Annotated in this window: 55 protein-coding genes and 1 pseudogene (1 of these 56 cut by a window edge); 16 read left to right on the forward strand and 40 right to left on the reverse strand. The window is 57.1% G+C overall.

What is annotated here, in order from left to right; genetic code table 11:
- A partial coding sequence (gene repC / locus MUU53_RS11800; RefSeq protein ID WP_247261083.1) for a plasmid replication protein RepC occupies positions 1-524 on the forward strand: 524 nt, incomplete at its 5' end.
- A gap of 93 nt (positions 525-617) precedes the next feature.
- Here the strand turns inward: repC and MUU53_RS11805 are convergent.
- From MUU53_RS11805 to MUU53_RS11820, 4 genes are all read right to left on the reverse strand, one after another.
- A complete protein-coding gene (locus MUU53_RS11805) occupies positions 618-1232 on the reverse strand; it encodes a helix-turn-helix domain-containing protein (protein WP_227705943.1) in 615 nt (204 codons plus the stop codon).
- Between the two features lie 181 nt (positions 1233-1413).
- The gene (locus tag MUU53_RS11810; RefSeq protein WP_052114301.1) at positions 1414-1836 is read right to left on the reverse strand and encodes a hypothetical protein; all 423 of its coding nucleotides are present in this window, start codon (positions 1834-1836) and stop codon (positions 1414-1416) included.
- Positions 1833-2204 carry a hypothetical protein gene (locus MUU53_RS11815; RefSeq protein ID WP_052642551.1) on the reverse strand — a complete coding sequence of 124 codons (372 nt, stop codon included), beginning with the start codon at positions 2202-2204 and terminating at the stop codon, positions 1833-1835. Before MUU53_RS11815 ends, MUU53_RS11810 begins: the two co-directional genes overlap by 4 nt.
- A gap of 76 nt (positions 2205-2280) precedes the next feature.
- Entirely contained in the window at positions 2281-2973 is a 693-nt protein-coding gene (locus MUU53_RS11820) for a ParA family protein (RefSeq protein WP_376909612.1), read from the reverse strand.
- Positions 2974-3534: 561 nt separating this feature from the next.
- On the opposite strand from MUU53_RS11820, the gene MUU53_RS11825 reads away from it, so the two are divergent.
- From MUU53_RS11825 to MUU53_RS11835, 3 genes are read left to right on the forward strand one after another with little or no spacing between them, the layout of a single operon-like run.
- On the forward strand, positions 3535-3936 hold the full coding sequence (locus MUU53_RS11825) for a DUF6290 family protein (protein ID WP_052114300.1): 402 nt from the start codon (positions 3535-3537) through the stop codon (positions 3934-3936).
- 3 nt (positions 3937-3939) lie between these two features.
- Positions 3940-6417 carry a relaxase/mobilization nuclease domain-containing protein gene (locus MUU53_RS11830; RefSeq protein WP_247261084.1) on the forward strand — a complete coding sequence of 826 codons (2478 nt, stop codon included), beginning with the start codon at positions 3940-3942 and terminating at the stop codon, positions 6415-6417.
- Between the two features lie 6 nt (positions 6418-6423).
- Positions 6424-6636 carry a hypothetical protein gene (locus MUU53_RS11835; RefSeq protein WP_052642558.1) on the forward strand — a complete coding sequence of 71 codons (213 nt, stop codon included), beginning with the start codon at positions 6424-6426 and terminating at the stop codon, positions 6634-6636.
- A 7-nt stretch (positions 6637-6643) separates the two neighbouring features.
- Here the strand turns inward: MUU53_RS11835 and MUU53_RS11840 are convergent, their stop codons facing one another.
- The 13 genes from MUU53_RS11840 to MUU53_RS11900 are packed head-to-tail and all read right to left on the reverse strand — an operon-like array spanning position 6644 to position 19568.
- Positions 6644-8731, reverse strand: a complete 2088-nt coding sequence (locus MUU53_RS11840) for a type IV secretory system conjugative DNA transfer family protein (RefSeq protein WP_247261085.1) — start codon at positions 8729-8731, stop codon at positions 6644-6646.
- Entirely contained in the window at positions 8728-9750 is a 1023-nt protein-coding gene (gene virB11 / locus MUU53_RS11845) for a P-type DNA transfer ATPase VirB11 (RefSeq protein ID WP_247261086.1), read from the reverse strand. The genes MUU53_RS11840 and virB11 overlap by 4 nt, the downstream gene beginning before the upstream one ends.
- Positions 9731-10942, reverse strand: coding sequence for a type IV secretion system protein VirB10 (gene virB10 / locus MUU53_RS11850; protein ID WP_247261087.1), 1212 nt, complete (start codon positions 10940-10942; stop codon positions 9731-9733). The genes virB11 and virB10 overlap by 20 nt, the downstream gene beginning before the upstream one ends.
- Positions 10942-11754, reverse strand: coding sequence for a P-type conjugative transfer protein VirB9 (gene virB9 / locus MUU53_RS11855; protein ID WP_037093757.1), 813 nt, complete (start codon positions 11752-11754; stop codon positions 10942-10944). Before virB9 ends, virB10 begins: the two co-directional genes overlap by 1 nt.
- Positions 11751-12443, reverse strand: coding sequence for a VirB8 family type IV secretion system protein (locus MUU53_RS11860; protein ID WP_037093755.1), 693 nt, complete (start codon positions 12441-12443; stop codon positions 11751-11753). The genes virB9 and MUU53_RS11860 overlap by 4 nt, the downstream gene beginning before the upstream one ends.
- Positions 12444-12476: 33 nt before the next feature.
- Positions 12477-13505, reverse strand: coding sequence for a TrbL/VirB6 family protein (locus tag MUU53_RS11865; protein WP_037093751.1), 1029 nt, complete (start codon positions 13503-13505; stop codon positions 12477-12479).
- A gap of 4 nt (positions 13506-13509) precedes the next feature.
- On the reverse strand, positions 13510-13728 hold the full coding sequence (locus tag MUU53_RS11870) for a hypothetical protein (protein WP_246251533.1): 219 nt from the start codon (positions 13726-13728) through the stop codon (positions 13510-13512).
- Between the two features lie 10 nt (positions 13729-13738).
- Positions 13739-14437: a type IV secretion system protein gene (locus tag MUU53_RS11875; protein ID WP_037093749.1), complete on the reverse strand. Its 699-nt coding sequence runs from the start codon at positions 14435-14437 to the stop codon at positions 13739-13741.
- A gap of 14 nt (positions 14438-14451) precedes the next feature.
- Positions 14452-15543, reverse strand: a complete 1092-nt coding sequence (locus tag MUU53_RS11880; protein ID WP_037093748.1) for a lytic transglycosylase domain-containing protein — start codon at positions 15541-15543, stop codon at positions 14452-14454.
- On the reverse strand, positions 15540-17999 hold the full coding sequence (locus MUU53_RS11885; protein WP_227705950.1) for a VirB4 family type IV secretion/conjugal transfer ATPase: 2460 nt from the start codon (positions 17997-17999) through the stop codon (positions 15540-15542). The genes MUU53_RS11880 and MUU53_RS11885 overlap by 4 nt, the downstream gene beginning before the upstream one ends.
- Positions 18000-18002: 3 nt before the next feature.
- On the reverse strand, positions 18003-18302 hold the full coding sequence (locus MUU53_RS11890; RefSeq protein ID WP_081950740.1) for a VirB3 family type IV secretion system protein: 300 nt from the start codon (positions 18300-18302) through the stop codon (positions 18003-18005).
- On the reverse strand, positions 18302-18649 hold the full coding sequence (locus MUU53_RS11895) for a TrbC/VirB2 family type IV secretion system protein (RefSeq protein ID WP_037093745.1): 348 nt from the start codon (positions 18647-18649) through the stop codon (positions 18302-18304). Before MUU53_RS11895 ends, MUU53_RS11890 begins: the two co-directional genes overlap by 1 nt.
- Positions 18650-18659: 10 nt before the next feature.
- Positions 18660-19568 (reverse strand): lytic transglycosylase domain-containing protein, encoded by a 909-nt coding sequence (locus MUU53_RS11900; RefSeq protein ID WP_247261088.1) that lies wholly within the window; start codon positions 19566-19568, stop codon positions 18660-18662.
- Between the two features lie 225 nt (positions 19569-19793).
- On the opposite strand from MUU53_RS11900, the gene MUU53_RS11905 reads away from it, so the two are divergent.
- From MUU53_RS11905 to MUU53_RS11930, 6 genes are read left to right on the forward strand one after another with little or no spacing between them, the layout of a single operon-like run.
- A complete protein-coding gene (locus MUU53_RS11905; protein WP_247261089.1) occupies positions 19794-20402 on the forward strand; it encodes a hypothetical protein in 609 nt (202 codons plus the stop codon).
- Positions 20399-20935, forward strand: a complete 537-nt coding sequence (locus tag MUU53_RS11910) for a thermonuclease family protein (protein WP_037093741.1) — start codon at positions 20399-20401, stop codon at positions 20933-20935. The genes MUU53_RS11905 and MUU53_RS11910 overlap by 4 nt, the downstream gene beginning before the upstream one ends.
- Positions 20932-21636: a thermonuclease family protein gene (locus tag MUU53_RS11915; protein WP_037093740.1), complete on the forward strand. Its 705-nt coding sequence runs from the start codon at positions 20932-20934 to the stop codon at positions 21634-21636. The genes MUU53_RS11910 and MUU53_RS11915 overlap by 4 nt, the downstream gene beginning before the upstream one ends.
- A 45-nt stretch (positions 21637-21681) precedes the next feature.
- Positions 21682-22041, forward strand: coding sequence for a hypothetical protein (locus MUU53_RS11920; protein ID WP_235775167.1), 360 nt, complete (start codon positions 21682-21684; stop codon positions 22039-22041).
- 1 nt (position 22042) lies between these two features.
- The gene (locus MUU53_RS11925; RefSeq protein ID WP_037093737.1) at positions 22043-22630 is read left to right on the forward strand and encodes a hypothetical protein; all 588 of its coding nucleotides are present in this window, start codon (positions 22043-22045) and stop codon (positions 22628-22630) included.
- 9 nt (positions 22631-22639) lie between these two features.
- Positions 22640-23062 carry a hypothetical protein gene (locus MUU53_RS11930; protein ID WP_037093783.1) on the forward strand — a complete coding sequence of 141 codons (423 nt, stop codon included), beginning with the start codon at positions 22640-22642 and terminating at the stop codon, positions 23060-23062.
- 26 nt (positions 23063-23088) lie between these two features.
- Here MUU53_RS11930 and MUU53_RS11935 read toward each other — a convergent pair whose 3' ends face one another.
- From MUU53_RS11935 to MUU53_RS11965, 7 genes are all read right to left on the reverse strand, one after another.
- Entirely contained in the window at positions 23089-23370 is a 282-nt protein-coding gene (locus MUU53_RS11935; protein WP_065653669.1) for a hypothetical protein, read from the reverse strand.
- 429 nt (positions 23371-23799) lie between these two features.
- Positions 23800-24486, reverse strand: coding sequence for an HAD-IIA family hydrolase (locus tag MUU53_RS11940; RefSeq protein ID WP_037093935.1), 687 nt, complete (start codon positions 24484-24486; stop codon positions 23800-23802).
- Positions 24487-24569: 83 nt separating this feature from the next.
- Complete coding sequence (locus MUU53_RS11945; RefSeq protein WP_037093910.1) at positions 24570-25406, reverse strand: phosphodiesterase; 837 nt, start codon at positions 25404-25406, stop codon at positions 24570-24572.
- 61 nt (positions 25407-25467) lie between these two features.
- The gene (locus tag MUU53_RS11950) at positions 25468-26721 is read right to left on the reverse strand and encodes an ABC transporter substrate-binding protein (protein ID WP_037093913.1); all 1254 of its coding nucleotides are present in this window, start codon (positions 26719-26721) and stop codon (positions 25468-25470) included.
- Positions 26722-26758: 37 nt separating this feature from the next.
- On the reverse strand, positions 26759-27589 hold the full coding sequence (locus MUU53_RS11955; RefSeq protein ID WP_037093916.1) for a carbohydrate ABC transporter permease: 831 nt from the start codon (positions 27587-27589) through the stop codon (positions 26759-26761).
- Positions 27586-28467: a carbohydrate ABC transporter permease gene (locus MUU53_RS11960; RefSeq protein ID WP_037093917.1), complete on the reverse strand. Its 882-nt coding sequence runs from the start codon at positions 28465-28467 to the stop codon at positions 27586-27588. The genes MUU53_RS11955 and MUU53_RS11960 overlap by 4 nt, the downstream gene beginning before the upstream one ends.
- Positions 28464-29528, reverse strand: a complete 1065-nt coding sequence (locus tag MUU53_RS11965) for an ABC transporter ATP-binding protein (RefSeq protein ID WP_333630014.1) — start codon at positions 29526-29528, stop codon at positions 28464-28466. The genes MUU53_RS11960 and MUU53_RS11965 overlap by 4 nt, the downstream gene beginning before the upstream one ends.
- A gap of 184 nt (positions 29529-29712) precedes the next feature.
- Here MUU53_RS11965 and MUU53_RS11970 point away from each other — a divergent pair, with 184 nt between their 5' ends.
- Positions 29713-30585 carry a LysR substrate-binding domain-containing protein gene (locus MUU53_RS11970; RefSeq protein ID WP_052114314.1) on the forward strand — a complete coding sequence of 291 codons (873 nt, stop codon included), beginning with the start codon at positions 29713-29715 and terminating at the stop codon, positions 30583-30585.
- An 83-nt stretch (positions 30586-30668) separates the two neighbouring features.
- Positions 30669-31726: pseudogene (locus MUU53_RS11975) on the forward strand (IS630 family transposase).
- Positions 31727-32345: 619 nt separating this feature from the next.
- Here MUU53_RS11975 and MUU53_RS11980 read toward each other — a convergent pair.
- Positions 32346-33254 (reverse strand): LysR family transcriptional regulator, encoded by a 909-nt coding sequence (locus tag MUU53_RS11980; RefSeq protein WP_037093923.1) that lies wholly within the window; start codon positions 33252-33254, stop codon positions 32346-32348.
- A 108-nt stretch (positions 33255-33362) separates the two neighbouring features.
- Between MUU53_RS11980 and MUU53_RS11985 the strand changes: the two genes are divergently transcribed.
- Positions 33363-34424, forward strand: coding sequence for an alkene reductase (locus MUU53_RS11985; protein ID WP_037093924.1), 1062 nt, complete (start codon positions 33363-33365; stop codon positions 34422-34424).
- Between the two features lie 134 nt (positions 34425-34558).
- Here the strand turns inward: MUU53_RS11985 and MUU53_RS11990 are convergent, their stop codons facing one another.
- The 4 genes from MUU53_RS11990 to MUU53_RS12005 form a co-directional block, all read right to left on the reverse strand.
- Entirely contained in the window at positions 34559-35371 is an 813-nt protein-coding gene (locus tag MUU53_RS11990; RefSeq protein WP_247261132.1) for an aminoglycoside phosphotransferase family protein, read from the reverse strand.
- A gap of 104 nt (positions 35372-35475) precedes the next feature.
- Positions 35476-36030 (reverse strand): recombinase family protein, encoded by a 555-nt coding sequence (locus MUU53_RS11995; protein WP_037093559.1) that lies wholly within the window; start codon positions 36028-36030, stop codon positions 35476-35478.
- A 503-nt stretch (positions 36031-36533) separates the two neighbouring features.
- On the reverse strand, positions 36534-37142 hold the full coding sequence (locus tag MUU53_RS12000; protein ID WP_247261090.1) for an RES family NAD+ phosphorylase: 609 nt from the start codon (positions 37140-37142) through the stop codon (positions 36534-36536).
- Entirely contained in the window at positions 37139-38251 is a 1113-nt protein-coding gene (locus MUU53_RS12005; RefSeq protein WP_247261091.1) for a hypothetical protein, read from the reverse strand. The genes MUU53_RS12000 and MUU53_RS12005 overlap by 4 nt, the downstream gene beginning before the upstream one ends.
- A gap of 253 nt (positions 38252-38504) precedes the next feature.
- Between MUU53_RS12005 and MUU53_RS12010 the strand changes: the two genes are divergently transcribed.
- A complete protein-coding gene (locus MUU53_RS12010) occupies positions 38505-39509 on the forward strand; it encodes a hypothetical protein (protein WP_247261092.1) in 1005 nt (334 codons plus the stop codon).
- Between the two features lie 116 nt (positions 39510-39625).
- Here MUU53_RS12010 and MUU53_RS12015 read toward each other — a convergent pair whose 3' ends face one another.
- Positions 39626-40783 (reverse strand): tyrosine-type recombinase/integrase, encoded by a 1158-nt coding sequence (locus tag MUU53_RS12015; protein WP_247261093.1) that lies wholly within the window; start codon positions 40781-40783, stop codon positions 39626-39628.
- A gap of 176 nt (positions 40784-40959) precedes the next feature.
- Here MUU53_RS12015 and MUU53_RS12020 point away from each other — a divergent pair, with 176 nt between their 5' ends.
- Positions 40960-42102 (forward strand): RHE_PE00001 family protein, encoded by a 1143-nt coding sequence (locus tag MUU53_RS12020; protein ID WP_247261094.1) that lies wholly within the window; start codon positions 40960-40962, stop codon positions 42100-42102.
- A gap of 18 nt (positions 42103-42120) precedes the next feature.
- Here MUU53_RS12020 and MUU53_RS12025 read toward each other — a convergent pair whose 3' ends face one another.
- From MUU53_RS12025 to MUU53_RS12065, 9 genes are all read right to left on the reverse strand, one after another.
- Entirely contained in the window at positions 42121-44025 is a 1905-nt protein-coding gene (locus MUU53_RS12025; RefSeq protein ID WP_247261095.1) for a DNA phosphorothioation-associated putative methyltransferase, read from the reverse strand.
- Positions 44026-44134: 109 nt separating this feature from the next.
- Positions 44135-45019, reverse strand: a complete 885-nt coding sequence (locus MUU53_RS12030; protein WP_247261096.1) for a hypothetical protein — start codon at positions 45017-45019, stop codon at positions 44135-44137.
- Positions 45019-46185: an AAA family ATPase gene (locus tag MUU53_RS12035; RefSeq protein WP_247261097.1), complete on the reverse strand. Its 1167-nt coding sequence runs from the start codon at positions 46183-46185 to the stop codon at positions 45019-45021. The genes MUU53_RS12030 and MUU53_RS12035 overlap by 1 nt, the downstream gene beginning before the upstream one ends.
- A 2-nt stretch (positions 46186-46187) precedes the next feature.
- Entirely contained in the window at positions 46188-47675 is a 1488-nt protein-coding gene (locus MUU53_RS12040) for an FtsK/SpoIIIE domain-containing protein (protein ID WP_247261098.1), read from the reverse strand.
- The gene (locus tag MUU53_RS12045) at positions 47675-49711 is read right to left on the reverse strand and encodes an AAA family ATPase (RefSeq protein WP_247261099.1); all 2037 of its coding nucleotides are present in this window, start codon (positions 49709-49711) and stop codon (positions 47675-47677) included. The genes MUU53_RS12040 and MUU53_RS12045 overlap by 1 nt, the downstream gene beginning before the upstream one ends.
- A 259-nt stretch (positions 49712-49970) precedes the next feature.
- Complete coding sequence (locus MUU53_RS12050) at positions 49971-50396, reverse strand: DndE family protein (protein ID WP_247261100.1); 426 nt, start codon at positions 50394-50396, stop codon at positions 49971-49973.
- Positions 50393-52405, reverse strand: a complete 2013-nt coding sequence (locus tag MUU53_RS12055; protein ID WP_247261101.1) for an AAA family ATPase — start codon at positions 52403-52405, stop codon at positions 50393-50395. Before MUU53_RS12055 ends, MUU53_RS12050 begins: the two co-directional genes overlap by 4 nt.
- Positions 52406-52623: 218 nt before the next feature.
- On the reverse strand, positions 52624-53754 hold the full coding sequence (gene dndC, locus MUU53_RS12060; protein WP_247261102.1) for a DNA phosphorothioation system sulfurtransferase DndC: 1131 nt from the start codon (positions 53752-53754) through the stop codon (positions 52624-52626).
- Positions 53751-54899 carry a cysteine desulfurase family protein gene (locus MUU53_RS12065; protein ID WP_247261103.1) on the reverse strand — a complete coding sequence of 383 codons (1149 nt, stop codon included), beginning with the start codon at positions 54897-54899 and terminating at the stop codon, positions 53751-53753. The genes dndC and MUU53_RS12065 overlap by 4 nt, the downstream gene beginning before the upstream one ends.
- 732 nt (positions 54900-55631) lie before the next feature.
- On the opposite strand from MUU53_RS12065, the gene MUU53_RS12070 reads away from it, so the two are divergent.
- The gene (locus MUU53_RS12070; protein WP_188134468.1) at positions 55632-55796 is read left to right on the forward strand and encodes a hypothetical protein; all 165 of its coding nucleotides are present in this window, start codon (positions 55632-55634) and stop codon (positions 55794-55796) included.
- A gap of 27 nt (positions 55797-55823) precedes the next feature.
- Here MUU53_RS12070 and MUU53_RS12075 read toward each other — a convergent pair whose 3' ends face one another.
- A protein-coding gene (locus tag MUU53_RS12075; RefSeq protein WP_247261104.1) for a Y-family DNA polymerase crosses the window boundary here: on the reverse strand, positions 55824-56722 show its 3' portion. It continues 373 nt past the right edge of the window; only the last 899 of its 1272 coding nucleotides appear in the window; the start codon falls outside the window, past its right edge; the stop codon is at positions 55824-55826.

Raw genomic sequence — 56722 nt, forward strand, 5'->3', positions numbered from 1 at the left:
AGTTAGATTCTCAAAATATGGACGGCAATGCTGTTCAAAATGGCTGTCACATACAGAATTCAAAACCCGAATCCATCTATGAACTTGAACCTAGCTCTGGAAAAGAGCAGGGCGGAGCCGTCGAGCTGGAAGTAGCACCCAAAGCGGTTGCTCAGCCGTTGGCAAAGCCGGAACAGATGAAGGCGTTCCCGCTGTCGATGGTCCTGAAAGCCTGCCCGCAGATTTTGGATTACGGGCCCGGGGGGGTGATCTCCCATTGGCGCGAGCTGATGGGGGCCGCGGTGGTGGTTCGATCAATGCTTGGTGTTAGCCCGTCGGCTTATGAGGAAGCGTGTGAGGTGATGGGGCCGGAGAACGCGGCGGTTGCTATGGCTGCAATCCTGGAGAGGGCAGGGCATATCAATTCGGCAGGTGGATATCTCCGCGATCTCACGCGTCGAGCGAGGGCAGGGGAGTTCGGGCTCGGACCAATGCTGATGTCGTTGATGCGCGCCAATACGAACGGAGGCCGGAAAGCAGGGTGAGGGGCTGTGCTGACGCACTAGGGTGAGGTCTCGATGGAAAAGGCCTGAAGTCACCCTTCCTACATTGACAGCACGTACGACCGGTTTCAGCTCTCATTCGTCTGTAGGTGTTTCGGTTGTAGATGACTTGCGACCTGGTGGGCGACCAGGCGGACGGCCTCTCCTGCTGGCTCTCGCAGCTTTTCGGTTCAAGCGTTGGCGTTCAGCCTCAGCTTGCGCTTCAGCCTCCGCTTCCGCTTTCTGTCGAGCCTCAAGAACATCGCTTGGCGTCAATTGGCCAACTATGCCAATCAAACTGCGTATGGTGTCGTGGGGGAGGTCATGAATAAGTCTGAACAATTCAACCCGATCATCGGCCTCTTGAGGATCTTTGCCGTAAAGATGAGGTGCCGCAGCATGAATCATCTGCATTGGCAGGAAACCAAGGAGCTCGGAAAGGTGGATCATTCGTGATACGGTGAGGCGCGAAATGTTCAGTTCATAGCGGCTATAAACCACTCGTGCGAGACCAGCCAAGGTCGCGAAATCACTCTGGGTCAAACCAGTTTTCGCACGTTCGTCTAAGAGGAATGCGGAAAGCTTTGCGTCGATCTCCCCGAAGCTGACAATACCGTCGAAGCCCTCCTGGCGGTACAAGGGTCTCTGGAAATCTGGATCTGTGGTCTCAACCAGTTCCCTTGAATTGATATAGTCGGATAGATTCCGCACCGTCGGTATTCCCTCAGTCCCCAAATCCGCCAGTGGCAGATATCACGCACCATAACGTGCCATTAAGGCACTGTCATCCTGCGCGCCAGTCACACAAACCTAACAATATTGGGGGGAATGATCTGTAACATTGCTCTCCTAGGATCGAAATGCGCAACTCAGAGGCGCGTTGTGCCTCGAGTCAAGTTTGACTGCGAGCATTCCTGTTCACCGCCTTCGCAGCAATCAGATTCCAGCTTCGGGCATTGGGTTGAAAAATGCCTTCGAGGATCCTCTCCTCGCTGACCCAACTCAACTTCACGCGCATTTCGCAAGCTAGGGAGAACTGGTCGATGCTGATGCATCTTGTGATCCGGATCTCAGACTTCGGTCCGTGTTCCTCGAAGTCCCACATTGCAAACCGGAACAGCTCGCGTTTGGCGCGATCGTCCGTTGGCCAGTCGGTTTGCTTGAAAGGCTCCGGTGGAGCGGCGCCGACACTGAGTAAAGTTCTCTTTATGGCGGGAATATCGATCCCGACCTTCTCCGTCGCTTCAGGGTTGATCACAAATCCAAGGGTTGCGCCTAGCGCCACCCCGCCCAGGAAACGAAGGTCGAGGATCAATAACCATTATCCTTCAGAAACTGGTCGATCGCGGCCTTGACGATCACCGTCATTTTCAAGTCGTTTTCAGAGGCTGCTCGCTCCAGACGTTTCTTAGTATCGTAATCAAGGGGGCAGTTGACGAAGTGTTTGCTCTCCCGCGCTTTATTCTGCTTCAGCTCCTGCAGTCGTATTCTGGATGCCTCACGCTCTAACGATCTGCTCGTCGCTCTCTCCCGGCGAGCTTCCGGTGATGGCAGAATCAAGCTCGACCGTTGTGGCACTTGAACGTCAGGGACCTTCGCGGGAGCTTCTTCGATAGCAACCTGGTCTGGATGATCGCTGGCCACCAAGTTTTCTGCTTCGTTGTCTATAGCCGGCTGAGACATTGAATTGGGCACATTCCCCCGTGACCGTCGCGGTGCAACGGGAAAATCAGATATACTGGAAGTCCCTTTAGCCATCTTACGCCCTCTTTTCCTCGTTTGTCAGGAAACGTTCAATTTCTTGCATCATGCCCATAACCTCACTCCGGGCCTTTCTGACCGAGTCGCTGAGCTCAAGCATTTGCAGTGTCCCATATCCCAGTCTGATGTCCCGATAGGGGTTTCGCTCATACAGCTCGGTATCAAGGAGGTGTGAATCATATCCCTGCTCTTGCAGGTTTGCGATGAAGGGGCGGATCAGGCGGTAAGCTTCCAGTGAGCGGCCGGGGAGAGTGATCCGGGTTCTGAAGTTGAGATGTGGAATGTTTCGCCCGGTACGATCGCAGGTGTCAGCCACGTCCATTGCTGCCTGGCCGGCAGCAAGGATCTCGTCTTGGTTTGGCTGGATCGGGGTCATAACGATGTCCGAGCCGGCGATGATCGTGTCCCGTAGCACGGTGTCTTGCCCAGGGGAGTCTATCAACACGACGTCAAACCCGGCGGTTTCGTTCTCCAGAATATGCTGAAGTGATGCGTTAGTTACCGCCGTTCGAAGCTCAATGCCGTCTGGCCTGTTGTCCTTCGCCTCTGAACGGGACCACCACTCATTCAGGTTTTGTCGTCCGTCTGCATCAACCAAAAGCACTTGCTTACCTTGAAGCGCATATTCCCCGGCGATCAGGATTACGGCGGTCGTCTTCCCCGCGCCACCCTTGCCGCTTACCAGCGACATGCAAATTGCCATTTCACGATCCACTTCCTGTCTAAGACTTCAACCCGTCCCCTAGCGGTCCGACGTGTGTTCGATCGGAACATCAGTATCGTCGTTAAGATCTTCACATCGAAGAGAACCTACCATGTGAAAACACGCGGGTTAAGATCAAAACGCGCGTGTGATCACACGCTGTTAGACATCAATAAAGCCACACGAGTTGGTCGTGTGGCTTTTACAACTGTCTGGGTCGAGTGGTGAACCCCGGAGCCGCGTGAGGCCGTCTTTGGCGCTCGCACGGAGGGCGCAAGGGCGAAGAGCGAAGCGTCCCTTTCGCCTGAGTACGAGGGACAGACGAAGGCCTTCAGAAGCGGTTTTGGCGGTGAACCCTGGTGAGCGTTCCAACGGAAAGAGTGCGAAGCGAAGCGGAGCCAGTCGAGAGGTGAAATTTGATTGAAATTATGGAGTAGTGCTTTTGGTTATGGGTGGCAGGATACGCAAAAATGTTTTACATTTTGCATTACGATCGTGGGACAAGCCCACGATGAGGGTCGCAAAGCTCCAGGAAGGCCGAGTTGATTGATGAGTGAGGACACAATCGAAGTGCCGACAGCCAAGCAACGCAAGGGGCGTCTAATCAACGTCCGCGTCAGCGATGCAGAGCATTCGGCAATCGAAGAAGCGGCAAAGTCGGCCGGTATGAGTGTGTCTGCTTTTTTCCGTTCGCTGCTCCTCGAGGGGGCTGGCGTTCGACCCCTTCTGACTGCGGAAGACAGGTTGATCATGGCCGCGTTGCTCGAAGACATGCGGATGATCGGCATCAATTTGAATCAGGTAGCCCGCTCCCTGAATGCAGGAAAGGGTGTCCATCCCTCAGAGCTGGACATCAACCTTGGCAACGTCCAGCGGATTCAGGCGGCTGTAATGAGTGAGCTGCGGACACTTTCGCGCCGTGCCGGGCATGAGCGCCGAGGCGAGGTGTAGGCCGTGGAGTTCTTTTTCGGCACTTTCACAAGCGAATGGGAGCAAAGGCGCGCGGCGCTATTGCACGAAATGACGCTCGGCGGCCGTGGGAGGGCTGTCGAGGAAGAGCTTGAGAAGAGACTGAAGAATCTGCAGCATCAGGTTGGGATGTCTAAAGGCGGGTCGGGATCTAGGGGAGGGGTGAGAACTTCGGCATTCAATGTGTCATCGCCTTCGAGGACGATGGCTGCCGGTTCGGGTGCTATGCGATCAATGGACGTTCGTCTTGCGAGCGTTGCCAAAGGGAGCCAGCCAGCAGTTGTCAAACTGGCTTCCTACGGTGGTGGCGCCCGCGTCGGCTCGATGCTCAACTATGTTTCCAGAGGGGGGGAGCTGAAGGTTGAGAACGAGAACGGCGAGACGTTGCGTGGCCGTGAGGAGCTGGCGCGTCTCCGTGGCGATTGGGATCACCTTTTCCAAAACAGGACCGAGAGCCGCGATATCGGCGGGTTTAGCGTCGAGGTGAGCGTTTCCGGCGGCTCGAACTCGCATGAGCAGGTACGGGACATTCTCAGCAGTGGCTTTGGTGATCGACGCTACGCTTACTCTGTCGAAACCCGAAACGACGGATCGCTGAAGGTCGAAGGCTATGTTGTGTTGCGCAGCGGGCAGGGCGAGCGGCTGACGGCTGACGCGAAGGCGGCCGCCATCGTTCAGGAGCGTTTCAACGCCAGCGCCGTTGCGAAAGAGGCCCCCGCAGCTTTCTCGTTCACAGGCTATGGCAATGGCGTGGAATATGGCGCTGCCAAGTTGCGAGACTTGATCGCGCAGCGGAACGACGTTCGAGACGATCAGGGACGTTCGATTGCCGATGACAAGGCTGCGGGCGACCTGGTGCAAAAGGAATGGCGGGATGAGCTGCACAGCCGCAAGAGCCGTGACGTGATGCACGTGATCATGTCGGCCCGTGCCGGCACGGATGCTGTCGCGTTCGAAGGAGCTGTTCGCGACTTCCTGGCTCAGCAGTTTGCGGGCCATCGTTACGTTTTCGCTATGCACGATCCGGAGAACGATCCGAAAGAAGCAGGGGAGGGGGGCAAGCGGCCGCATGTTCATGCCCATGCCATCGTTACTATGCGTTCGGAATCGGGCGACCGGATCGAGACGACTCCGGCCACCTTCCGGCAATGGCGTGAGGTCATGGCCGAGAAGGCGCGTGACCACGGCATCAATATGGAAATGACCGATCGGCGAGAGTTCGCCACGCCGCCAGCTTTCACGCGAAATCAGGTTCGCGCCGTCAAGCATGACGGTCGAACCGAGCATGTCGGCACCAGCGATCCGGCGCAGGCGCGATATGACGCAAAGCGAGCTGGTCGGCGCGTGGTGGCGACGAGCCAGAGAAGCCGCCAGTACATCCTAAAAGCGCAGGAGACCTGGCAGAAGATTGCAGTTAACGCCGGCGACACAGTGGTTGCGGCCTACGCCGCTCAGCATCGCTCCTATCTGGAAAACGGCCTTACCCAAACGGATCAATCGCCTGCTGGTGCAGTCATTCATGCAGATTTCGGCGGTGATTACCGCTCCAATATGGTAGCAATCAGAGACATGTTGTCGGAGGCAAAGGACATGCGCGAGCAGACACGCCCAGAGTTCGAAGCGTACGAAAAAACGGTTGAAACGGCTCTATTCAACCTTCAGCGCAGCGCTGGTCCAGAGGACCGGTCAGGCTTCGAGGAGGTTTCCTCCCTCGCTCGCGAGATCGTCGATCTGCGCAGGCAGATGCTCGAAATGAAGGAGCGTGGGCTTGATGAGCAGGATGGTCGAAACGCTGCTGGCGACGTCTCCAGAGAAAGTCGTGCCGCGCCGGAAATAACGGCATCTGAGGTGCAAGAGCAGACGAATGCTAACCCCCAGTGGGAGGCAGCTGTTGCCAAGCATGGAGAGGCTGTCGTTGAAGCTGGTAACGATGCGATGGCAAATGTGGAACACTATCGCTCCGGCCTCGCCCATATCGAAGCCGGCGAGCTCGGAGACGAAAACCGGGAGCAGTATGAGAAGGGCCTTGAGGCTTCGCTTCATCATGCAGCTCAACTCGCCGCTACTGGAAACGGCTATCTCCGGGATGTTGCCAACGAAGATCCGGAACTGCGCGCGGAGATCGAGACCATTGAAAGCAATGAAGAGCGTGGGGACGAAAACAAGTCAAACAAGCAGCCGATAACAGCGGATACTGCCGACGATCGCCAACGCGATCTCAGGGTGGATCTGGAAGAGGAACGTCCGATCGGGCAAGCGGAGCGTGAGGCTCACCAGCTCGCTGAGACGGTGGACGCTACTCAGAGGCAGCAAGATCGTGTAAACAGAGACAGGGAAGCGGCCAAGCAGGGCGGCGAGACCACGCGGACTGATCCCGCGCAACAGCACATTCCTCGTCTCGGGGAGTTGGAGCGTGAACAGGTTGAACAGAGGGAGCGTAATCGGGACGACCGTGATCGCTAAAGTGTCATGCAGGACGGTAATCAGAACACCTACCTGGTGGAAGTAAACGACCCCAAGTCTGCCGATATCGTCGGCAAGATGATGGTGTGGGGTATGGTTTCCGTTGGGATCCTCGCGATCCTGATCAAGGTCTACGGGACCGTGATCGGCTGGTATCATGCTTCTGTGGCTTGGCTAACAGAGGCGGGTCAGTACGCAGCCAGCTTCTGGCCCTTCTGAACCTGAATTAGCGGCCGGCCTGTTCCATGATTGGATCAGGAACGGTCGCTGCGAATAGCTCTTCCAAGCTCTTCCTCTTGCGCGGTGATTTGCCTTCGGCTTTCCGTTCGACGACCTCCCTAAGGCGACTAACCCGATCATTGTGCGCTTTTTCGATGTCGTTCTCTGAGACAGGTGTTGTGCGCTTTTCGGGAGCGGGCACAGCTGCCTTTGCAGGTTTCGGAGTGCCGCCGGCGCTGACCTTCTTGTTGGCCAAGGCGGAGGGATTTACAACGCGAGCGGGCGAGGTGGAGGGCACTGGCTCTTTCGGAGCCTCCTCCTGGACAGGCGCCCTCGGCTCCTCCGCTTTCGCCTCAGTCACAGGCTTTATCGCTTCCGCTTGTTCAACCTGTTCCTGGCCTGCATTGGCATAGGCTGGCGTGGTCGCTGGAACTGGTTTAGGTGGCAGGTAATCGACAGTTGGAACGGTCGGTATGTGCGTCTGAGAATAGGCCTCCGCCTCCTTGAAGGGCTGCGTCTTAAAGAAGCGCAGCTTCTCTCCAAAGATTGGCCGCTGACCCTCCACCAGCAAGATCATCTTGTTCTCGGGCATCTGGCGCACTTCCTGCGGCATCATCAGGTCCCGATCGCGAATTTGCTCGACCTTTGTTCGGCGCGGGAGGCCCATAAGCTCGATAGTGCGGGATTCAGACTGATATCGGATAGTTCTCTTGCCAAGCGCGCGGGAAGCATACTCTGCCGTGGCCTGGTCATTGGCACCAAGGATGAGCTGATAGCCGCAGTTGCCAAGGAGCGAATGTCGCGACGTCTCACCATAGATCTCATCCAGGTTCTTCAGGTCCTGGATGATGAAGGCGAGCTTGATCTTATAGCCGGCCACGTAGGGCAGCTTCGTCATGATCTCGTCCATGCGCTTCAGCTGGCGAAACTCATCCAGCAGAAAATAGACCGGCACGGAGTTGGGATCATGCTCAAGGGTAAGTATGTCCATCACCTGTTGAACGAACAGCGTCAGCAGCGGCCTAAGAAGCGTGATGTCGGTGATGTTCGGGGCAAGGTAGATCGTGATAGGGCGACGCTTCATGGATCGAAGGTCCATGTCGGTCATGTTCGTTGCGGCCACAACGCGTTCGTTCTTGAACGGCCTCATCGCCTTCTGGATATCAAGCAGTGCCGAGGCCGCGGCCCGATCCGAGAGAGACAGGTATGAATTGAAGCTCTCCATCGTGAACTTCGACAGGTACGGCTCCTTCTCCTTGATGTACTTCATCAAGGCCTGCAGATCGGTCCCGCTGTTGAAGAAGGAGTTGATTTCGCCGAGGTTCCTGCGCCCTTTGTAGAAGGGGCTTTCGAGAACATAGCTGATGGCGCCGGCGAGAACCTGTTGAGCTGTGGCCTGCCAAACGGAATTCTCGGATTCGGTGTTCTCCGGTACAAGAATGCTGGCGATATTTTGAATGTCAGTCGTGCGATTGCCTCGCTCCGGACGAACGAAATCCAAGGGATTATAGCTGTTGGTCGTCTCGGAACCCGGCGCGAACAAGAAGACCTGGCTGCCGTTGCGCTTCCGATAGCCGGCGGTTGCCTTGTAGACCTCGCCCTTCAGATCCGTGACGATCATAGAGCCTTCGTGCATGAGAGCGTTGGGGATGACGTAGCCCGCGCCCTTACCGGATCGCGTCGGGCCAATAATGAGGTGGTGGCGATCGTCATACGCGCGGAGGACGTTGCTCCCGATGCGGCCGAATATGTGACCTTTCTTGCCAAACCACTTCCCGCGCCGAAGGGTTGCAAGATCCTGAAAGGCCGCATCACCCAATGGATTGCTGGTAGGTTTGAGCCCAAGGTAAGCAATGAGGCCTGATACGAGCAGCGCGGGCACTACGGAGCCGAGCGCGACTTTTTGTAGGGAAGGGGAGGAGCTATAGGCCCAGAACTGCTGAATTGGCGCGAATGGGTTTGAGGTAATTGTCGCCTCGAGGATCCTACCGTCACCGTAGAAGAGCTGAAGCCCCGCCCCGTACGCCAGCATCCAGACTGCAAATGCGATCAACAGGCAGAAGAACAGATAGAAGGCCTGTAGCCCCTTACTCATGATGCATCCCGTGCGAAGTAGATTTCGGAAACCCCGCGCTTGCCGCCTTCCCGCCTGAGCTGGATCACGATCGGAATGACCATTTGGATGTAGGACATCAGATCCTGCTTGGAGTAGCCGGCGGACATGCCGGACTGTTGCATCATCATGGCGAGCTGTTCATAGGCGCCGAGCGGCGTATCGGCGTGTACTGTCGACATGCTGCCCGGGTGGCCTGTGTTGATGGCGCGAAGGAATGAAAATGCCTCAGCTCCACGAATCTCGCCAACAAAGAGGCGATCCGGCCGCATTCGAAGCGCCGATTCAAGAAGGTTTTGAATCGTTACGTTTGCAGTGCCTTGCCCACCCTTGGAGGCGATCAGGTGGACCGCGTTCTTCTGTGGTGGGAATAGCTCACGAGTGTCTTCAAGCGTCAGGATCCGCTCATTCAGGTCTACAGAGTTCAGGCACGCGTTCAGAAAGGTGGTTTTGCCCGACGACGTGCCGCCACTGATCAGGATCGAAACCCGCTTCGTTATGGCCGTATGAATGAAGTCGTAGATCTTCTCCGCACGTAGAAAGGCGATCAGCTCCCGATCCACGTCGCTTAGGCCCCCGACAGCAACCGAGACTTTGTCGAGAGAGCCGTTGTCACGGTAGTCCTGCAGAGAGAAGTTCTGCACAACCTGCTTACGGATAGTGATCGACCCACCGTCAGGTGCTGCGGGCGGCAAGACGACCTGGATACGTTCGCCGGTCGGCAGTGCTGCGCTCAGGATCGGATTAGCGGCGTTGAGGAACTGCTTTGTCGCTGCGGCAACCCGCTCGCCAATGTTCTCGATCTCGCGTGCCGTCAGAGCCACGATTTCATGATGCTCCATGTGATCAGCACCGAAGCGCTCAACATAGACTTGGCCTGGCCGGTTCACTGCAATCTCAACCACCTTCGGGTCATCGAGAAATTGCCTGATGGGCTCCAGAGACCGGTTCAGGAAATAATGAGGATCATGAGCGGTCGTGTTACCTACCATAACGTTCACGTTTGATCTCCTTCATCGCTTCCGTGACAGGATCGTCGTACATGGCGCTGAAATCGAGGTCCTGGCGAACATAGACAAAGATCCGCTCCCCTTGCGGTACGCTGATCGTTGGCGGGATCCTCAAGTTTTCGGCAAGGACCGTGTTCGCCATGTCGCTGAAGGTCTGCGCGATCGTTTCTCGCGCCAATTCAGCACCTCTTTCGGCGTCATCGTTTCCGGAGCTGGAGTCGCTACCGTATCCGGTTAGATAGCTTGCACCGCCTCCGACGATCGACAGCAAGATTGATGCGCCAAAGCGCTCACGGAACTTGTTGTCGACATGACCCGTCAGGCCTGATCGCCCGAGGCTGTCCGTGCCGATGGAGTTCAAGCGCACCGACACGCCGTCATCCCGAATCAGCCTCGTCCACACAACAAAGACCCGCTTCTGCCCCCGCGTAACTTCGGACTGATATTCCCCGATCAGGCGTGTTCCTGTTGGGATCAGGACACGCCGCCCATCGAAGGAGTAGACATCCTTGGATGTGATGGCCCGGACCTGGCCCGGAAGGTCGCTGACGATCGCCGTTTCCAAGATGCCGGGGATCAGCGTGCCCTCTGGGATCATGGCGTCGATGCGCTCAATCTGCCGGGCTTTGGCGGAACGATCACCGATCGCACTCGCTGAGGACAGGTACTGGCTGTTGCGATCCTCGCCAGCGACGGTCAAAGGCGTGCCGCTGTTCGAGCCATCGAGCGTACCATTCGCGGATCCTCCCAGGTTCTGGTCAAGCGTGATTAGCTTTGACCGAAATCGCTCCGGAAACACCTCTTCGGCGGGCGGGGGGGCGCTCGCCGGTTGAGCGACTTCGGGCGGGGGAGGCACGTTGAATTCAGTGACGTCCACCGGCGGAGCTGGCGGCGGAGGAGGCGGAGGTGGAAGTTCCAAGACAGGCTGTTCGGGTGGTGGGGGAGTGGGTTCTCCATCGCGCACGAAACCGGGCGGCCGGAAGGTCGTGGTACGGAACTCCTCCTCACTTTGCGGGCTTTCAGGCGGGCTTTCTCCGGACGTGGCGAGCACCAGGTACGCGGCGAAGACGCCAGCCAGCAAAAGGGCGGCCATGCCGACCGTTTGATTGCGCTTCACGTTTCGATTGCTGATTTCGGCCTCGTCGGCCGCCGCCATTGCGTCGAGTTCAGGGCTGCGCTTCATTAGTTGCCGCTCCTCCTGCGTTTGCTGGCATCAGGATCCGGTTTCGGAGCCATGATGTCAGGATCAGGTGCTGCAAAGTCCGGCTTGCGGAGGTTGAAAATGCACGTCCACTGGTTTCCGTCCCGGAGCGTGTATTGCGTGGCTACGCCGTCAACGACGATGTATTCGCCTTCCTTGCGGAAGTTTCGCAGGGTCTCGGAGAAGTCGGATTGAACGGCAAAAATGGCAGGCACGGTCCCTCGGCCGAACTTGAAAAAGGTCTTCTTTCCGTCATCGAAGACCATTGTCGGCTTCAGCGCCGCGTCGCCCGAGAAAGAGTAGTCAATATTGACGTTCGCTTTGTCGATGCTCGAAATGTTCGGGTTAGCTGCCCGAAACTCAGCCTCCTTCCGCAGAGACTCGTTCAGGTTCTTCTCCGGATAAACGAAGCGAATGCCGAAGACCTTTTTCCCTGCTTCCGGTGCATAGTCATTGAGCTCAAGGAAGTAGATCCTCTTTGAGGTCACCACGTTCATGTTTGTGGAAACGTCCTTGGCTATCGGCTTGACGAAAAGGATGTTGCCCTTTTCGGACGGGGCAACCTGCCAACTGTCGGTGTCGCCAAGCGAGATCGTCTCAAACTTCTCATCTTCGTCGAAGATGATCATCGTCGAGATGCCGTAGGTCGCAGACACCTTCACGACGTTGTTCGGCTGATAGACAACACTGGTCACACGCGCATCCAGACTGCCAGGGCGGGGCTGTTGCGCCGCATAGGCGTGAGTCATCGTGAGAGCGGCGATCGACGCCGCCAGTAGGAAGCCATATTTCACTGCTGGCCTCCCGAGGTCACCGTTTCCTGATCACGGCGGTAGTCATAAACCTGGAAGCCCAACGGGTTTTCGAAGCGCCATTCGTTGCGCTCAGGCGTATCCGTGTAGCGATAACGAACGATAGAGATGAAATGGCGCGTGATGACGTCTGAATCAGAGCGCTCATGCGTCGAGAACCGGACGAGCGCCGTTGTCGTGTTGGGGAAGGTGACAGACTTTATGTCGACGGTGATCGACTTGTTTTTGCCGAGCCGGCGAGCTGGATTGTCAGGGTTCGCGGCACTCCATTGGGCCTGGAGGTCGCGCGCTGCGTCGCCGGTGGAGAGCAAAGCTGCAATTCCAAAGTTCTGCTCGATGGCAAAAGGATCATAGCCCTCGCGGGATCGAATGTAACGGACGACATTCGCCTGAGTGACCGCTTGCTGATCGGTGATGTTCGATGTTCGAGTCAGCCCTGTCTTGACCTCAATGTAGCCAGTGTTCTTGTCGACCTCGACAATGTACGGCTCGAAGCTCTTGAGGGGCACGAGCATCACCAATGCGGAGAGCGACAGGATCGTGATGCCGCCGAAGATCAGCGTAATCAGCCAAGCGAACGCCTTGGACCGTTTGGCCTTTTTGACGATCTCTTGTTCCCAACGGTCCCCATCCTGAAAATAGCTCCGGAGAGCATCGTTATTCTCTGCCATGTATCCTAGCCCTTAATTCCCGCCACCAGTTGCCTAGTTGGGCAGACTGTTGTTGGTAATTCTGTTTTGCATCGCTTCTGCTGCACCGGCGTTTTGGATGTTTTCCCTCATGCCGGCATGGGTTCTGGCGCGTGCGGCCATTCCTAATTCTCCAGCCCTCCCGGCTACAGAACGTGTCGCGGTCAAAGCTCGTGCCGGCAGCGCAACACCGGTAGCGTAGCCAACCGATCGAGCGATCTGCCCAACGCCCGTTGCCACGCCCCCGGTAATTCCCTGGGCGAGAGTTTGAATGTTGAAGAGGACAAAAGCGCCAGCCGCACAGATCAGGACGAAAGCCGAGATATCGTCTAGCTGGATCTCGTTCGCGGATGCTGCCGCTGCGACCTTCTGCAATTCAGCGTCCATGGTCGTGATGAGAAAGGCGGCGACCACGTAAACGAAGAGCGGAATGATCGCGTACGTCAAAACCTGCTGGAACCAAGCCATTCCGTACTGGCGTGTGGAATCAAACAATAGGCAGGCGATAAAGATCGGTGCAGTGCCAAGCAGCACCCACATCATCACTTTTGCAAGCACGAGGATGGCAAGCGCAACGGCAATGAACAGCCCAACCGCCAGCATGATCAGGAACCCTACGAGGCCCGGTAGAATGGCGAAGTAGCCTGACTGCTCCGCGAATGCTGCTGCTGCCTCATTCGCCGTCTCCCAAATCATGGAGAGGCCGTCTGTCGGCTCAGTTATCCCGGTACTGCTAGCCGTCAGGAGCGCCCGCCCCACGTCTTCCGGCGTGTTGTTCAGCCAGTCGTAAAAGAAGAGTTGGAAGTTGCCCCACTGATCAATGAAGGCGACGATAAGCATCATCCGCACGACCCGGCCGACGATCTCACCGACGCTCACTCGCGCGGTCCCCATGACGAGTTGAAGTCCGTAATAGGCGACGTAGGCAATAAGCATGATCGTCAGCAAAGGCATGATTTCGTCGCCAACGACCTCATAAGCCCGTTGGGAGAAATTCCGCCCTGCATCTTCAAGAGCCTCAAGCAGGCCGCCTAGAAAGTTCATGGGGTCACTGCTCTCCGCTTGCAGCGAAAGCGTCGATCGCCGCCAGCGCTTCCGATGGGTTGCCATTCACGCTGGTCATTGGGCCACATTCCTGTCGCGGATCCTCGGCGTAGGATGTGAGGTTTGCCGGCCTCTTGCATGGTGCAGTCTTCTCTTTCGGAGCACCGGCGCAGCCAGTTACGCCGGCGGCAACCAGAACGGAGAGGAGCACAAAGCCTTTCACTCGAAATGTCTTAGTCACCGTAGGTCAGCGCCTTCTTGGTATTGGAGATGTCGACAAGGCGGCGCTGGTTTTGAGCCTGCAGGGAGCCGACCGCCCCATTCATCACGCCAATCATTTCGTTGATCGTCAGGCCGGTTTGAACCTGCAGCTGCGTGTTCTGATCGATGGACCCTTTGATGTCTTCGGCCTGGCCGATCTGCTGACCTGCCTGCTGGAATGCCTGTGTTCGCGACTGAACGGCCTGTTGCGAGCCGGTGACTAGGGCAGCGACTCCAAGGACGGTCTTCATCATCTCTTCGTAGGACTTGTCGCCGGAGAACGTGCTGTCCGCCTTGCCAGACAAGTTCTTTACTAGCTGAAGGCCGTTGATGAAGGTGGTGGCAATCTGGCCGATGTCACCGCCCATGCTGCCGAAGTTCGGGACTCCGCCCTGCATGAGGCTGTCGAGTGACGGCATCTGAGAAACGCTGAACCCTTGACCAACGGCGAGGTTCTGCATGGGATTTGAAACGCTCCCGCGATCCCCCGTGACGGCTTTAAGCGTCTCTTCTACCGTCTTCAGAACCTCCTTGTTCGTATCCAGGATCTGATCGGTCGTCTGAGAGGTTTCCGTTGCAATCTTCAGGTTGGCGCTGTCGATCACGGGAACCTGTGCAAGTGCGGTAGACGCCATCGCTAGCGAAAACGCAGTCAGAAATGCTCTTTTCATGGCCGTTCTCCTTGTCATTCGGCGCTCAACATCAGCTTCATGTCAGCCTCTGGTTCGAGTTTTCGAACGCAGGCCTGTTCCTCCGGATTCCACTCAAGCTGCAGTTCCTTGTCGCAGAGGTCAGCTACCTCGCGATCGTCTTCCTTCTCGTCTCGCTTGTAGTCGCTGGACCGCGAAGACCCCGAGAGCCCGCCCAGATCGAGTGCATTTTGAGAATTCATAAGCTCCGCCATCGTTGTTCCGAGGCGGATGACCTGGTTCATCATCTCGAGGTTCGCATTGCGTGCGCCAGAATTGTGGTCCCAGCTGTCTTGGATCGTGCCGCTTTCCATCTGGCCGAGTTGCTGAAGCCATGACGCGACGTTCCCGCTGTTTTCGGAAATCGACTGGCTGGTTGCCATTGAGTTGATCGTTGCGTCTCTCGCACCTGAAAAGCCCGACGTGCCTCCGCCGAAGTTTTCGGGGATGTTCGACACATCGGACCCTCCGAACTGGGGCATCCACTTGCCTTTGATCGCGGCTACATACCCCTGCGTTTCCTTGAACGGAGGGATGCCGCCATACTTTCGAACGTTGCCTGGCCCCGCGTTGTATGCGGCAAGGGCGAGGTTGGTATTGCCGTTGAAGGTACGGAGCTGCTGCTTCAGGTAGCGTGCGCCGCCGCGGAGGTTATCCTCGATGTCGTGAGGGTTCACGCCAAGATCCTTGGCTGTGCCCGGCATCAGCTGCGACAAGCCCATGGCGCCGACAGGCGACTTTGCGCAGGGATTGAACCGGCTCTCCTGGTAGACGAGAGACATGAAGAGGGTTTCGTCTACCCCTTCCTCACGCGCCACTCGCTTCACGAGCCCGACAATCTCCGGATTGGCTTGTGCTGCCGAGGGGGCGTCACCTCCGCGCCCCGGCCGGTACATCGAGCAGGTGACGCTCTTGCTCACGGAGTGCCGGCGACTGTCTGTTTCTTCGATCTGCTTCGTCGTTTCATTGCGCACCGCATCTGTTGAAGTGAGGGCGCCATCCGTAACAGGAACCTGCGAGGAGGCGGGGGGCGCTGTTCCCCAAGCCAAGGCTGCAACCAGCAGCGTTAGAGTCCGACTGTTCCTCATTCGGCCTTCTCCCATCCGCAGAATTTCGCCAACCAGTTTTCGGGTTCGTCTCCGTACTGCTCGCGAAGTGCCGCGCACTCCTCGATCGTCTCCTTGCGTCCTGAAAGCACCTTCACGAGATCTGGCATTGTCGACAGATCGAGACGCGCAATGACAGAGTCGTTGCCATGCTTAATCAGGAAGGTTCTCTTTTCAGGAGGCGTGTTCTTGATGAACTTGAACTCCTTCACCGTCAGGCCGAAGCGCTTGATGTAACTCTCTTCGTCAGCCCGTGGGTTCGGGAAGTGGATGTTGGTCGCCGATTGCTCAATGAGCGTGTGCGACGCTTTGGATTTGGTAATGTCAGCAGCCGACTGCGTACCAAAGCCCACGATGCCGTTGAGCTTTCGGATCGTCTTCATCTTGTCGACGATGAAGGCGCTGAAAGTGTCATCCATCAGCAGCTGCCAGCCTTCATCCATGAAGAACATGACGGGGTTACCGTCCAGCAGCTCGTCCAGCCGATGGTAAAGATACATCAGCGCAGGGGTTCTTAGCTCCTCGTTTCCGAGGATGTTGGTCATATCAAAGCCAAAGACGCTGTGACCCGAGAAGGACAGGACGTCATGGGGCGCGTTGAACAGCCAGGCTTTTTCGCCTTCGATCCAAGGGCGAAGCCGCGAGTATAGATCGTTGGCATCGGCCTTGGACCGCCCCATCAAGAGGCCGGCAAGATTGGGGAGGTTCCGCTGAGCTGCCGGCTCCTGCATGATCCGGACGATTGCTTTTTCCAGCGTGTCCTCGTCCTCTTGCGTGAAGTCGGTGCGACGATCGCCGCGCAGCATGGCCTTGAGCAGACGGACCAGAAATTCCCGGTTCTCGCCGGTGTTTTCCAGTTGCAGCGGGTTAAAGCCCGTGGGTGTTCCCGGAGACAGAACCTCGTAGGCTCCGCCGATCGCCCTGACGAAGATCTCAGCCCCCCGGTCCTTGTCGAAGAACACGGCGCGAGGCGTGGGTGAAACCCGCATCGCCTGAGCCAGCAGGAAGGTCAAACCTACGGTCTTGCCGGATCCTGTCGGACCAGTCACCGTGAAGTGCCCGATATCGCGACGGTGGAAGTTGAACCAGTAGGGGGTTTGTGAGGTCGTTTCCAGAATGGTGATCGGCAGGCCCCAATGGGTGCGATCCGCTTGTCCAGTCGCGAAATTATGCATCGAGGAAAGGCCGGAGAAGTTGGCGCTCGACAGCATAGCGATGCGGGAGATGTAGGAGCGGTTTCCCGGCAGCTGCGCCCAAAACGCCGCTTCAAGATTGAGATCCTCCCGGAGCCAGTTGATGTTCATGTCGGTGAGGCAAGCGCCAAGTTCCGACACGCAACGGCTTAATCCCTCGAGGTCCCGCGAAATGCACAGAAGCGAAAAATGATGGAAGCCGAATACAGCCTCCTGATTGAGGAGGCTGTTCAAAGCATAGTCGATGTCGGATTCGACCGAGCTACCTGCTTCGTCGGAGGCCTTGATTTGGCGTTGAAGGCGACTGATCCGCTCTTGTGCAATCGGCTTGTCTGCAAGGGTAAAAGACTGCGTCAGGATGAACTCGTGGTTCACCTGCAGCAACCCATCCAACATGCCGGGACCAGTGAATGGGGGATATTCTTTGATCGAGAGTAGAGCGGCATAGCGGCTATCTTCTTCCACCGCCGCTTGTGCCTGCATCGTCCGCTTTGAAAAGTGAAGCCGTGAGGTGCCGACGTAGTTGCGAATTCCCATGCGCGGAAGCCGCATCTTTCGCGGCACACCGCAGGTCAGGATCGTGTTGAAGAACTCGCAGGGCTCCGAATACGGATCGCCCTTAGCGTCTTCTCCATCGATGTCCTTTTTCGCTGTATCGTCTGATTTCTTGCGATACGTGATGCCAAGCGGCTTTGCGCCGTACTTGTGCAACTCTTTCACGATATTCCCAACCAGCTCTTCGAGGTCGGTCACGTCTTCACGGGTCGCTTGGGCCCTGGCCTCCTTGTTCGAGCGTTCAAAGATCCGCTTCAGCGAGTCGCCGAGGCCAAGCGCCCCTTTCATGCCCGAACGCACGATCGTCAGGTAGATTTCGTTCGTGAACATCCGCTTCTTGCGAAGTTGGTCCATATAGCGATCGTTCAGGATCTCGCAGAAGGAGGAATCGAACGAACCGCCGATTTCGGTCTCGACCTCACGACGGATTACGGTCGACCAAAGAGAATAGCGGCTCGAACCTAGTGCTCGGATCATGGTGTTCTGCACAACAGAACGCATGTTCAATTCGGCCTGGTCCTCCGTCTGGAAGAACAGTCCATCAAGCTTGATGACGCTGATCAGGGTTCCATTCTCGAGCCCGATGACCGTGTCAGACACATGCCGCATATAGGGGATGTGAACGGACATAGGCCGCTCGTTGCCGGCGACCTTCCCAAACCCAAGCTCTTCCTTGACGACTTTCAGCATCTACTATGGTCCGTATGAGTTGGTGCCCCAAAAGCGCTTGTTGGGAGTCCTTGGCGTCTTGCGGGACGTGACCTGCAGGACGTCGAGAATCTTGCTGTCCCAGGCACAAAGCGAGAAAAGGACAAGGTAGGCGGCTGGCGCGATCAGCAGTGCCGCCAGATGGTTCGTCACCAGCCACCCAATGATTGTCACGCCGATGATCAGGACGACCGCCATGTAGGGCACGCCCCATAGCGTCGGAGAACGGGTCAAGCCGATCACCAACGGCGTCAAAGCTGGCTTCTCGTCCTGAAAATCGCTCATCAGCCGCCGCCTACCGACGAAATCATCTGGTCAACGATGGCAGGGGCGCCGAACACGAGACCGATGCCAATGACGACGGCTCCGGCCGTGAACCACGAAAGCCTGCCGGCAAAGGCAAGGAAGCCGAGGCCAATCACGGCGATGATTGCCATCAGACGTCCAAAGGGGCCGGTGATGAAGTCAACGATCATCTGTACGGCTGTCTGAAGGGGTGCGAATGCACCGCCGCCGCCACCGCCAGCCTGTGCAAGCGCTTGATCAGCGCCTGCAACCTGCAGGGCTGCCACCAAGCCAATGACGGCTACTGCCTTCAATGCCCCGGAATGCCGGGAAACGACGTTCTTCATAGTTCTCTCCTTAAAAATGCATCACGCCGCCGACGAACTTGCCGGTCTTCTCCACAGTGATGACTCCGGCATCGCTGGTGTTCTTTGCCGCCATGTCTCGGACGATCCCGCTCGCCTTCCGTTTGCCGGTTGGCATCGGTAGGCCAAGCTGGAAATTCACGACCTTTGCGACATAGCCGACGGTTTCTTGGAATGGCGGAACGCCGCCATATTCGTAGATGCGCCCCTCCCCGCTGTTGTAAGCGGCCGCGACCAGAAGCGGGTTCTGAAACTCATCGAGCAGGAAGCGGAGGTACTTCATCCCGCCCTCGATGTTTTGAGCGGGATCGCAAATGTCCTCAACACCGAAGCGAGCCGCCGTTTCGGGGATAAGCTGCATAGGTCCGCGTGCGCCTTTCGGTGAATTGCGGATCTCATCGAAGCGGCTTTCGGCCCAGGCAATCGCAACCGCGAAGCCCTCATCGACGCTGTATCGGCGCGCAGTGGATGCAACCAGCGCTTTAATCTCGTCAGGTGACAGGGGCGACGGCCCGCACTCTCCAACGGGAGTTCCTGCCCCTAGATTTTCGGGGGTATCACTAGATGTAGTATCTAGAGTGGGAGTTTGGACAGGCTCAATGCGGCCGGTAGCGCGCTCCGAGACATCAAAATATGCGCTGACAGACGCATCAATTTGATGCTCTTTGGCGCCCACATCTTTCGACGTCGTTGCGCCCAATACTTCAGCTCCGCCCTTCGTGACAACACCGTTTGCACCAAGGACAAATTCCTTCTCTGATGTCTCGACACCGCTCCAGCGATCTTCGAAGTTCGTGACAAGAGATTCCTCGTTGATTGTCACAGAACCGTTGTAATCGCTGGAAATACGCCCTGTTGTGGCTAGGTCTTGTGACGCAGCAGTATTGGCCGCGAGCAGCACGGATAAAGCTGCGCTAGTCAGGGTTCGCGGGCCTAGATACCCTGCATAGACAGTGTTTTTATCCATCGCACCCGCCCGTCAAACGGTGTTGTGATCGCCACGAAAACCGACTAGAGTTAATGCACTCATGATACCGATTTGATGCACTCTTACAAGTTTTCTGAACGGTGTTAAACCCTATTTTGCAGGGTCAACAATCGCACTACGGATGGTTAGGGCTAAAATATGAAACAGGCCATCATTCCCGCGCTTCTAAGTTGCGCATTGGCAACACAAGCGCTTGCCGCTCCTGCGGTGAACAAGGACTACATCAGGTCACTGGCGGCGCCGGGCAAGACGGTTCTTGTCGTCGAGTATTACGACGGGACCGGCAAAGTCGCTGATCGCAAAGGTTACGCCACTGCCAATGGCTTCAAGGCTATCTCGGCGACTGAGTTTCGCGTCGATGAATCGACAACGTTGCATCTGTATGGCGTTCAGCCCTGCAGCGGCGATCTGGTCAATCGCGCAGAGGACTATTCCGGGACTTGCGAGGAGTTTGGTACGCAGCAGCTGCAAACGATGCTGCAGAGCCCCAAGGTTCTGTTCTGCAGGGCCTTCATCAGCGAGCAGACTGCCCCCGTTCAGGATGTCACTTGCTACGGCTACTATAACTATCCTGGAGCAATGGACACGGTTGATAATCTTGAGGAGCAGCTTCTGTCGTTAGGAGCGGTCCGCCTGACTAAGAAAGCCGATGGTTCATTCGAACGTCCTGATCTCACGGAGGCTCAGGAAATCGGCCAGAAGGGTTCCTACGGCATGTGGGCAGATCCTCGGGTGAAGGCGCAATGAAGCTTGCTGCTGCACTCGTCGCGACTCTACTGCCCTTTGCAGCCAATGCCGCACCTGAAGGGTACTTCGATCTTGCTCCCGGCATCACCTTGGAAACGGGGGACACCTGGATCTCGAACGGAGAACGGTTTCGTCTCTATGGCATCCAGTCCTGCTTGCGCGGCACTGCCTACACGGATGGTCAGGGCAGCAGACAAGATTGCGGCGAGGCATCGCTTGCGATGTTGGCTGCCTACATCAAGGACACCAAACCGATCTGTGCCCCCGTGGCGAAGCTTAACGGCATCTCATATGTCGTTTGTTACGCCACGGTTGGCAGTCAAAGGCTCGACCTCGCGCAGATCATGGTGACAAGCGGCTATGCATTCGCTGCCTTGAAGACCGATGGTCTCCCTTATCATGCCCCCTACGCCATAGCCGAGCAGCTTGCTCAGCAAAAGAAGGCCGGCCTTTGGCAATTCTCCGACGTTCAGCATCCTTCCATCCTGCTTAGTCGTGAGGCGAACCAGCGATCGAGGAGCGCCCAGCCATGAGAAGCCGCCTTTTCCTTTTTATCGCCGCAAGCTCTTTGGCCCAGCCGGCGCTTGCCGCCGATCCGATCTATCAGAACTGGCACGCCCTACGCGGTCAGGCTGCGCCTCCAGTTGCTGCTGCTGTTCGGTTGCCGACGTTCAAAGGCCCGGTAACCGTTCTTGACGGCCGCACGCTATGGTTCGGCACGCTTGGCAATGGCTATAAAGTGAGGTTGGCTGGCATCGACACCTGTGAGCTTCCTCAATGGGCTTTGAACCCAAAGTGGACCAACCGGGACAAGCAACAGGCCCCTACCCCCGTTCCATGCGGTCCCTTCGCCAAAGCCTGGCTGAAAAGGACTGTCGGAAACAGACCCACGACTTGCGTCGGTCTGGCCTACGCGAACGATGGGATACCCGTCGCACAATGCACGACTAACGGTGTGGATCTCGCCGCCGAAATGCTGCGCGTCGGTTGGGCTCGTCTCGATTCCCCTTACATCAACGCCCAATATTACGCTTATCAGACCAATGCGATGGCCGCCCGGTATGGGATGTGGGGAACCTACGTGTTGGACATGAACGAATGGCGCCGGAAAGCCGTCGACAAGACGCTAGATCGGCATCCGATCGCCGACTTCAATCTATTGGCCGAGAGGAAAAGCGAGATCTCTCCTCCTTTTGCTGATGCGCGAAACAAGCCGAAGAGGACAGACCGATAGTTGCCAGACCTCGCACATATTGCGACCTCTCTCGCAACAGATCCCTTGGCTGGCTTGCTGCTTGCCATCTCCCTCTCGATCGCCCTCATAATCCCGGCGCAGAGACTCTGGTGGATCCACGCGCTACTAGCGGCCTTCCTTCTCATCCTGTCGCTGGCTTTCCACGACAAGCGTCACTTGTCCTTCGACAGCTACCTGGTCGGGCTCCTAGCCTTCGCCGCGGTTTCTCGGGACATTCCCAATCAGCCACTGCTCTATCGCATCGGCATTTCCTGGTTTGCGTGCTTCGCGCTGATCTCGGCCGTCATCTACGCCGCAGGCGAACGCATCCAGCACAGGACTCCGCTCGAAAGACCTTTTTCCGAGCCGGCAATTTCAGCAGCATTGATCAAGAGGGACACCTGATATGAAACCAGTGTTTTTTGCCGCAGCCGGTCTCGCGGCTCTTGCCATCTCTCCAGCATCTGCCAAGGCCGAGGATGCCTCATGGGGTTGCCAGATCCTCTTGTGCGCAGCCTCACAAAGCCCGTCATGGCATGGCGTCCCCTACTGCGTTCCCCCGATGAAAAGGCTTATATCAGCTATGGCGAAGCCCGGCTTCTCCTGGCCGATCTGCCATGAAGCAAAAGCCGGAAAACCGGGCTATGAACCTTACGAGGAATGCCCTGCCGGCATGACCGCCGTTTCCTCCCGCACCGATGGGGATCGGCCGTTCTTGGGCCGAGACGACAAGGATCAGTGCACGAAGACCGTCAACCAGTGCAGCAACCGTGCCGCCTTCCGTACCCAATTTGGTGACAGCCAAGGAAACGAGCGCAAGGGTGTCACGATCCGGCAGATCAACCAGAACAACGACAATGATGTTTTCAACCGAGACAATGGCTGCATGGTGCAGATCACTCAGCCCCGCCCTCGCCGCGCGGATCCTTATTATTTCGACATTCCGAACGATAAGGGCGTCAAGCAGCGCGCTTGGTTCAACTTGAATGACTGAGTGGATGACATGAACAGCAATATTCTCGTCGTAGCAGCAGCCGGTATCGGCATTCTCGCCGGTGCAGGAGGTACTTATCTCATCATGCCGGAGCCAGAGCCGGTTGTTCGGGCCCCCACTGATGCGGAGATCGCGGCCCTTATCGCAGCCAATCCCTCCCTAATTCCCGAACCTCCGGCCCCTGTGCTTGAAATACCGACAGAAGAGGAAGCTCTAGCCGCATACCGCAAGGCTTATGCCCGCAATCCTCTGAGGACCGGCCGCGGTGAAGCCGATGTAACCCTTGCTTTGGGAGAGTGTGACGAGAACGCCAGCGGTCCAGGCGTATCATGCGTTGCGGCCATCAAGAGGAATCCGAACGCAGCTCCTCTCGATCGCGTCATTGGATTTGCCAAGTCTGCATCCGGCGAATGGGTTGCCACCAACTACTGATTTTAGAACCAGATGCCTGTTGATCATTAATGCCCCGATAGTGAGATGGAGCCTGAAAGAAGAAGCTCCATTTCCTCAGGGTTTAGGCTCCCCTTGGAGGCAATTAGGTACCCCGCTACGTAAAGTAACTTCTGATCTCTCTCATCCTGATCTGACGGCGCGTGCCTGATGATTTCCATACGTGCATTCGCTTCCTGATCCATGTCAGCGCCGCCCTCGCTGTTGACGGCTGCCAGGTAGACGGTTCGGTGACGTTCGACCTTCACGGACAATGGCTCGTTGGGTTGCAGCTCAAGCTTTTCTGTCATCTTTCCCTCTCCACAAGCGCAAGCGATCACTCCTTGACCTCCCGAAATCGAAGGGAGGGCAGGAGCCCCGCTCCTGCTCCCGAGCTCGTGCGGAACAGCTGGAGAGAGGGGGACAAGCGCTAAACCGGAGGGGGATCACCCACCCGGAGGGCCGAGACGAATTTCATAGAAATGAGCCGGTGCTGCAGGCCGCAGGCCGAAGCATGGGGAGACCGGTTTAGTGCTTGTGGGGGAGAGAGGGCAGAGCGCCTTTCTCCCCTCTCAGTGCGTTGAACAAAGTCGCCTTTCGGCCCATTGCGGTCATCACGGGTCGAAGGGATAAGGGCAGCTTCGCGCCTCCAAATCGGTCGTTGAGGCCGTCTTGGCACCTACCTGAAAGCGGACATCGTCGTGGCAGCGGCGTCACTTCACTGGTGCGCCTCGGCATAACTAGCCGATTTTCAAGAAGGTCATTCCAGCTCGCATAGCACCCTTGCCGTCAGTCTCCGGGTTGTCTCCGACCATCAATGTACGGTTTGGAGAGGTGCCGAGCAATTGGGCCCCGGCAAGGAAAATGCCGGGTTCGGGCTTTCCGACTATTTGGTGAGGGACCGGCCCAGTGCAGGCCAGAATTGCTGCCACAAGCGCTCCAGTCTCGGGAACAATGCTCCCACCTCGGCCAGGATGAGTGCGGTCCGGATTACAAACGACGAGTTGCGCACCGGCCAGTACGGAATTGGCTGCCGATTGGATTGTATCATATGAAAACGTCCGGTCGCGGCCGATCAGGACGACATCTGGCCGTTCCCGAGATATGTTTAAACCGAGGCTTCGCGCATACTCTTGAAGTGACTCGCTTGCCGCCATGGCAATCTGCGCCCCTGGCATTTTCTCCGCCACCATCCGGATCGCCGCCATCCCAGCGGTTACAATTCTTTCTTCAGCCACGGCAAATCCGAGCTGGTCCATCAGAATTGCGATTTCGAAAGCAGTGTGCTCGGCGTCATTGGTGACGATCGCGAAATTTCCTCGGCTAGCATCAATGAGATCGTGCGCCCACGGGAGGGCTTGGCCTCCGCTGATGAGCGTCCCGTCCAGATCGAACAGGACACCGTCTACGTTTAGAAAATCATCCATTCCGTGCGCTCAGGCAATGGAGACCCAGCGCAGGAGCTTCTCCCTGCGTTCGGGTATCGTGGAAATTGAAGATCATGCCAGACCTACTCCGCTGGAAAACCGAGTGCGTAGTCGCGGCCCTTGATTTCATAGCCGTCGAGCGGGAAGCGCCGCGACTCTTCAAGGAAGTAATTCAGATGCACCACGACACTGTCTGCGTTGATTGAGACTACAGAATAGGCTGGCGGTTCGTGGCTGCCGGGGATGTCTTCGCCATGCGGTGACAGTTCCAGCGGCACCTGGTGGTTGAGGCCTGGAATGAGGGAAAACGAGATGCCGTGCCAGTTGCCAGAAATCGGGCGATGGACATGCCCCAGGAAGATGTGGCGGATGCGATGCGAATGCGGCTGAAGCACCTGCCAGAGGGCGTCGGCATCCTGCTGCGTGATCGCGTCCATAGACGAGATGCCGGTCAGGATGGGCGGATGATGCATGAACATAAGGATAGGCTCGTTGCTCTGGGCGAGCTCCTCGGCAAGCCATGTCAGCCGTGTTTGGCAATAGGCTCCCGCATGACTGCCTTCCTGCTTGGTATCGAGAAACACCAGCCTATGACCGCCTTCGATGCGGCTACTCTGGACGAAGCCGTTGCCATCATCCATCGCCTCGGGAAACACGGTTCGCAACGAGGCCCTGTCGTCATGGTTGCCGACCATCATCACCACAGGGACCTTGAGGAGATCGATACGCTGGCGAAGTGCCTGATAGGCTGGAACCTCGCCCCAGTGAGCCAGATCGCCAGTGATGACCATGAGATCGGCGTCGGAATGGTCCGCATGGATGCTGACAATCGCTGCATCGAACCGCGCGCACGGGTCGAGCCCGTACAAGGTTGCCGGCTGCGGCACGAGGTGGATATCAGTGACATGAACGATCTTCATGGTGACCTTCCTGATGGTGAGGCTACGTGGCCGATTGGCCACGTAGCGGGAGGTTGGCAGATCAGCGACGCGGCAGGAGAGCCTGGGTGTCTGCTGCCATGTCGGCGAGAACCGCCTCGGCTTCCTCGGCGCGACTGCCGTCCATGACCGACTGCAACCGGTCCTTGATCACGTCTGTGATCTTTAGGCCGTTATCGCCGGGAAACGCGTACCAGCCGGTCAGATAGGGTAGCTGGGAAAGAGCAACCGCCTGGTTCGGGTTCTCGGCATAGAAATCTTTCAGGAGGTCGGCCGCCTTGGTGTTCGGCGCCATGTACCCGGTGGTCTTGACCATGATTGCGCCACCTTCGGGGCCCGTCGCGAACTTCAGGAATTCCCATGCTGCCTTCTGCTTGTCCTTGTCTTTGGCCGTGATTATCGCGACATTGCCGCCGGCCGGCAGACGCGAGACGCCTTCTTTCAGATCCGGATAGTTGCCGGTCTTTAGTTCGAACTTGCCGCCGATCTGCTTGGTGACGGCATTGACGCGAGCCGTTGTGGTTACCATCATACCGATTTTGCCGGCGGAGAAAGCCGCCAGCATCTCGTTCGGCGTCATGTTCGGCGACTGCGCCTCGATCACGAGACGTGCCAGTGTGCCGATCGCTTGTTTGCCGGCCTCGCCGTCGAAGGCGACCTTGGTTTCGTCCTCATTGAGCATCGTGCCCCCATTTGCAAACACCAGCGCCTGCCACAGCCAGTTTCCGGTGATCGCCCATTCGGTTTCGATACCGTCAGCCTCGCCCTGAGCCTCGATCTTCTTGGCGAGCGCGATGATATCGTTCCAAGTCTTGGGAAGGCTGTTTTCGTCGAGACCGGCCTTCTTCACGAGATCCATATTGTAATAGACGATCGGCAGTGAGATGGCATAGGGAAGGCCGTAAACCTTGCCGTCGACGGCGCCGGCCTGGCGCATGCCGTCATGATAGCCGGCGGCGTCGAAGTCCGTTTCGTTGGCGATGAAATCATCGAGCGGAACGGCGATTTCCTTGTCAGCAAGAACGCGTACGCGATTGAGGCCTTGGAAGGTGACGTCCGGTACATTACCGGTGATGCCTTCGCGCAGCACGCGCTGGGCGGCGTCCTCATAATCCTTGTAGGGCGTGCGGAACTCAACCTTGATGTCGGGATGCTTCTTGCTGAAGGCTTCCAGCATCTCCTTCTGGGTCGTGTCGAACAGTTCCGGATAGGCGTACTGCACGGTGATCGTAGTAGTATCGGCCATCGCTGCGGATGCCATCAGGGACAGGGCTGCGGCGGTCAGGATCGTTCTCATGGACAAGTCTCCGGTGGTTGGGGGGGTGAGAGGACTGCTACTTGATGCCGGTGAAGGCGATGCCTTCGATGAACCGTCGTTGCGCCAGCAGGAAGAGGCAAAGAAGCGGGGCAACAATGATGGTCGCGGCCGCCATCAGCGGGCCAAAGTCATTTCCGGCCTCGGCATTGCGGAAGGCCATGACGCCGAGCGGCGGCGTGAAGTACTTGTCGCTTGATACGGCGACCAGAGGCCAGAAATAATCGTTCCAGTGAGTGACGATCGAGAAGACGCCGAAGGCCGTGAGCGCCGGGATGGCGGCCGGCAGCATGACCCGCCAAACGATCGACAATTCAGACATGCCATCCATACGGGCCGCATCGACCAGATCATCCGGAACGCCCATGAAGAACTGCCGCATCAGGAAGATGCCGAACACTGAAATCGTGAAGGGCAACACCAGCGCGCTGTAGCTGTCGAGCAGGCCGACGTAGTACAGTAGGATGAACAGCGGCACAGCAATTGCCTGATAGGGGATCAGCAAGCAGAAGAGCACGAAACCGAAGGCTAGACGGCGACCGAAAAAATGCAGTTTGGCCAGTGCATAGGCTGCCGGCAGCGTGACGAGCACCTGCAGGAAAAAGATCGCTGCCGTAACGACGACGCCGTTCATGAGATAGAGCATCAGCGGGGCTGCTGAAAATGCTTCCGTATAATTCTCGATGACGGCGAGTTTTTGCGGCCACCAGCGCAACGTTTCGGAAAAGATCTCGTCGGCTGGCTTGATCGAGGTCGAAACCATCACGGCGAAGGGCAGAAGGGCAAAGGCAGCAATCAAGAGCAGTGCTGTGTGGCGAAGCGCCGAGCTTACAAAGGAACGAGCCGTCATGCGCCTTCTCCATTCTTCTTGAGGGATACGAAGCGCAGCAGGCTGACGCTGACGACGAGCAGGATGAAGACAATCGTGATCGCCGCCGCGTGACTGCTGCGGAAGAACTCGAAGCCTTCGGCATAGATCGTGTAGAGCAGCACTTCGGTCGCCTTGTTCGGCCCTCCTTGAGTGAGTGCATGAACCGTGTCGAAGACCTGGAAAGAGCGGATGGCGGAGGTGATGGCGACGAAAACGGCGACAGGTGCCAGCAGTGGCCAGGTGATCAGCCTGAACCGCTCCCAGGCATGCGGTGTGCCGTCTAGCTCGGCTGCGTCGTATAGATCGCGCGGGATGGCAGAAAGACCGGCCATGAAGAGCACCATGTTGAAGCCGAAGCTTTGCCAGATGCCGATGACCGCGAGCACGTAGAGTGCGATGTCGCCATCCTTGAGCCAGTTGTGCGAGGCAAATCCCAGGGCCTTCGCCGTCGTGTTGACGATGCCAAAGCTCGGGTGCAGCATGAACTCCCAGACGATGGCCATGGCAAGCAGGCTCGCCATCACCGGCATGAAAAAGGCGGTGCGATAGAAGGATCGTAACGAGGTTCCTGCGTCGATCAGAAGCGCACTGACCAGGCCTAGCAGCATCGAGCCGGGCACGACGACGGCAGAGTAGATCAGCGTATTGCTCAACGACTTCCAGAAGACCGGGTCATCGATCAGCGCTTGAAAATTTTCGAAACCGATAAATCTCAGCGAGCGATCACCGAGCTGATAGTCGGTAAAGGCCAGCACAAGAATCGAGGAGAGCGGCGCAATCAGGAAGATGATTGCCAAGATGGACGCCGGCGCGATGAGGGCAAGGCCTGCTCGGTTTTGGCTGGCGGAAAGGCTCATAGGGGAGCCTCCAGTCGGTAGCTGCCTTCTATTCGCCGGTTGTCTGTGCCGAAGACATGCAGGCGCGCTTCATCCATCACGATCCCCACTTTGTCGCCGATGGCTGGGCGGATGCCGCCCGGATCGCAGCGCACAACGACGAGGTTGCCGCCAGCGGTCATGACTTGGACGAAGAGGTCGGCGCCGAGATTTTCGATGTGGTGGATAACGCCGGCAAGCGGTGCGTTGGCTATGCCTGCTAGTCGAGCCGCCTCTGGACGAAAAGCCGCCTGCACCCGGTTGTTCGCGGTATCGGCGAAGGTGAAGGATAGGACGTCACCTTCAGTCAGAGCCGCCTGAAGAACGTTGATTTTGGGACTACCTATGAACTCCGCGACGCGAAGATCCAGGGGCATCTGGTAGATCTGGTCAGGCGTATCCACCTGCAGGATTTCGCCACCCATCATCACTGCGATACGATCGGACATGGTCATCGCTTCGGCTTGATCGTGGGTGACATAGATAAAGGTCGAACCCAATTGGCGGTGGAGCGCGGCAATCTCGCCTCTCGCCTGTACCCGCATCTTGGCATCGAGATTCGAGAGCGGCTCGTCCATCAGGAAGGCGCTCGGTTTACGCACCATGGCGCGGGCAAGTGCCACACGCTGGCGCTGGCCGCCTGAAAGTGAAGCAGGCTTGCGGTCCTTTAGCATAGAGATTGATAGGGCATCGCAAACTCTGCCCACTTCCCCTGCGATCTCCTTGCGCTTCGCCTTCGCCGACGGCAGAAGAGTGCCGAGGAGCGACCGCTCAGTGGTGTTCAGGCGGCGCATGACGAGCGGTACGGCGATGTTTTCCGCCACCGTCAGGTGCGGATACAGTGCATAGGACTGGAACACCATGGCGAGGTCGCGGTCGCGTGGCCGGATCCTATCGACAGTTGCACCATCTAGTAGGATGCTGCCCCCGCTCTGCTGTTCGAGGCCGGAAATGATGCGCAATAGAGTGGACTTTCCGCAGCCTGACGGGCCAACCAAGGAAATGAACTCGCCGTCCCGAATATCCAGATCGATCCTTTTCAAAACATGGGTCTCCCCGAATGTCTTAACGACAGATCTGATGTTTACGCTTGCCATGAAGGAAGGCCCAAAAAAATGTGTTCAATGGCTGGCCAGATACTTCATAGATTTTACATTACAATGACGCATTATAAATTCAGGTTATACCGCCCATCAGGTAGACACCTCTCATTTTTCGTGAGGCTCAATGCGTTCCAAGCTTAGCTATGCCCAGTTGCGAGCATTCAATGCGGTTGCAAAGGAAGGCAGTTTCTCGTCTGCCGCGCGTCGCCTCGGCCTCAGTCAGCCTGCCATAACGGCGCAGGTCAAAGCTTTGGAACAGAGCTACGGCGTGCTGTTATTCGAGCGCAGGGGGGACGGTGCAAGGATGACGCCACTCGCCAAGAGCTTGTTTCAGGAGACACAAGAGCTGCATGTTATAGAGGCTGTAGCCGCCGATATCCTGGGTGCATCGAGCGCGTTGAAGACGGGTGAACTCAACATCATGTGCGGCGCTCCGAATCCGGCAATGGCGCTGATTTCCGAGTTCAGGCGCCGTTACCCCGGTGTCCGGGTTACCGCCAATTTTGGTAACTGGCATCGGGTCACGACGGCACTTTATGAGCAACAATGCGACGCGATCATCCTGACAGGCGTACCGGACGACGATAGCCTGACGCGCATTCCGTACATGGAGCAGCGAGCGGTCGCGCTGGTGCCTGCCGGGCACCCGCTGGCAAAGCGAGGCAAGCCCCTTTCGCTGCATGAACTTGCCGATCAGCCACTCATTTTTCGCAACGACCAATCTCTCACGCAATCGGCGCTGAACATGGCAATAAGGAAGTCTGGCGTAAACCTTGAGCCAGCTCTCTCACTCGGCGAGCGTGAGGCGGTCTACGAGGCAGTGCACCAAGGACTGGGAATAGGATTCATGTTCGAACTGGCGGTCAGCCGGGCAGAAAGCAACGTTGTCCGCCTGCCCATAATGGAGCTGAACGACGTTTACGTTGAGCACGTCGCATGCTTGACCCGGAACATGAGACGGCACGAAGTTCGGGCACTGATGGCGCTGGTGGAATAATACCAACCTTCAGTGAATGTGACTCTCGTGGGGATTCCCAGCAGCCGACGAATCTGAATCTTTGTTGCAAACAGGAGGTTGCGATGGGTTCAGCGCTTTCATTGCGGTCGGATTTCGACGGGGCCAGGTTGCGGCGTCTGGCTCGCCAGACACGGGATGCCAATCAGGCGCGACGGCTTCTGGCTCTTGCATCGATCTATGATGGCGGCTCGCGCGCCGATGCCGCCCGGCTTGGCAGCGTGACAGTTCAGATCGTGCGCGACTGGGTGGTCCGCTTCAACGATCGCGGTCCAGACGGTCTGATCAATGGCAAGGCTTCGGGCAAGCCTTCTCTCCTGAACGACGAACAGCGAGCGGCCTTGGCGCAAGCCATAGAGCGCGGACCGACACCGTACTGGATGGCGTCGTTCGTTGGCGTCTGTGTGATCTGGCGCAATGGCTCTGGGAAGAGTTCCGCATCTCGGTGAGCCAGGAGGCCCTTGGTCGCGAAGTGCGTGCCATGGGGTAGCGCAAGCTCTCTGCTCGCCCAAGACATCATGCTCAGGATGCCGAAGCGGCCGAGGCTTTTAAAAAAACTTCCCCGCCGCTGTGGCAGAAATTGCCGCCGGCCCCGCCAAGAGCAAAGTGATCGAAGTCTGGTTTCAGGACGAAGCTCGTATAGGCCAGAAGAACAAGATCACCCGCCGCTGAGCCAAGCGGGGAACAAGGCCGTCTGCGCCACACGACCAGCGAACCAAGCCGGCCTATATCTTCGGTTCCATCTGCCCCAAACAGGGCAAGGCTGCCGCTCTCGTCATGCCGTGGTGCGACACCCATGCCATGAACCAGCACCTGATCGATATCCCGTAATGTTGCAGATAACGAACATGCCGTCCTCATCATGGACCAGGCTGGATGGCACATGTCCAACAATCTCGTCGTCCCAGAAAACATCACCATCCTGCCACTGCCGCCCAAATCACCCGAGCTGAACCCGGTCGAAAACATCTGGCAGTTCATGAGGGACAACTGGCTCTCAAACCGCGTCTTCAAGTCCTACGAGGATATCGTCGACCATTGCTGCTACGCTTGGAGAACACTCCAGGACCGACCATGGAAGATCATGTCGATCGGCAGACGCAAATGGGCACAAGGGTTCTGATCAATGACGGTTGGTATAATACCTTCGTCGCAATATTCGTTTCCGCAAAGTTCAGATTGCTGAAACGTCTCCGCTTCGCGCCCGAGGCCTTCGTGTGCCTGCCTGAAAGTAGACATCGGCTGAAACCTCGCCGTCATACATCGATGTCCGCCTTCGCGTAGGTGCCCTAGCAGCGGTCAGTCTGCCATCGGCCCCGGACTGGAAATGATTTCCGCTATGCGCCTCCATGTCGGTCATAGAGGCTGTCGTGTCGTCGTGCGTGCCTAAAAGCAGACATAGCCTCGGCGCCCGCGTCACGTCGCCTTTACGCCGATAGTGTTGAAAAACTCCGCTGAGGGTCGACAAAACAACTCACTGCCGTGACTGTCCGGAATGGATTTCCGATGATCTTAGCTGACTGAAACGGATTTGCGGCAGAGTGGGTACAGAGCTTCCTCTAAGCAATGTCATTTCAGCTAAAGCTTACGAGAAGCTGCCCACGGGAGTATTTCAACAGTATCCGCCATAAGCGGACGTCCGCCGACGCATTATGAAGGACCTGTTGCCACCCCATTCAGGTCCGCCAGTCTTGATACGAGCTGACCTGGAAGCAGACGTAGGACTCGTCATCTTCTGCCTGCTAAAGAGCTTTCGCGTTGGCCCGTCTAACGAACTCATCCACAACAACCCGGATCCGGGGAAGTATCGCACGGGTCGTTGGCCACACAGCGTTAAATGGCGATTGCACCTGGCACCGATCCGGCAGCACCTCGACCAATTCTTTCCCATCGATGTAAGGCTGCAGGAGAGACTGTGGCATTTGGCATAAGCCGAAACCAGCAACCGCCATATCGATGACCACCTCTCCGTCGCTCACTAGGTGAGCGGCCAGCGGATCAAGCGACTTTACGCGCCCGCCCTCCTCCAGGAAGCGCCAGGGTGCGGCTCTGCCTGGCCTGCCTCCGAGGATACAGGCGTGGTCTTGTAGATCACGTAGGCTTGTTGGTGCCCCTGCTTCACTAAGATAGCGTGGTGCTGCACAGAGAACGAGGCGCTGTGTTCCGAGCGGTCGGGCAGAGATGTCAGTTCGGTCAGGCAGCTCGCCGAACCGCAGACATAGGTCTACCCCATCCTCGACAGGGTCTATAATACGATCAGAGAAGCTGGCCTCCAAACGGAGTCCGGGATGGGCCCTGAGGATATCCAATAGGATCGGCATGGCGATCCGTCGGCCGAACGCCACTGGCATGTCCACCCGCAATATTCCTCTAACCGCGCTGGCCTTGGACCGTGCGAGGTCTTCTGCTGACCGGAGCTGATCAAGTGCGGCTTCGGCTTGCACAAAGTAGGCCTGACCATCGGGCGTCAACGATAGCCGACGTGTTGTCCGATGCAGAAGTTTGACGCCAAGCCGACCCTCCAACTGGGCCACCGACTTGGCGACGGCCGACTTGGTGATGCCAAACTGTGCCGCCGCCGCAGTGAACGACCCGGCTTTCACCACGGTGATAAAGATTTCTACGCCACCGAAGGTGCTGGTAATAGCCATTCTGCAGGCACTCCAATTGACGACTTGAAGTGTACAGTCTGACAACCGGAAGGACAATTGTCTCCAGACAGAAGCAGAGCCATATCTGCGCTAAACCAGGAGATATCGATGTCCCGTTTGTTCGATCCGTTGAAGGTTGGGGCTCTCGAGCTGCCGAACCGCGTTATCATGGCCCCGCTTACACGCAAGCGCTCCGGCGTCGAGCGCGTACCCAACGCGATGATGGCCGAATACTATCGGCAACGGGCTGGTGCCGGATTGATTCTGAGCGAAGCGACTTCTGTGTCCCCACAAGGCGTTGGATATTGGGGCACGCCTGGTATTTGGAACGATGCCCAGGTCCAAGGCTGGCAACACGTCACGCGGCAGGTTCACGAAGCCGATGGTCGCATATTCCTGCAGCTCTGGCACGTGGGCCGCATCTCCGACCCCGAACTTCTCGATGGCCAACTTCCCGTAGCGCCGAGCGCAATCGCCGCCGCTGGTCATGTCTCGGGACTACGCCCGAAAAGGCCGCATCCTATTCCACGGGCTTTGGAAACGAATGAGATACCGGGAATCGTTGAGGACTTTAGACAGGGCGCGGAGCGAGCAAAGGCCGCTGACTTTGATGGCGTCGAGTTGCATGCTGCCAATGGCTATCTGATTGATCAGTTCCTACAGGACAAGACCAACAAGCGCACCGATTGCTACGGTGGCACAGTCGAGAACCGCGCTAGGTTTCTCCTTGAGATTGCGGATGCAGTGACTGAGGTTTGGGGCGCTGATCGTGTCGGCGTGCACCTTCGACCTCGGGGCGAGGAACACGATATGGGGGACAGCAACCCCAAGGCAATTTTCGGGTACGTCGCCGACGAACTGGCAAGACGGAAGATTGCCTTCATTTTTGTCCGCGAAATTGAAGCCGAAGACAGCCTTCTCGGTGAGATCAAGCGTCGGTTCGGGGGGCCGGTCATAGCCAATGAACTTATGTCAAAGGAAGATGGGGAGCGACTTATCGAGTCCGGTCATGCCGACGCCCTGGCATTCGGTCGCGACTATATCGCCAATCCGGACCTCGCAGAGCGCCTTCAGCAGAACTTTCCTCTGAACACACCGAACAAGGACACGTTCTATGGCGAGGGCCCTGAGGGCTATACAGACTACCCTAGTTTGCTGCGGCACCTGTGATGAAAAGACCCGCTGTTTCATCTCAACGCTGGAAGCCGACGGTCGCCCTCCAACCCCATCCCTGAAGCGTGCAAATGGCGCTTCTGAGCCATGTCGCCTGCCGGACCAAAGCGCACTTCCTCGTTCGCAGGCACCTATTGGTTGAGCTCAGCAAGAGCTAGCGCTGCAACATGCAAATCCACCTCGGCCAACGGATCGTCGTCACCTAGAAACCAGGCGGCAGATAGCCCGGTCCACGCGAGTATCCACTGCAGTAGGCGGCGAGGCTCTAAGCGTGAGGCCTCAGCGACCACAGCTAGACGCCTTTGAAAGCGGCCAGGCTGCGTTGCCACAGGCTGACTGGGATCGCTTAGATCAGGGTTGGTGAATATGTTGGCAAAGTCGAAACCGCGTTCGCCGAACAAGCCGTGTGGATCAATGGCGAGCCAACCACGGCAGCCGAAATCCAGCACGTTATCGTGGTGGAGGTCGCCGTGGAGGACACCCTCCTCTCTTGGCGCGGCTAGTAGCATTTGCGCAGTCTCGAAGCTGCTGCGCAGGATGCCGCCATGGCGTGCAGCAGCGACTTCTAGTTCCCTGAACCATAGAGGGAGAGGAACCAACCCTGGCAATGCTGCCGCCTGCTCCCGGTGTAATTTGTCGGCGGTAGCGCAGAGAATTCGAGATGCCTCGTCATCATCACCAGACCGTGCCATGTCTGCCAAGGATCGCTTCGCTGTAGCACGCTCCATGAGGATCGCGTTTTCGTCTCGCTCGAGAACTTGAGCCGCTCCTACTCCGGCCCACCACACCATCAGGTCTGAGCCGCGCTTCTGATCAGGATGAGAAGACACCTTCAGCATGGCCGCTTCACCGTGATGCAGAACCGGGAGAAGTTGAGCAGTCGGAGTGCTGATAGGCTCCCCATCGGTAGTTAGTTGCCAAAGATCAATATAAGGTTTGAACAAGATGCACTCGCGTTCGCTCGAAGAAGTCGGCGCAGCATAGAGCTTCTTCGGGGCCGTCGCCAACACGGCGATGGCCGCTCCTGGCGCGAAGCCGCCATCTTGCCCTACGATGATGCGGCTTCTCTAAGGGCGCGGTACACGCTCGCCCGACCTATGTTCAGCGTCTTGGCAATTTCTGTTGGCCCCATCCCGTCGGATTTCAGTCGGCGGATCTCAGCAATATCAACATGGGGCTTCCTGCCTTTGTAGACCCCTCTGGTTTTTGCAGCGGCGATGCCTTCCATCTGTCGTTCTCTGCGAAGGTTCGTTTCGAACTCAGCGAACACGCCCAGCATATCGAGGAAAGCTTTCCCGGCCGCCGAGCTGGTGTCGATCGGTTGTTCCGTCGCCTTCAGCGTCACCCCTTTTTGCTTGAGCAGCCGTACGATGTCCTGCAGATCCCCAACTGACCGCGCCAGCCGATCGACCCGCGTCACGACCAGGCTGTCGCCGTCGCGCATGAATTCCAGAAGCGTGTTAAGCTCCTTCCGATCCTGCTTGGTCGCTCCGGATTTCTTTTCCGCCCGGATGACCGTGCACCCGGCCGCCTTCAGAGCCGCCTCTTGAATCGCCAAATCCTGATCGATGGTGCTGACCCGCGCATACCCGTAAATTGCCATGAAACGTCTCATTAGGTTCTAGACCTTCAATGGGTAGCGTCTCATAATCGTAAAATCAACCCAAATGATACACTGATTTGCGTCTCACGGAGATTGTCTCAGGAGGTATAGCCGATAAGACGTTTTGGGGCGGCCCATGGAGAAATCCGCCCTCTTCGGCAAAGGATGGGGCTGCGCTGAGTGGCCTGTAGAGGAGAGATGTTTCCGCCGAGCCTCGTCGAAACCTGCTTATGTGCTCATTGCCGAAGGCCGAAGGTATCGCTGGATCGCCCGCGATCTAACACCGTTGCTTACATCGTTCAGCGAAATCGATTAGGCGCTCAAGGTAGTTTATCGCCCCCTAAATGCGGACCCGCCAGTCTCTGTGGCGAAGAGTGTAGGCATGCAGGCGCATGCGGCAGATTTTACCAGATACTTTGCCACTCGCGAATGCCTGCTAACTGACGTGGTTACTTTGGTGGGTGCCTTGGGCTCCCGGCTTGCACTGGGAACTGGTCGAAACCTCAAGGGGGAGGCAGTGGTATCATCGGATCCCAGCTGGCATTGTGCTTGCGCAGCAACGCGTCGGTGATCGAGCGCTCATTGCTGAAGAGGCGTTTCTCAACCACCTGCAGGCTTGTTTCGGCTATGCGATCAAAGAGCGCATAGCAGATCTGGCCGTTATTGTGCCGCGCGCGGTAGGCAATTCCATCAAGCCCAGAATGACTTGCGTAGAGCGCTGCGGCAAAGCTTTGGGAGATCCGGTAGTCATCACCGCTGCAAATGTCCGCGGTCACGCCATGCCACACCAGACCCTCGTCGAAGAGCTTAAGTAGTGAGAGCTCCCTCGCTGTTTCGATGACACTCCATTGACGTAGCTCGACATAAGGCCGCGCGATGATGCGGTTTGCACGGCGCAGGATTGTCTCCGCGAACGCGCCTTCGAGCTGCTGTGCTGCATACATTGTCCGGTATTGGCCCGATGGCGCATCAAACCGATAGGCAGGGCCTGCACCCGGTGCAGGCCCAAACCATACCGCTGAATGAACAGCTTGATGAATGCGAACGAAATGGCTGTTCGCCGGAAGCGACAATACGAGCAGGTCGGATGTTGGCGTCAGCCCTGGTGTCATGCTTCATCGAGCCCAAGATAGGCGCGTGCCGCTGCGGTGGCGGCGTCCACGCCACCAGCCTTCAGGATCTCAATTGGCGTAGCGCCAAGAACGGGGTCAAGCTCCGTTAGATATTGAAGCGCAGTCCACGTGCCGGCACTGGCTTCCGCAAACAGCCTCAACACCTGTCGCAGCTCAGGTAGGATTTTTACGCCGTCCTTGCTTTCAACAAACTGCACGGATGGGATGACCAACTGGCGCCCTCGCATAACACCAAGCGCGGAATTGCTTCCGATCCTTTTGTGCAGGTTCTGATGCGTCATTCCAAGCCGTTCAGCTGCCTGTCGCAAGCTCAGCGCATCTCCGGCTTTCGACAAGATCTCATCCTGCGTTCTGGCAAGACGATTGGCGTCATCCTCTTGTGCCCTGTTGTTGATCGCCGCGTCGGCATCACGTCGGAGCTGCAGAGCCGCTTCGATGATGCTGGCCGTCACATCAAGTTGCTGGACTAACGACTGGTAAGCGTGGCCCCTGCGACTAAAATATAGCTGCTTGAGCGAATGCGACGAGGCCGGAGCGAGATCGCATAGCGCGTAGAAAGCCGAGCAGGTCAAGGGTTCGGCTTCCGCAGGCGGAGTCCACTCAAAAGCGAGGGCCTTCCGCAAAATCTTGAATCGGGCAAACGTCGCATCCACAAGCGCCCCAAACCAGCTCGCTTCTCTGGGCAGCGGATGGCTTTTGAGGTTCATATCGAAGTCGGCAATGCCAGCGATGTCAAAGGCAACGCACATGTGGAAGGTGGCAAACTCAACGCTACGGGCAAATCGAGCGAGAAGGGCGATGTCCGGCCGCTGACGTTCCAATAGGCCATAATCGGCCCCGAAATAGGAATGCTCGAAAGTGTCATCTCTTTGATGAACAGCCGCTGCGCCGCCCAAGATGGCATGGTCGGATACGTGACCTAAGGTCGGGTTCTCTGGCAAGCCTATATCGGTAGCACGGACGAACGAACCTTCGCGCCCTAGAGACGCCCAGCCCGTAGCTCGATACTCTGCGCCCACATGCAGATCGCTTCCTGCGGGAACCAACGGAAAACCGGGCTGGCTTTTCAGGACGTGGGTATGAGCCATAGCACTAAATTCCCTTAATTGTTGACAGACCGCATATATTGGTGGTTGACAGACATTATGTCAACCGTGAACTAACATATCGTAAAGATGCATCCAAGCCCCTCGGTTCATTAAACGAAATTATCCTCCGATCTTTCAATGCGGTGGGTGTGAAATGAACCATAACGGTTGACGGATCCTCCGTATATGGGTTGACAGTATCCGCGGTGTCAATCATATTTCGCTACGGGGCCTCTGAGAGGGATCGAAAACGATGCAGCAAGGGACAGGACATCCAAACGAACTGCCCGCCCGCGATTTGGGGCCGATCAAAGCTCGTCTTCGCCGCTGGTACGTGGAAATTCCTGACCTTTATGCAACTGCTGAATTCGGCATCGCCTTCATCTGCCGCGAAGTTGGCAAATGGGCACCGCCCCTGCTAAGCCCAGGAACGTTTTGGGGCGCTCAAATCCCCTATTGCGGTCTTGTTTTTGAAATCCTGTACGGGTGGCTCGATGGGCAGAAATATGTCCTCTTTTCGCAGGTGATCCGACTGTTGCCGACGGATCTCTCTCCGTGGCATGGTTCATCGTCACAGATCGCGATACGACCAAGCCAGATCGGCCCTTTCTTTGATCTCGGGCTGTTTGTTTTTATCCCTCACAACCGTATTCTCAACTATAGGGGAAATAATGGCCCCGGCCGCAGAGCGGCAATACGCTTCGGTGTTTCCGGTTCGGTAAATGCCAGCAACATCAGACTTGAGAATTGGTCAGGTCTGCCCGACATGTTGGCAAAGATAGCCGCCCTGACTGGCACAATGTTCGACATTGTCCTGGTGGCAAGTGAGCCAGCGAAAGAAAACTGCAGTTCCGTGGCGTTCTCAAGGGGAAGGATTTGGCGTCTATTTCTACCGCAGCATGTCCCGCGAAGGCGACCAGATATCTCAGTTTTCAGTCGACAACCTTCTCAACGGAGTTCTGATATGGAAAATCCCCACGCATTCTCCCACACCAAGATCATTTGGCCCCAGAGCCTGTATCTTGCCGCATCTTTTACCAACGACAGGTTCACCAACGCGGATCATGAGGTCGCGTTCGGGAACGACGGCGGAGATATTGCTGCCGGCGGCCGCCAAACTACAGCTTGGCAAGGCAACGATGACGTCGCCATCGACGCCGGGGCCGCATTCAATGGCCCTGAGATTATTGACACGATCGCGACGAGAACTGCTTCGTTAGACACCAGTATGTCCGCGGGCGCGACGTGGCTGCATTGATGTCTCGAGTTTGAAGTGAAGATTTGCGACAGAGCAGGTGCTCTCGCAAATCTAAGCGGTACTGGTCGACGGGCTAAAAATCCCGTCGACCTCGATCGACGTTTGCAAGAAATCTTCTAGAGTAGTCTAGTTGCGCGTCCGCTTCGGCGCGTCGCGTTGTTATAATAGCTGGATGCTTGTTGGACAGAGCGATGGCGAGACTGCTCCATCGCCTCGGGGAGTGGGACCCCACGATTGGCGGCTTCCGTCAGGTATCCCGACCGAAGTCCATGCGCTGAAAACTCCCCGGGCTCCAATCCGGCCATCTCCGCCCGCTGCTTGACGATCGCATTGACCGCTCCCGGCTCCAGCGCCCGCTTAGACACATTCCCCCAGCGATCAATCTTCCGAAACACGCTGCCACTTTCGATCTTCGCCGCTTCGATCCAGGCATTGAGCGCCTCGACGGGCCGGCCAGTGAGATAGACGGCCTCGTCATGATCGGCGCCCGAGGTTTTGGTGCGGCCAAGATGGATGGCGCGAGACGGGAGGGGAGGGCTGCCCTCCGTCTCGATCGGTGGCTCGACGGTAATCTGCTCCAATCGCAGTCCGGCAATCTCGCTGCGCCGGCGGCCGCCCGAGGCAAAAGCGACCATCAGGATCGCCCGGTCCCTGATATCGCGCAGGCTGGTGGTGGCGCAGGTCGCCAGCATCTTTGCCAGGACATCACCAGTGACCGCCTTGGCGCTTTTCCTTTTTCGCGGCCGCGGGGTGGCGCGCACAGCGAGGCGTATGGCCGATTTGAGGGCAGGGGAGGCGAAGACGCCAGAGAGCGCGCGCCATTTCGTCAGCGTCGACCAGGATGCCAGCCGGCGGCGCACGGTGTCCGGCGCATGCGGCCCGGCGGTGCGCAAAAATCCCTGATCGCGGAGGTTTTGGGAAACGGCTTCCGGCATGCCATGGTCCGGATCTGACTTTCGCTTCTCCGGATCCCAAAGGTGATGGGCAACGAATTTCAAAAGCATCGATTCTGGCGCCGGCCAGGGCAGCGACTTTCCGGTGGCGGCAAGAGACCAGGCCTTCAGGTAAGCAAGATCTGACGTCAGGGCGCGAAGCGTGTTTTCGCCCATGCCCTCGTTGACCAGATGCTTGAGGGTTTGGATGTCCTGGTCGGTCAGCAGCTCGGCGAGTTCGTCGCGCCGCTCCATCGGCAGGACAGCGGCGATCGTGTCGAGCTCTTCGGCGCGGCGATCAACCGGTGACGTTTGGCTTGAAGATGGCAAGCGTGGCTCCATGAGGCTGCTTCGAGACGGCGCTGTGGCCGTCAATGACACGACCTTTTCTGATTTGCGACTCGAAATCAATCACCATCGATAAGGGTTACTTATCGATGGTGAGAACAACAACCAGCAATCATACCATGTGAGGAACCTTAATATTTGTATAGAGTTCGTTTAACAAATCATTTACTATGATTTCAATGGCTTACGATCTCGCGAAAATCAGCATATCAACCCTGATGCGGCCGGCTTTCGACGCCGGTATCGCACTTACCCGTCTCGACGAGCGCATCGCTCGTTCGCCGGTCGGCGCAGGGTTCCTCGAGCGCCAGAATTTTGCCGATGCCTGTGCATCGCTGTGGATCGACGGCGAACTCGTTCATCTCGAAGACCTCGTCCTCCACGACGCGTTTCGCGATACCCGCACACCCACCCACGAACTCACCATCGCCCGCGACGTGTTGCGAACCCGCCGGCGCATTGCTGGTCAGTCGCCCGACTGGGCCTTGTCCGCCGAGGGTATCCGAACTTTGCGACAGACTTCGGACATCACTTCCACCGGCGCGACCGAGGCAGCGAAGACGGCCGGCGTCGTGCGGCCCGCGGTCGCCGTCGACCCGGAAGGGGAGGGGGACGATGGTGATCAGGCGGAGAATCTCCCCGGCGTCGACTATGCCGCTATCGATGCGCTGTTGGCCCGATCGGAGGCGGCGATAGAGCACGCGAGGCGTCCCGGGCGTGCTGATACCCGAGAACGAGATCCTCTCGTCTATGACCTCGACTGGGATGAGGATGCCCGGCTCGACGAATGGCGCGGCGCGCTGCGCCAGGCCGAAAACTTGCCGGCGGTGCTGCAGGCGATCATTGCCCTCGATGTTTGGAACGAATTTTTGGTCCTTCAGCACGCGCCCTGGCTCGGCCGGCTATTGGCTGCCTCGATCCTGCGCCAGGCCGGCATCACGTCAGGCGCGCATCTCGCCGCCATCAATCTCGGCTTGAAAACCATTCCTGTCGATCGGCGCCGCCATCGTGATCGGGAAATCCGGCTGCTGGGCATCGCCCATGGAGTTTTTTCGGCCGCCGAGATCGGCATGAAAGAGCATGACCGGCTGACGCTTGCTCGGCAGATGATGGAGCGCAAATTGGCGGGAAGACGAACGTCTTCAAAACTGCCGGAGCTGGTCGAGCTGGTTATGGCAAAGCCATTGGTGTCGGCCGGCATGGTCGCAAAAACGCTTGAGGTGACGCCGCAGGCGGCGCGGCGGATCGTTTTGGAGCTCGGCTTGAGGGAGATGACGGGCAGGGGGAGGTTTCGGGCGTGGGGAGTCCTTTAGCAGAGCAATGATGTTTGATTATCTTTTCAATATGCCTCTTAACATCGCACTGAGCGTGCGCCCTTCCGGGCCGTTTCCGTGTCTGTCGACGACTCCGTGAGCGACGAGTCTAGCCTCTATAGAAAGCTGCCGCTCAAGATTGGGCGCATCGCGTTCCATAAATCGAGACTTGGTAAACAGCACGCGGTCCGAAAAATCCTTGCTTTGACTTGAGAACCGAGCCAGATCGACCATAACTCGAGAGGAAATCTTCGGTAAAGGAGACTCCATGTTGCTGCAAACGTAGCCCTTCAGCTTTCCACGAGAGGGACCGATTTCCACGATGTCACAGGTGCTGAAACCAGGGGACACAAACTCCGCGCAGCCAAGCATCAACCTGATCCCTATCGGAAGGCGCTGCTCGCTCGCCATCCCAAAGGACAGGGTGTCTTGATTGGTCGTCGCTACACCGCTTGTAACGGCCGAGCGAAAGATCTCGGTCAACGCGTCGAACGCTTGAAGTGCTTGCAGTTGCTCGCGTGCTTCTTCGAGAAGGTGCTCATGGCTACCGAAGAAATACCTAACACTCCGACGGATCGAGGGTGGCAATGACGTGTATTTTGGCGATCCTGGAAAAAGCGACAGGGCAGCCATAACAACCAAGTCCTCGCGCCTTTTCCGGGCTGCATCTTCCAGTTCGGCGCTATCAAAACCCACAACACAGGAACGAATAGCCGCCGTTGGAGAAAGCGATGCGAGAGCGATGAGAGAAGAAGTATCGGGATCGACTTCAAGGGGAGTAGGAACTCGTCCAAGGCTAAGCGTGAGGTCCCACAGGGCGGAGGTGACGGCCGGGGGCACCTCCCGCGTGGCTTTAGAAGTGCGAACGGGGCGAGCAAGATGCATTGAGCTCAGCGAGGCTGAAGAAATTCGTGAATACCTGGCGAACCTGATCTCCTGTTCAAGTTCCCCATCTTTGAAGCACGCAACCGACCCATTTCCCAAAGTGAGTGCCTGCTCGCCGACGACCTCCGATACCCAAGAAATAAGCTCGGCCTGGGTGTAGTATTTCTGGAAGGTCGCTATGGATGTCAGATATCCGTCGCCGTGGCTTGTATGTCCCTCGACGTTTGCCTGGTTCCCGAGCATTGCCGACACGCAGAGCCCTCTCCTACAATATGACCAGGCAGACCTAAGGGTGTCAGCCCTCTCGCGTGGATCTTCGATGACGTTGACCACAAAACCGAGGTTCACGATGTCGGCCTCTCTTTTTATCCCATTGGGATTGTGCGCGGGATCCCAGCCGAACGCTTCATAGCCGCTCTTCGTTAGGATCGCGACGTCGCTGCCGAGACCGCAGCCGTAGTCGAACATACTATATTCAGGCCGAAGCATGCCATGCTTCAACATAAGGGCCACAGGAGCGGACAAGTCGTACCGGGTAATTGCAGTCTTATGACGTTCGACGGTGGCAAACGAAGCGTGACGAAGACGAGGGCCGTCCACGACCAGTCCCGCGTCCGACACGAGTCTGAACCAAGCCTCGCGGGTACCGATCCGTTTGGGGTCAGCGAAGAGACCGTGACGTTCCGCAAGAGCAGTGATTGAGCTGAAAGCGGGTCGCCGGGCGTCATCCTCAGCAAGAAGCAATTCCTTCCGGTGCAGGATCGGAGGGTTCTCGCGACCCGAGTAGTCCGTGTCCGTGAAAGCGAGCTCAGGGAGCTTGAAAGTCCTCGCCCGCAATAGAGCCGGGAAGGCGTGTCCATCGAAATCCTGGTACTGCAGCAGCGAAACCTTGCCTGTTTCGACCTTAACGACATTCCAGGCGAAGGAGGACCCGATACACATGGCCGAGGCGACAATGCGCAGCGTGTCGATGGGGAGGGCTTCGATCGCATCCCGATGGAGGTATAGTGATCGACCGACCGTTTTCCCAGAAGCCATCGTCCAAGCATTCTCTCTCAGCAGGCGCGCCGTAGAAATCGCAGCCGGAAATCAACCTTTCCCGAACCGTCCGCTCCTGCCTCCGGATTTTTCAGCCAGATCCTAGCACCTACAATCCGGTTCTCGAGAAGACATTCTCTCTGAATTCGGTCGCGTAGGGAAGTTTTGCCAACTCGTCGGCGAGATGACCTTCCCAATATTTGTTGACCCCGTACACGTTCTGGATCTTCGCAAGAGCGCTCTTTCCGTCGGATAGCCGTTTCCGCTCCGCCGATTTCAGCGCTTCTTCCATTGTGTCGAAACGGGTCTTTATAAGCCGAAGTAGCGATTTGAACTCTGTGCGAAAGACGTCCCAAGGGCAGCCAGCCGCGGCAACCTTTTCCTTGAGCAGCCTGAGAAACCCAGTCCGAGAACGGTCAGTGAAGAACATTCCACTGTCCAGAATGCCGGAGATCGCCTGCGCCGAGTGGAGACGAGCGCTCGTGTACTTGCATACGGCACTGGAGAAGTAACGGTCAACGATCCCGTTGATCAACGCGCGAACGTCGTCAGCCGACCTAGTGTTCATACCAGCGAGGGTCCTGTCTTTGACGACGTAGTGACAGACGTCCGTGTGCCTCAACAGAATGTTCTCCGCCTCGTGTTCCGCCAGGAAAAGAACACCATCGAGCTCCGGATCATCCACCACGAATGTCGGTTCAACGCATTCGAGCATCTTCTCAAAGCCGAGATGCGACGATGCGGCCGCTTCGCCATCAATCAGCCCAAAGACCTTCCTGTTGGTGACGCGCTCGCGTTTCACCCGCGCAATTGCGGGTCCGCAGCCTGTTCCGCCTTCCGGGGGGATCTTGAATTCGATCCGCTCGGCGTGTCCCGGCCCCACCAGCACACCGAAGAGATTGGCGTCACTTTCGGCTTCCACGTAAACCACGACCTTGCCGATGTAGATGTTATCCAGCTCGGCTGGATCCGAAATCTGAGACAGGTTTGCCATTACTGGATGTCGCTCTCTATCAGGTGTCCGCCCTTAACCAGGCCCTCTTCCTTCACGTTGTGCTGGAAAACGTGCATCAGCTCACGGTTGTGTGTCGTGAATATTAGGGTGAGGGCGGTGTATTTCCGGAGAAGCTCTTTCATCGCCTCGAACAGCCGGTTCATCCACCTTGTATGGAGATGAATCTCGATCTCATCGACGAGGATGATCGTGTTAGAGGTCATATGCGTCAGTGTCCGCCCGAGAATCTGGAGCATTGCTCGCTCGCCGTGGCTGAGAGCGGCTAGCGAATGTGCCCCATAGCGGGTTTTCACGTAAGTTCTCAGCTCCTCGCGCTGAGGTTGAGTTATTGACTTTGACGGGTCATCCTTGAAAATGAGTGCGTTCAAAAATGACAAAAGATCGTCCACGCGACGGTCCCCCGCACCGTCGGAGCGCCTGTCGGCGAGCCATTCAAGCCACACTAGGACGTTGTCGATGGAGGTACCCCACTCTGGGCCATCGGAGCTGAAGATCTGAGCTGGCTGGTAGCCCCAGATATCTGGCCTCGTCACGGCGAAGTGTTCCACAGGCGCGACCACGCGTCGGTCTGCCGGGAAATAAAGGATAGCGGGAAGGTTTTGAGACAAGCCAAAAAGCTCGCTCGGCGGTTGGCCCAGGGAGCGATGCACCACATCATAAAAGAGAGCACCTAATTCGTTCGTCTGCGAGCTTACGCTCAAGCCTTGGGGCGTCATTGATAAACCGAGACCAGCCCAGTTACGGGTCTGGGCCACAGAATCAAGTTCTTCCTGCGTCCAGCTCCGCACGGGTCCGGGAGAGCCCGTCCACAGCGACAACAAAACGTCCTGCGAAACGCCGTCGATCGTCCAGGTAGCCCGGATATCAACCTGCGCCTGACCCGCAGCTGCGAATTGTGCGAATCTGCCGCATGGCTTCTCGTCTAGGAGGCCGAAAAGGCCGAATATCGCCTCGAGAACCGTGGTTTTACCGTAAGCGTTCTTTGCCAGCACCATAAAGATGTTTGCGGGACCTGCGACATAGGGGTCCGACGACCCCGGCTCGATCCCAAAAAAATCAAACTCCCGCTTACCGTTGCGGAATGGCCCAAGCTCGTCAACTGTCAGGCGGATCAGCTTCCAGTCCGATATCGTTAAGTTCTGCATGTTTATCTCAATGTTTCACTGATGTCGGAAGGAAGAACCCGGCTTCCGTGACCTCTCACCACTTGTTGTCCCGTGAATTTCACAAGCATGTCGCCCTTGCCGAGAAGCTGTTCGGCACCGCCTTCATCTAAAATGATCCTCGATTCAGCGTTTTTCTGTACCGTGAGAGCGATACGGCTCGGTATGTTCGATCGAAGCAGGCCAGGAAAAGTGGCGGCCTCGGGCCTCTGTGTTGCTAATACGAGATGGATTCCCGATGAACGGGACTTCTGAGCCAGCTTGATAAGGGGAATCTCGATCTCGCGACGGTTCAAGAACAGGTCCCCGAGTTCATCGACCACTGCGACGATCCTCTTAAGGCGCGCGCCTTTATCAAGGGCCTCGGAGATGTCACGGGCACCAAGTTCTTTGAAAACCGTCTGCCGACGCTCCATCTCTTCAACCAGTTCATTGAGTGCCCTGTAGGCGTCGTCGGGCGTTACCACAGGCTCGTTACCGATCAAGTTGGGCAAGCCGCGGTAGCCCGCGAATTCTACTGCCTTTGGGTCGATAAGAAGCAGCTCTGGAGCCGACGCCTTGTTGTGATTCAGCGAAAGCAGGATGGAATGAAGGCACATGCTTTTGCCGCTGCCTGTCGTGCCACCAATGAAAAGATGTGGCGCTTCGGCAAGATCAATCAGCAGGGGCTCACCGAGCACGCTGGTACCGAGGCAAATCGGCAGCGACATCTTGGACGCTGCGGGGCTGTTCAAAGCGGAGACGATGTCCGTCCAGTTTACGGTTTTCCAGGTGGTCGAAGGGCGGGGCACGTCGAGCACAACCGTCCGCTCGCTGGTGCCGACGGCGATGTCGATCTTCCTGTCCCCGAGGCCAAGGGCAAAGCCGATCTTATCTTGCCCGCGGCGAAGTCGATCTAAATCATCCAGGAGGGGTAGCTCGTAGCTGAAGCGCGTAAGGCGTGGCCCGGCGGACGTTGACTGCAGTTTGGCATCCACGCCGATCTGGCCGAGAGCCCGTGTCACACGTTCGCCGAGGTCGTCGCTCGTCTCTCCGCTGTCGGCCTCTTTTACTCGATCGACCAGGACTTCGTCGAGGATGTAGCGGTTCAAATCTGACTGGTCGTGCCACTCTTCATTGAGAACGGCAAGGCCGCGTCTGACGTGACGCTGGAGTGCCGCGTGGTAGCGGTCCTCATCCTCGAATAGGTCGACACCTTCGTAGATCGATAGCATCGCACAGTACAGGTCCGTGAAGTCTTCAAATTCGTTAGCCCTACCTTCGCCGATAAGCTGCTGGGGATGCAATTCGACACCACCGCGCTGCGCCGGAAGAGTTGGGTAAAGCTCGATCGAAGGAGCCTCGATCATTTGAAGCGAACGGGCTAATGCCAAACGCGCTATAGTCCACTGATCGAGTTTTTGTCGCCAACCCTGAGAGACGCGTTCGATTATGGCGCGCTCATCTTTCGTTAGGTGGATACGGGAAACCATCAGGTGAGCTCCACGAGGGCCTGGCCCCTTTTCACTTCTGCTGCGTCACCCGTGTTGTTTTCGATCAGATAGTGCTCGGCTACTCGCGGCTCTAGAAGAGCACGCTTCCTGCCATCGATTTCGGCGTTGGTGGGAAGAATGATGACCTGCTTGGCCAGTGCAGGATAGTACGCCTTGAGTAGATGGTCTTGGTTCTCGCGGTCGATACGGCCGAGCGGGGTGTCGATTATTACGGGTATGTCACGATTGGCAGTGTCTTTCATTGCCCATAGGAGTGCCGTCGCCGCCAGCTGCTTCATACCACTCGACAGGCTCGTGCGGCCAATCGCTCTTCCGTTCTCTTCATAGAAGGTCAGAACATATGTGTCATCGATCCCGATCCGCCTAATCAAAGGATGAGAGATAATTCGGCGGAACCGGTCATTAAGCAACTCTTCAAGCTCAGTGCGTGTGGCATCTTTCAGCCTCAACGCAATCTCATTCAGCGCCCTTGAAACGGCGGACGCAAACTTGCTCTCCTCCATTTCCGTGCTGGCTTGGTTCTGGCTTGCCTGAAGATGGATGATCGTCTCCGCGATTTGGACACGTTGTACCTTGAAATCAGCGAGCTTGGTTGTTGAAACGCCTTTCTGCTGGTTCAGGCGCGCTTCCTTGACCCGCAGTTCCTCGATCTTGTTTATCACGTCGCGGTATTCTTCGAGATTGCCTTGGGCGCCAACTTCAAGTTTGAGCAGCGCCTCGGTAACTTCGGCCAGTTCCGTCTTCGTTTGGGTCGCCTGCTGAAGTAGGCGAACATATGCCTCTTGCCGTTCGCCGCCTGCGGAGCTCCAATGCTCGACTATTCGCCGCATTTTTTCTATTCGAAAAACATCCGCGGCGGCGAATGATCCGGGGGCAGAGCTGGAGAGGTTGAGTGCACCGTTCAGCTTTCCGGAAAGATAGCGAGCAATGCCGGCGACATCCTCATGAGAAATATCGGGCGCGGCTTCGGCGACCCAGCCAGGGAGCTGCGTGTCTATCTGTCTCACGAAATTTGCTTCGGCAGATCCACCAGCGGCGATGCGGGCTTCGACCTCGTCGCGCACACGCTTGAGTAGCCGAAGATTAGCCACGACCGGGATATCGAGTGGCAGCTTCGTGGATATCTCGGCTACGCAATCCTCAAGCTGTTTATTCAGCTTTTTCAACTGCGTTTCGAGCGCTTCGCGCTGGAGTTCAGACGCGCCTGAACTAAGATTCGCCCTGCGGATCTCCAGCCTGCGCAAATCAAGGCCATCGGATGTAAGGGTATCGTCAATAGCGACAAGCTGCTCCTCCAGCTCAAAGATCGATGTCTCGATACTCCGCTGCGTGGCCAGGGCGTCATCTACCTTACGTCGAAGGTCGGCATGCATCCCTCGAAGACGCCGTTCGTCCGCGACCTTCCGGACTTCCTCCGCGAGTTCTTCAACGAATGTAAGCTGCAGAAGCAAGTTGATGTCTTTTTGGAAGCTCCCAGACGACTCCGCGATGCTCTTGATGTCCTCACCGTCAAAAAAGAAAAACTTGACCAGATCGCGGGGTAGCGTTTCGTCGAGAAAGTCCTCTGCCGGGTCGCCGGCCATTCTATTACCATCGAAGTCGACGTAAACCCCGGATGTCGTGCTGTCTCCCTCGGTTTGCCACCAGCGTTGTGCGGTAAATTCCCTCTCATCTTGATCGGTCCAACTGATCTCGACGAATGACTCGACAGTCTCTTTGAGAACCGCAGCCTTACGCCTTGCGCTGCGGTTGATCAGGCCAGACCAACGCGCACCATCGCCAAGCAGGTACTGCTTTTCGTTAAGCACGGAGGGCGGGAAGCCAACCATCCGAAATTGCTTTTGTGCAATGCCTGTGAACAGAAGTTTCACGGCATTCAGAAAGCTAGTTTTACCCATACCGTTGCGACCCCAGATCAACACGACGTTGCGCGATTGACTGGTAACGGAAAAGTCGAAATTTATGGTGCCGTCGTAGGCGAAGATATTCTGTAGCCGGACTCGAGTGAATTTCATTTACTCTCAACCCGCCGCTTTTCGAACTCGTCTTCGAAAATCCCCGCTATGTCGCGGCGTAGGTTCGGGCGCGCACCCCAAGCAAGAAGATCACGGTGCCTCGTCTCAAGATCCAGCAAGCGGAATATCAACTCCGCGTCTAGACCCGAGCGGTCACAAACTTCTCTTACAATTGATGACCTGAGTTCTTGATTCCGCATCGTCCACCATGATGCAACTTATAATCGACGTCTTTCAAAAAGTGTATAACTTTATCGGGTTACGGATGTGTTGCGAGCAGATTTTCTACCACGCTCACGATCCCGTCCTCGATTTTATTCAGCTTCAGCTCGAGCATGTTCAGCCCTCGCGCCCAGTGCTGGGCAACTAAATCTTGAAACTCGCGGCGCGAAAGATCGTCCGCGCCCGAATGCTCTACGATTATAGCGATCCATGCGGCGAGGTCGCTTTCGTCCTGGCCGAACAACGTGTCGCCCTTGATGGGCTTGCCATAAGCCTCGATATGGGTCGAGGGGGGCGTTGGATCAGAAAGCGAAACCGATATCGCCAGCCGCGCTGGTTGATAGCGGAACGTGAAACCCCACTCCCGCTGAAAACGGCTGTTCTCATGATCAGCTGGGAGGGATGTGCGGAAATCGGCTCGCGCTATGTCGCCGAGCTGTAGTGGATATCGGACCGTGCTCATGCCGCCCTCTGTCTGAAATAGCCGTCCTCAAGTACGGTGCTGCCGAGGAGGCCATCATCTGACCTGTATGAAAGGGTGTATTCGGCGGATATGCTATCCGCAATCTGGTCGTAGTATCGTCCGCCGACCTCTTCGGGCTGAGAGAGGATGATGACCTGACTTCCGCCATTTTTGAAGAAGTCGAGCACGCGCTCCCGATGTGCAGTGTCAAGACGGCCAAGCGGCGTATCGATGACCAACGGGAGCTGCGACCCTACCAGTCCTCCGACAGCCGAAATCAGCGATGTCGCGAATATCTGGTTTTCGCCCGCAGAGGCCTCCGCCTGGCTAATATCAGCCCCGGCCGCATCGAAAATCTTGACCGAGCCGTCTTCGTTGATTTCGATCCGCTGAATAACTGTCTTGTGTGCGAGCTGGCGGTAGTTTGACGAGACCTTGTCGGCCAAGGCGGCATAATATTCAGGTACGATCTGATCGATGGCGTTCAGGATTTCAATGCGCAGACTTGTGGCGGCGTCTACCACGGGCAGCCCGGCAGCGGTTCCACGGCGCTGGATCAGCCTCCGCTCCAGATTCGTGCGCTTCGCCACCAGCTCGTTCTCGATATGCCACAGCTGTTGGGCAATCTCGCGTTGCTTTCTTTCTACCGCCTCAAGTTCACCGTTTATCTCGCGGAGAACTGCTGAGTAGCGGCTTCTGGCGGATTCAATGCCTTCTTCAAACTGGAGCGCTTCGTCGCTGTCTTTCACGATCTGACCAAGCTCTTTTGCCCGCCGGATAAATTCGGGTAGCTGGACTTTCGCATCCTGAACGCCTTGTCCGAGGCCCTGGATAACGCGTTCAACATCGTATCGGTCGAGGTATTTGTGGCGAGCCTGATCAGCTACATTCGCGGGGCGCGAGACTGTCCACGCTGATCGTACCCTCTCCTTTATCATTCTGCCTGTCGCGAGATCGACCTTGGGCTCGATCTGATCGAGGGCATTTAAAAGGTTCTCAAGTGCAAGCTCGGACGGGTTGCCGTCCAGAACGCGGCTGCTTGCTGTCTTCTCAAGCGCGCTGATCGTTCTCTTCATCAACGGCCGACCGAAAAGCAGGTACGGGAGAAGCCGTGACGCGGTTGCGGCCATTTCGCTCCGGAGGCCGGCTAGTTGCTGGATCGCGTTATGTTTAGCTTCGAGCGTTTCGTGCCTGTCCTTGAAGCTCTGGTTCGTGAGTGCGCCCATGTCGTGAACGATCGCGTCGCGTCGCTGCTTGAGGGTGGCAGCCTCTGCTTCTACGGCGTCGCGTTCGCGTACACACTCGGCTTGCTTGTCTTCAAGTTCGGTAACATCCCGTCGTAGCTCTGCATCGACATCCTCGTCGACAAGATCGCGAGAGCGATCTTTCACATAGTCGGAAAGGTCGGCAGCCAAACGCTTGAGCGACGAAATCCCCAAGGCGCTCTCAATTCCTATTCTGACCTGTTCTCTGATGTCCCTCCGGCCGAGCTCTACGACGCGCTCGCCATCGAATAGAAAAAACGGGATCATGCTGGCAGGGGCGACGATCGAGGCGACAAGGCTTTCGTAGAAAGATATAGGGTCTTCATCTTGAGGAACCGCCACGATATCGCGGTCCTTGCCAAGGCGGATCACGACCTCTTCGTCATCCTCGAACAACTGGCCATCATCATCGAAGTACCAGCGTCGTTCGATCTCCATCTGGCCGTTGGGTATCGATAGCTCCACAACTACGGACGACATCCGCTCGCCGCGATCGTAAGCTGGCTTGTGGAATGCCCGCTCGATAAAACTGCGGTATTCCGCTCGCCGGACGACTTCCGACGCCTGGACTGAGCCGCGACCACCATCGATGAAGCTGCCCACGCCATAGAGTCCCGCGATGAGGGCATCAAGAATACTCGTCTTGCCGTTCCCGTTGTTACCGCCGATCAGCACAATCGGACGGTCGGGCGCCGTTGTTGGAAACTCGAGGTCCGCGGCATCGAAGGCCTTCCAGTTGGACATCCTGATGCGTTTAAACTGGCATCTGCGCCGCAGACCATCGTGTACTGCCGCTATCTGATTCCTGAGCTCCTCTGGCTCAATGGTGGTCGAAGCGAAAATGCTGTCGAAGTGAAGAAAAAGCCGTCGGCGGTTCTTATGGGAGCCAAGCATAGATTTGGCTTCCAGTAATTGTTCAAGAATATTACTCATCTACTCTAGCCATACGAGCTCGCGCCGTTCTAGGCAGAAAGATTAGAGAGATCTTCTGCCCATATTCTTTTGATGGTGGCGATTTCCTCGTCACTGATGAGTGCCAAGGAAACCTCCTCCTGCATGGCGACTAGCTTATCAAGGATTTGTCGTCTTGCGTCCAGTGTAAAGGGGCCTGGGATCAGACGACCATCTCCGACAAAATTCAGCTTTCCGTTGCGGCGGGTGGCCATTCTCATCGATCCGTCTTCGCGGATTTCCTTGAGCCAGTCCCGGAATTCGAGAAGGGGCTCAAGATCTCCATAACCGGATTCGATGAACGATTCCGCGCTCTTGTCTTTCTCGACCACGGTACATGTCCAGCAACCAAACCGGGAGGAACTGGTCCCGCAAGACGGCGCTTCGCTCTTATCGGTGACAAGTGGACACTCCCCAGCGCCAGCGTTCCGGTACATGGTCACCAGTTCGCGGTGCGTCCCTCCCCAAGGCGGGCTTGACTGCAACAGGGTCTGCCATACTTCTTCGGTGGTCAACTCGACGATCGGCTTATATACATAGCATTTCTTCAGGCTGTTGTGAGCATTCAGACGCTCTCCGTTTTCATAGCGTTCGACGCTACGCGCTCTCTGAGACGACTCGGCTCTCCTCACCCCGAGTAGCAGGATGGCCTGTCCTGACTCATCAACCTGGTTCTGGATGTACTCTGTGGTCGGAATTATCTTCATCCGGTCAGTGCACCAGCGAAACATCCTGCTTGGTGACGGATAGCCGCGTCCGATGAGGTTTACCCAAAACGTGTGGTCGATATCCGGCACCGTCTTCGCGACAGTGACAGGGAGCCGCAATGCGTCGATCGAGCCCGCGATGCGATCCAGTACAGACTGAAGGTGGCTCGCGATAACCGGAGATTCGACAAGCGTGTCGTTCGCTACCACGTGAACACGCCTGGTGCGAAGGCGGGGCGGCAGGGCCAGCAGCATCTCGAAAACGAGCTGGGCCAGCAACGTGCTGTCCTTGCCACCGGAGAAACCGATGATCCAAGGGGTGGAATGCGGCTGCACGTATTCATCGCGGAGATCAGCGAGCACCGATTTCAGTTTATCCGGGAGTCCCGGCTTAGCTGCAGCCTGGGCACTCGCTTGGTTGACCACGATGTTCATGCTCGTCTCCGAATGGATCGCAACTCACTGACACTCGCCGTAATAGCCCGTGCTGCGATCTCGATATCATGTTCCGTTGTAAGCGGTCCGAGTCCGATGCGAATGGCCGACTCCGCCATATGTCTCGGCAGCCCCATCGCCAGTAATACAGGCGATGGCTCAAGCGATTTCGCGCTGCACGTCGATCCCGTCGAGACCGACACTGATTGCTGAAGGTGATACGCTAGCGCCTCACCATCCACATCGTCGAAAGAAATGTTGATGTTACCCGGAAGACGGGCGGTCGCCGATCCATTCAACTTTGATCCGGAAATCGCCAGAAGCTCCGTTAGGAGCGAGTCGCGCAAACGACGCACGCGATCACTGGTTTCAGCCAGCTCCTGCTCGGCAAGCTGACAGGCAACACCGAAACCGACACACAGGGGAGTGGGGAGAGTGCCGGATCGCAGCCCTGCTTCCTGTCCGCCACCAGCAAGCTGCGGTTTCAACTTTGGCTTAACAAGCCGTCTCACGTAAAGAGCCCCGATACCCCCTGGCCCACCGAGCTTATGGCTCGAGATGCTCGCCAGATCGAGAACGCGTAGATCGAGTTCGATCTTGCCAGCGGCTTGAGCTAGATCAGAGTGGAGTAAGCCACCGCGAGTCCTGACAAGCTTAGAAAGCGCTGCTAGCGGTTGCAACACTCCGACTTCGTGGTTCGCCGCTGCGACCGACACGATACCCGTATCGGTGGTAATCATTTCTGCCGCAGCGTCAAGATCTATCAGCCCATCCGAGTGGACGGGAAGGAAAACGACCTCAAAGTTATCACGGCGAAGCGCTTGTGCCGCCTTCAATACCGAAGGATGTTCAACTGCGCCAATAACGACCTTTTTCTTGTTTTGAGCAGCCAATAGATCCCGTAGACCCGAAAAGACGAGGTTGTTGGCTTCGGTAGCACCAGAGGTGAATACGATCTCTGAAGGACGAGCTCCGATTAGGTGGGCAACTTGTCCACGAGAGTTTTCCACCGCATCGTGGGCTAACGTGCCGTGAATGTGAGTGGAGTGCGGGTTTGAATCGAAGCGTTCATAAGCTTCGAAGGTTGCCGCCCTAGCGGCCGGATGCATCGGCGCGTGCGAATGATAGTCGAGATAAACCGGCATAAGCCCATCACTTCGTTAAGTCCGCTCAAACTAAGCGAGCCCGCGTTCGACCACGATGATACACGGATTCGCAGCAAATCATTCACAAAGCTTACAACGGTCCCCAAAAAACAGACGAGCAGCGCGGCGCATCAAAACCGACCCGCACTCCGCGGACGCATTTACATCTGACTAAGCCATAATAGCCCATGGACTGTGACATGAGCCATTGATTTTACGGGAACTTCTAGATCACCTGTCGTAGGTTCGATTCCGTTCAAGGCGCAGGCGACTACGACCATGATCTTGGGGTCGCGCAATATGTGCGCGTGCCGACGACCGTCGCGAGGGCGATGCGCCATGTCATTCCGGCGCGATGAAACCATCATTCGCCCGCAGGCTGATGTTTCGCATGTTTCTGCAGCGCATTGCGATCCATGATGCTCCAGGCATGCTCTCTGAATAGCACTGGATTATCAGTCGTTCGGGGATCCCTTCGAACCCAAACCGTCTGCCGCGCGTAGCTGCTCCGAAGGAGCAAAAGAGGTGCCATACGGAGAGGTATATTCTCTCTCAACATTAGCCAATTACACCGACAAGGGAGGGTTGCGTCAACGATACGCGGTACCCCCAATTTCGCCGCTGCGCAACGAAATCGGCTCCCCCACGCCCCGTAGGCCGCCTTCGGCGGTCATTGACCCAAACCCTCCCTTATGGGGCCGGCACCTTTGTTTTCATTCAGAGGAGCTGACGATGACCACTTACGACCACATCAACGAACTGCGCGCTGAACTTGCAGCGTCCATCGACCAGGCCGAGCGCCAGCAGATCGCAGCCGAGCTGGCGTCAGCCGAAGCGAAGCTTGCCGAAGAGGATGCTGCTTTCGAAGCGCTGATCAGCGACGAGCCGCCCCACTAGGGCGGCTTCTCACTCATGGCCTAAACCTCATCTTGCCAGCGCGACTGGCAGCTCCTTTATGTTGGTCGTGTATCGCGGCGATCGGCGGTCAAACTTCGCTTGCCAGTCACGCTTGATTCCGGCCGACGCAGGGATGAGCGATCCTCGCCCGAATTTGCCGTTGACCGCATCGAGTGCGGTCATCAGCCGTTCCGACTGGTCACGGTCCCGTGCCTCGAATAGAGGGCGCGGCTGTGATTGCGCCGGCACCAGATCATTCATGATGATGCCGGCCTTGGCGTAGCGATGGCCGTTCCTGAAGATCTTGCGCACTCCGCTCTTAGCGGCCCGGATCAGGTCGAAAGTGTCGTTGGAAGCCTCGGGAAAATGGACCGTCGTCTGTGCCGAGTGCGGTCTGTCCTTCGAGTTGAAGCGCGATGTGTGCATGAAGACCGCCATATATGTCGCCTCGAGGCCATGACGCCGCAGTTTTTCCCCTGCCCTCGCTGCATAGGCCGCGACCGCCTCGAGCATTGGGGCCAGATCCGTAACCGGCGTTCCAAAGGATCGGGTTACGGCGCAGCCCTTCCGTTGTGGCGCCACGTCTTCGAGCGGCAGGCATGAAATGCCCTGCAGCTCCAGAACCGTCCTTTCGCCCACCACGCTCAGGAGATTGCGAGCAAGCCGCGCATCAACGCGGGCCAGGTCGCCGGCTGTCTCAATGCCCAGGCCGAAGAGTTTTCGCTCTGATGCCGATCCAACGCCCCAAACCTCTCCCACCTCGACGCGATCGAGCCAGCTTTGTCGAACGGCTGCATCTGTCAGATCGCAGACGCCGCCAAGCTCCGGGTTCCTCTTTGCAACGTGGTTTGCGAACTTCGCCAGTGTCTTGCTCGGGCCAATGCCGACACATGTCGGGATCCCGGTCCATTGCTGAACCGTGGACC

It is taken from the genome of Affinirhizobium lemnae (assembly GCF_022968395.1).
Classification (GTDB): domain Bacteria; phylum Pseudomonadota; class Alphaproteobacteria; order Rhizobiales; family Rhizobiaceae; genus Neorhizobium; species Neorhizobium lemnae.

What these genes read in the sequence shown, in the direction of transcription:
- MUU53_RS11815 (WP_052642551.1), bottom strand. Translation starts at nt 2,204, where the DNA reads ATGTCTCAGCCGGCTATAGACAACGAAGCAGAAAACTTGGTGGCCAGC.
- MUU53_RS11820 (WP_376909612.1), bottom strand. Translation starts at nt 2,973, where the DNA reads ATGTCGCTGGTAAGCGGCAAGGGTGGCGCGGGGAAGACGACCGCCGTA.
- MUU53_RS11825 (WP_052114300.1), top strand. Translation starts at nt 3,535, where the DNA reads ATGAGTGAGGACACAATCGAAGTGCCGACAGCCAAGCAACGCAAGGGG.
- MUU53_RS11835 (WP_052642558.1), top strand. Translation starts at nt 6,424, where the DNA reads ATGCAGGACGGTAATCAGAACACCTACCTGGTGGAAGTAAACGACCCC.
- MUU53_RS11840 (WP_247261085.1), bottom strand. Translation starts at nt 8,731, where the DNA reads ATGAGTAAGGGGCTACAGGCCTTCTATCTGTTCTTCTGCCTGTTGATC.
- virB10 (WP_247261087.1), bottom strand. Translation starts at nt 10,942, where the DNA reads ATGAAGCGCAGCCCTGAACTCGACGCAATGGCGGCGGCCGACGAGGCC.
- MUU53_RS11860 (WP_037093755.1), bottom strand. Translation starts at nt 12,443, where the DNA reads ATGGCAGAGAATAACGATGCTCTCCGGAGCTATTTTCAGGATGGGGAC.
- MUU53_RS11865 (WP_037093751.1), bottom strand. Translation starts at nt 13,505, where the DNA reads ATGAACTTTCTAGGCGGCCTGCTTGAGGCTCTTGAAGATGCAGGGCGG.
- MUU53_RS11875 (WP_037093749.1), bottom strand. Translation starts at nt 14,437, where the DNA reads ATGAAAAGAGCATTTCTGACTGCGTTTTCGCTAGCGATGGCGTCTACC.
- MUU53_RS11880 (WP_037093748.1), bottom strand. Translation starts at nt 15,543, where the DNA reads ATGAGGAACAGTCGGACTCTAACGCTGCTGGTTGCAGCCTTGGCTTGG.
- MUU53_RS11885 (WP_227705950.1), bottom strand. Translation starts at nt 17,999, where the DNA reads ATGCTGAAAGTCGTCAAGGAAGAGCTTGGGTTTGGGAAGGTCGCCGGC.
- MUU53_RS11890 (WP_081950740.1), bottom strand. Translation starts at nt 18,302, where the DNA reads ATGAGCGATTTTCAGGACGAGAAGCCAGCTTTGACGCCGTTGGTGATC.
- MUU53_RS11895 (WP_037093745.1), bottom strand. Translation starts at nt 18,649, where the DNA reads ATGAAGAACGTCGTTTCCCGGCATTCCGGGGCATTGAAGGCAGTAGCC.
- MUU53_RS11905 (WP_247261089.1), top strand. Translation starts at nt 19,794, where the DNA reads ATGAAACAGGCCATCATTCCCGCGCTTCTAAGTTGCGCATTGGCAACA.
- MUU53_RS11910 (WP_037093741.1), top strand. Translation starts at nt 20,399, where the DNA reads ATGAAGCTTGCTGCTGCACTCGTCGCGACTCTACTGCCCTTTGCAGCC.
- MUU53_RS11915 (WP_037093740.1), top strand. Translation starts at nt 20,932, where the DNA reads ATGAGAAGCCGCCTTTTCCTTTTTATCGCCGCAAGCTCTTTGGCCCAG.
- MUU53_RS11925 (WP_037093737.1), top strand. Translation starts at nt 22,043, where the DNA reads ATGAAACCAGTGTTTTTTGCCGCAGCCGGTCTCGCGGCTCTTGCCATC.
- MUU53_RS11930 (WP_037093783.1), top strand. Translation starts at nt 22,640, where the DNA reads ATGAACAGCAATATTCTCGTCGTAGCAGCAGCCGGTATCGGCATTCTC.
- MUU53_RS11935 (WP_065653669.1), bottom strand. Translation starts at nt 23,370, where the DNA reads ATGACAGAAAAGCTTGAGCTGCAACCCAACGAGCCATTGTCCGTGAAG.
- MUU53_RS11940 (WP_037093935.1), bottom strand. Translation starts at nt 24,486, where the DNA reads ATGGATGATTTTCTAAACGTAGACGGTGTCCTGTTCGATCTGGACGGG.
- MUU53_RS11945 (WP_037093910.1), bottom strand. Translation starts at nt 25,406, where the DNA reads ATGAAGATCGTTCATGTCACTGATATCCACCTCGTGCCGCAGCCGGCA.
- MUU53_RS11950 (WP_037093913.1), bottom strand. Translation starts at nt 26,721, where the DNA reads ATGAGAACGATCCTGACCGCCGCAGCCCTGTCCCTGATGGCATCCGCA.
- MUU53_RS11955 (WP_037093916.1), bottom strand. Translation starts at nt 27,589, where the DNA reads ATGACGGCTCGTTCCTTTGTAAGCTCGGCGCTTCGCCACACAGCACTG.
- MUU53_RS11960 (WP_037093917.1), bottom strand. Translation starts at nt 28,467, where the DNA reads ATGAGCCTTTCCGCCAGCCAAAACCGAGCAGGCCTTGCCCTCATCGCG.
- MUU53_RS11970 (WP_052114314.1), top strand. Translation starts at nt 29,713, where the DNA reads ATGCGTTCCAAGCTTAGCTATGCCCAGTTGCGAGCATTCAATGCGGTT.
- MUU53_RS11980 (WP_037093923.1), bottom strand. Translation starts at nt 33,254, where the DNA reads ATGGCTATTACCAGCACCTTCGGTGGCGTAGAAATCTTTATCACCGTG.
- MUU53_RS11985 (WP_037093924.1), top strand. Translation starts at nt 33,363, where the DNA reads ATGTCCCGTTTGTTCGATCCGTTGAAGGTTGGGGCTCTCGAGCTGCCG.
- MUU53_RS11995 (WP_037093559.1), bottom strand. Translation starts at nt 36,030, where the DNA reads ATGGCAATTTACGGGTATGCGCGGGTCAGCACCATCGATCAGGATTTG.
- MUU53_RS12000 (WP_247261090.1), bottom strand. Translation starts at nt 37,142, where the DNA reads ATGACACCAGGGCTGACGCCAACATCCGACCTGCTCGTATTGTCGCTT.
- MUU53_RS12005 (WP_247261091.1), bottom strand. Translation starts at nt 38,251, where the DNA reads ATGGCTCATACCCACGTCCTGAAAAGCCAGCCCGGTTTTCCGTTGGTT.
- MUU53_RS12010 (WP_247261092.1), top strand. Translation starts at nt 38,505, where the DNA reads ATGCAGCAAGGGACAGGACATCCAAACGAACTGCCCGCCCGCGATTTG.
- MUU53_RS12015 (WP_247261093.1), bottom strand. Translation starts at nt 40,783, where the DNA reads ATGGAGCCACGCTTGCCATCTTCAAGCCAAACGTCACCGGTTGATCGC.
- MUU53_RS12020 (WP_247261094.1), top strand. Translation starts at nt 40,960, where the DNA reads ATGATTTCAATGGCTTACGATCTCGCGAAAATCAGCATATCAACCCTG.
- MUU53_RS12025 (WP_247261095.1), bottom strand. Translation starts at nt 44,025, where the DNA reads ATGGCTTCTGGGAAAACGGTCGGTCGATCACTATACCTCCATCGGGAT.
- MUU53_RS12030 (WP_247261096.1), bottom strand. Translation starts at nt 45,019, where the DNA reads ATGGCAAACCTGTCTCAGATTTCGGATCCAGCCGAGCTGGATAACATC.
- MUU53_RS12035 (WP_247261097.1), bottom strand. Translation starts at nt 46,185, where the DNA reads ATGCAGAACTTAACGATATCGGACTGGAAGCTGATCCGCCTGACAGTT.
- MUU53_RS12040 (WP_247261098.1), bottom strand. Translation starts at nt 47,675, where the DNA reads ATGGTTTCCCGTATCCACCTAACGAAAGATGAGCGCGCCATAATCGAA.
- MUU53_RS12045 (WP_247261099.1), bottom strand. Translation starts at nt 49,711, where the DNA reads ATGAAATTCACTCGAGTCCGGCTACAGAATATCTTCGCCTACGACGGC.
- MUU53_RS12050 (WP_247261100.1), bottom strand. Translation starts at nt 50,396, where the DNA reads ATGAGCACGGTCCGATATCCACTACAGCTCGGCGACATAGCGCGAGCC.
- MUU53_RS12055 (WP_247261101.1), bottom strand. Translation starts at nt 52,405, where the DNA reads ATGTCCAACTGGAAGGCCTTCGATGCCGCGGACCTCGAGTTTCCAACA.
- dndC (WP_247261102.1), bottom strand. Translation starts at nt 53,754, where the DNA reads ATGAACATCGTGGTCAACCAAGCGAGTGCCCAGGCTGCAGCTAAGCCG.
- MUU53_RS12065 (WP_247261103.1), bottom strand. Translation starts at nt 54,899, where the DNA reads ATGCCGGTTTATCTCGACTATCATTCGCACGCGCCGATGCATCCGGCC.
- MUU53_RS12070 (WP_188134468.1), top strand. Translation starts at nt 55,632, where the DNA reads ATGACCACTTACGACCACATCAACGAACTGCGCGCTGAACTTGCAGCG.